The 50391-nt window shown below is 49.2% G+C and carries 48 protein-coding genes, 1 tRNA gene and 2 pseudogenes (1 of these 51 cut by a window edge); 24 read left to right on the top strand and 27 right to left on the bottom strand.

The features are described 5' to 3' along the window. Window positions 1–140: 140 nt before the first annotated feature. The gene (locus tag ACI955_RS09770; protein ID WP_415243557.1) at window positions 141–503 is read right to left on the bottom strand and encodes an acyl-CoA thioesterase; all 363 of its coding nucleotides are present in this window, start codon (window positions 501–503) and stop codon (window positions 141–143) included. Window positions 504–671: 168 nt separating this feature from the next. On the opposite strand from ACI955_RS09770, the gene ACI955_RS09765 reads away from it, so the two are divergent. Genes ACI955_RS09765 through ACI955_RS09740 form a run of 6 tightly spaced genes read left to right on the top strand, consistent with a single transcriptional unit; the run spans window position 672 to window position 6923 of the window. Continuing rightward, complete coding sequence (locus tag ACI955_RS09765) at window positions 672–1076, top strand: hypothetical protein (RefSeq protein ID WP_415243556.1); 405 nt, start codon at window positions 672–674, stop codon at window positions 1074–1076. Between the two features lie 40 nt (window positions 1077–1116). Then, window positions 1117–2160, top strand: coding sequence for a hypothetical protein (locus tag ACI955_RS09760; protein ID WP_415243555.1), 1044 nt, complete (start codon window positions 1117–1119; stop codon window positions 2158–2160). Further along, on the top strand, window positions 2153–3577 hold the full coding sequence (locus tag ACI955_RS09755; RefSeq protein WP_415243554.1) for a glycosyltransferase family 2 protein: 1425 nt from the start codon (window positions 2153–2155) through the stop codon (window positions 3575–3577). The genes ACI955_RS09760 and ACI955_RS09755 overlap by 8 nt, the downstream gene beginning before the upstream one ends. Further along, window positions 3558–4256 (top strand): glycosyltransferase family 2 protein, encoded by a 699-nt coding sequence (locus tag ACI955_RS09750; RefSeq protein ID WP_415243553.1) that lies wholly within the window; start codon window positions 3558–3560, stop codon window positions 4254–4256. Before ACI955_RS09755 ends, ACI955_RS09750 begins: the two co-directional genes overlap by 20 nt. Further along, on the top strand, window positions 4249–5862 hold the full coding sequence (locus ACI955_RS09745) for an ATP-binding cassette domain-containing protein (RefSeq protein WP_415243552.1): 1614 nt from the start codon (window positions 4249–4251) through the stop codon (window positions 5860–5862). The genes ACI955_RS09750 and ACI955_RS09745 overlap by 8 nt, the downstream gene beginning before the upstream one ends. 2 nt (window positions 5863–5864) lie before the next feature. Further along, the gene (locus tag ACI955_RS09740) at window positions 5865–6923 is read left to right on the top strand and encodes a nucleotidyltransferase family protein (RefSeq protein ID WP_415243551.1); all 1059 of its coding nucleotides are present in this window, start codon (window positions 5865–5867) and stop codon (window positions 6921–6923) included. A gap of 466 nt (window positions 6924–7389) precedes the next feature. On the opposite strand, the gene ACI955_RS09735 is transcribed toward ACI955_RS09740, so the two are convergent. From ACI955_RS09735 to ACI955_RS09725, 3 genes are read right to left on the bottom strand one after another with little or no spacing between them, the layout of a single operon-like run. Continuing rightward, window positions 7390–7821, bottom strand: coding sequence for an acyl-CoA thioesterase (locus ACI955_RS09735; protein WP_415243550.1), 432 nt, complete (start codon window positions 7819–7821; stop codon window positions 7390–7392). Then, window positions 7818–7910: a hypothetical protein gene (locus ACI955_RS09730; protein ID WP_415243560.1), complete on the bottom strand. Its 93-nt coding sequence runs from the start codon at window positions 7908–7910 to the stop codon at window positions 7818–7820. The genes ACI955_RS09735 and ACI955_RS09730 overlap by 4 nt, the downstream gene beginning before the upstream one ends. Continuing rightward, the gene (locus tag ACI955_RS09725; RefSeq protein ID WP_415243549.1) at window positions 7900–8700 is read right to left on the bottom strand and encodes a tRNA sulfurtransferase; all 801 of its coding nucleotides are present in this window, start codon (window positions 8698–8700) and stop codon (window positions 7900–7902) included. Before ACI955_RS09725 ends, ACI955_RS09730 begins: the two co-directional genes overlap by 11 nt. Window positions 8701–9029: 329 nt before the next feature. Here ACI955_RS09725 and glnA point away from each other — a divergent pair, with 329 nt between their 5' ends. The 4 genes from glnA to ntrC all read left to right on the top strand — a co-directional run bounded on the left by glnA (window position 9030) and on the right by ntrC (window position 13770). After that, window positions 9030–10436, top strand: a complete 1407-nt coding sequence (gene glnA / locus ACI955_RS09720) for a glutamate--ammonia ligase (protein ID WP_415243548.1) — start codon at window positions 9030–9032, stop codon at window positions 10434–10436. A 106-nt stretch (window positions 10437–10542) separates the two neighbouring features. Beyond that, on the top strand, window positions 10543–11040 hold the full coding sequence (locus ACI955_RS09715; protein ID WP_415243547.1) for a DUF4124 domain-containing protein: 498 nt from the start codon (window positions 10543–10545) through the stop codon (window positions 11038–11040). A 235-nt stretch (window positions 11041–11275) separates the two neighbouring features. Further along, window positions 11276–12352, top strand: coding sequence for a nitrogen regulation protein NR(II) (glnL, locus tag ACI955_RS09710; protein WP_415243546.1), 1077 nt, complete (start codon window positions 11276–11278; stop codon window positions 12350–12352). After that, window positions 12349–13770 (top strand): nitrogen regulation protein NR(I), encoded by a 1422-nt coding sequence (ntrC, locus tag ACI955_RS09705; RefSeq protein ID WP_415243545.1) that lies wholly within the window; start codon window positions 12349–12351, stop codon window positions 13768–13770. Before glnL ends, ntrC begins: the two co-directional genes overlap by 4 nt. A 294-nt stretch (window positions 13771–14064) precedes the next feature. On the opposite strand, the gene ACI955_RS09700 is transcribed toward ntrC, so the two are convergent. The 4 genes from ACI955_RS09700 to ACI955_RS09685 are packed head-to-tail and all read right to left on the bottom strand — an operon-like array spanning window position 14065 to window position 15827. Then, entirely contained in the window at window positions 14065–14526 is a 462-nt protein-coding gene (locus ACI955_RS09700; RefSeq protein ID WP_415243544.1) for a tRNA (cytidine(34)-2'-O)-methyltransferase, read from the bottom strand. A 51-nt stretch (window positions 14527–14577) separates the two neighbouring features. Next, the gene (gene secB / locus ACI955_RS09695) at window positions 14578–15066 is read right to left on the bottom strand and encodes a protein-export chaperone SecB (RefSeq protein ID WP_415243543.1); all 489 of its coding nucleotides are present in this window, start codon (window positions 15064–15066) and stop codon (window positions 14578–14580) included. 50 nt (window positions 15067–15116) lie between these two features. Further along, a complete protein-coding gene (gene grxC / locus ACI955_RS09690; protein ID WP_415243542.1) occupies window positions 15117–15371 on the bottom strand; it encodes a glutaredoxin 3 in 255 nt (84 codons plus the stop codon). 45 nt (window positions 15372–15416) lie between these two features. After that, window positions 15417–15827, bottom strand: a complete 411-nt coding sequence (locus tag ACI955_RS09685) for a rhodanese-like domain-containing protein (RefSeq protein WP_415243541.1) — start codon at window positions 15825–15827, stop codon at window positions 15417–15419. Between the two features lie 155 nt (window positions 15828–15982). Here ACI955_RS09685 and gpmM point away from each other — a divergent pair, with 155 nt between their 5' ends. The 3 genes from gpmM to ACI955_RS09670 are packed head-to-tail and all read left to right on the top strand — an operon-like array spanning window position 15983 to window position 20128. Then, window positions 15983–17539, top strand: coding sequence for a 2,3-bisphosphoglycerate-independent phosphoglycerate mutase (gpmM, locus tag ACI955_RS09680; RefSeq protein ID WP_415243540.1), 1557 nt, complete (start codon window positions 15983–15985; stop codon window positions 17537–17539). 11 nt (window positions 17540–17550) lie between these two features. Continuing rightward, window positions 17551–18696 (top strand): murein hydrolase activator EnvC family protein, encoded by a 1146-nt coding sequence (locus ACI955_RS09675; RefSeq protein WP_415243539.1) that lies wholly within the window; start codon window positions 17551–17553, stop codon window positions 18694–18696. Beyond that, window positions 18644–20128, top strand: coding sequence for a S41 family peptidase (locus ACI955_RS09670; RefSeq protein ID WP_415243538.1), 1485 nt, complete (start codon window positions 18644–18646; stop codon window positions 20126–20128). Before ACI955_RS09675 ends, ACI955_RS09670 begins: the two co-directional genes overlap by 53 nt. 53 nt (window positions 20129–20181) lie before the next feature. Here the strand turns inward: ACI955_RS09670 and hisF are convergent, their stop codons facing one another. The 4 genes from hisF to hisB are packed head-to-tail and all read right to left on the bottom strand — an operon-like array spanning window position 20182 to window position 23013. Further along, the gene (hisF, locus tag ACI955_RS09665; RefSeq protein ID WP_415243537.1) at window positions 20182–20958 is read right to left on the bottom strand and encodes an imidazole glycerol phosphate synthase subunit HisF; all 777 of its coding nucleotides are present in this window, start codon (window positions 20956–20958) and stop codon (window positions 20182–20184) included. 12 nt (window positions 20959–20970) lie between these two features. Further along, the gene (hisA, locus tag ACI955_RS09660; protein WP_415243536.1) at window positions 20971–21705 is read right to left on the bottom strand and encodes a 1-(5-phosphoribosyl)-5-[(5-phosphoribosylamino)methylideneamino]imidazole-4-carboxamide isomerase; all 735 of its coding nucleotides are present in this window, start codon (window positions 21703–21705) and stop codon (window positions 20971–20973) included. Window positions 21706–21739: 34 nt separating this feature from the next. Beyond that, window positions 21740–22408 carry an imidazole glycerol phosphate synthase subunit HisH gene (gene hisH / locus ACI955_RS09655; protein ID WP_415243535.1) on the bottom strand — a complete coding sequence of 223 codons (669 nt, stop codon included), beginning with the start codon at window positions 22406–22408 and terminating at the stop codon, window positions 21740–21742. An 11-nt stretch (window positions 22409–22419) separates the two neighbouring features. Then, complete coding sequence (gene hisB, locus ACI955_RS09650; protein ID WP_415243534.1) at window positions 22420–23013, bottom strand: imidazoleglycerol-phosphate dehydratase HisB; 594 nt, start codon at window positions 23011–23013, stop codon at window positions 22420–22422. A gap of 81 nt (window positions 23014–23094) precedes the next feature. Between hisB and ACI955_RS09645 the strand changes: the two genes are divergently transcribed. The 4 genes from ACI955_RS09645 to ACI955_RS09630 all read left to right on the top strand — a co-directional run bounded on the left by ACI955_RS09645 (window position 23095) and on the right by ACI955_RS09630 (window position 25001). Next, on the top strand, window positions 23095–23490 hold the full coding sequence (locus tag ACI955_RS09645; protein ID WP_415243533.1) for an acetyl-CoA sensor PanZ family protein: 396 nt from the start codon (window positions 23095–23097) through the stop codon (window positions 23488–23490). Further along, window positions 23490–24572 (top strand): A/G-specific adenine glycosylase, encoded by a 1083-nt coding sequence (gene mutY / locus ACI955_RS09640; RefSeq protein ID WP_415243532.1) that lies wholly within the window; start codon window positions 23490–23492, stop codon window positions 24570–24572. Before ACI955_RS09645 ends, mutY begins: the two co-directional genes overlap by 1 nt. After that, window positions 24569–24841, top strand: coding sequence for an oxidative damage protection protein (locus ACI955_RS09635; protein WP_415243531.1), 273 nt, complete (start codon window positions 24569–24571; stop codon window positions 24839–24841). Before mutY ends, ACI955_RS09635 begins: the two co-directional genes overlap by 4 nt. Before the next feature lie 84 nt (window positions 24842–24925). Next, window positions 24926–25001: transfer RNA gene (locus ACI955_RS09630), tRNA-Phe, on the top strand. Between the two features lie 18 nt (window positions 25002–25019). On the opposite strand, the gene ACI955_RS09625 is transcribed toward ACI955_RS09630, so the two are convergent. The 5 genes and pseudogenes from ACI955_RS09625 to ACI955_RS09605 form a co-directional block, all read right to left on the bottom strand. Beyond that, a complete protein-coding gene (locus ACI955_RS09625) occupies window positions 25020–26057 on the bottom strand; it encodes a tyrosine-type recombinase/integrase (RefSeq protein ID WP_415243530.1) in 1038 nt (345 codons plus the stop codon). 83 nt (window positions 26058–26140) lie between these two features. After that, window positions 26141–26266, bottom strand: a pseudogene (locus tag ACI955_RS09620) (helix-turn-helix domain-containing protein); the annotation flags it as partial. Then, entirely contained in the window at window positions 26263–27561 is a 1299-nt protein-coding gene (locus tag ACI955_RS09615) for a hypothetical protein (RefSeq protein WP_415243529.1), read from the bottom strand. The pseudogene ACI955_RS09620 and the gene ACI955_RS09615, both read right to left, overlap by 4 nt. A gap of 79 nt (window positions 27562–27640) precedes the next feature. Continuing rightward, entirely contained in the window at window positions 27641–28435 is a 795-nt protein-coding gene (locus tag ACI955_RS09610; protein ID WP_415243528.1) for a hypothetical protein, read from the bottom strand. 162 nt (window positions 28436–28597) lie between these two features. Then, a pseudogene (locus ACI955_RS09605) lies at window positions 28598–28842 on the bottom strand (DDE-type integrase/transposase/recombinase); the annotation flags it as partial. A gap of 147 nt (window positions 28843–28989) precedes the next feature. On the opposite strand from ACI955_RS09605, the gene ACI955_RS09600 reads away from it, so the two are divergent. Beyond that, a complete protein-coding gene (locus ACI955_RS09600; RefSeq protein WP_415243527.1) occupies window positions 28990–29463 on the top strand; it encodes a hypothetical protein in 474 nt (157 codons plus the stop codon). Window positions 29464–29823: 360 nt separating this feature from the next. Here ACI955_RS09600 and ACI955_RS09595 read toward each other — a convergent pair whose 3' ends face one another. From ACI955_RS09595 to ACI955_RS09580, 4 genes are all read right to left on the bottom strand, one after another. Beyond that, a complete protein-coding gene (locus ACI955_RS09595) occupies window positions 29824–30450 on the bottom strand; it encodes a hypothetical protein (RefSeq protein ID WP_415243526.1) in 627 nt (208 codons plus the stop codon). 460 nt (window positions 30451–30910) lie between these two features. Next, on the bottom strand, window positions 30911–31039 hold the full coding sequence (locus ACI955_RS09590; RefSeq protein ID WP_415243525.1) for a transposase: 129 nt from the start codon (window positions 31037–31039) through the stop codon (window positions 30911–30913). Between the two features lie 968 nt (window positions 31040–32007). Then, window positions 32008–34572 (bottom strand): TonB-dependent receptor, encoded by a 2565-nt coding sequence (locus tag ACI955_RS09585; protein ID WP_415243524.1) that lies wholly within the window; start codon window positions 34570–34572, stop codon window positions 32008–32010. A 356-nt stretch (window positions 34573–34928) separates the two neighbouring features. Then, window positions 34929–35963, bottom strand: a complete 1035-nt coding sequence (locus ACI955_RS09580; RefSeq protein ID WP_415243523.1) for an MDR family NADP-dependent oxidoreductase — start codon at window positions 35961–35963, stop codon at window positions 34929–34931. Window positions 35964–36357: 394 nt separating this feature from the next. Here ACI955_RS09580 and ACI955_RS09575 point away from each other — a divergent pair, with 394 nt between their 5' ends. Next, the gene (locus ACI955_RS09575; protein ID WP_415243522.1) at window positions 36358–36897 is read left to right on the top strand and encodes a pyridoxamine 5'-phosphate oxidase family protein; all 540 of its coding nucleotides are present in this window, start codon (window positions 36358–36360) and stop codon (window positions 36895–36897) included. An 815-nt stretch (window positions 36898–37712) separates the two neighbouring features. On the opposite strand, the gene ACI955_RS09570 is transcribed toward ACI955_RS09575, so the two are convergent. The 5 genes from ACI955_RS09570 to tkt form a co-directional block, all read right to left on the bottom strand. Then, the gene (locus ACI955_RS09570) at window positions 37713–39158 is read right to left on the bottom strand and encodes a coniferyl aldehyde dehydrogenase (protein WP_415243521.1); all 1446 of its coding nucleotides are present in this window, start codon (window positions 39156–39158) and stop codon (window positions 37713–37715) included. A gap of 448 nt (window positions 39159–39606) precedes the next feature. Beyond that, complete coding sequence (fba, locus tag ACI955_RS09565) at window positions 39607–40671, bottom strand: class II fructose-bisphosphate aldolase (protein WP_415243520.1); 1065 nt, start codon at window positions 40669–40671, stop codon at window positions 39607–39609. A 69-nt stretch (window positions 40672–40740) separates the two neighbouring features. Further along, the gene (locus ACI955_RS09560) at window positions 40741–41904 is read right to left on the bottom strand and encodes a phosphoglycerate kinase (protein ID WP_415243519.1); all 1164 of its coding nucleotides are present in this window, start codon (window positions 41902–41904) and stop codon (window positions 40741–40743) included. Window positions 41905–42030: 126 nt separating this feature from the next. Further along, window positions 42031–43032 carry a type I glyceraldehyde-3-phosphate dehydrogenase gene (locus ACI955_RS09555; protein WP_415243518.1) on the bottom strand — a complete coding sequence of 334 codons (1002 nt, stop codon included), beginning with the start codon at window positions 43030–43032 and terminating at the stop codon, window positions 42031–42033. Further along, the gene (tkt, locus tag ACI955_RS09550; protein WP_415243517.1) at window positions 43032–45029 is read right to left on the bottom strand and encodes a transketolase; all 1998 of its coding nucleotides are present in this window, start codon (window positions 45027–45029) and stop codon (window positions 43032–43034) included. The genes ACI955_RS09555 and tkt overlap by 1 nt, the downstream gene beginning before the upstream one ends. Before the next feature lie 163 nt (window positions 45030–45192). On the opposite strand from tkt, the gene ACI955_RS09545 reads away from it, so the two are divergent. Continuing rightward, window positions 45193–45630, top strand: a complete 438-nt coding sequence (locus ACI955_RS09545; RefSeq protein WP_415243516.1) for a low molecular weight protein-tyrosine-phosphatase — start codon at window positions 45193–45195, stop codon at window positions 45628–45630. 80 nt (window positions 45631–45710) lie between these two features. Here ACI955_RS09545 and fabR read toward each other — a convergent pair whose 3' ends face one another. Continuing rightward, on the bottom strand, window positions 45711–46367 hold the full coding sequence (fabR, locus tag ACI955_RS09540) for an HTH-type transcriptional repressor FabR (protein WP_415243515.1): 657 nt from the start codon (window positions 46365–46367) through the stop codon (window positions 45711–45713). Window positions 46368–46507: 140 nt separating this feature from the next. Between fabR and ACI955_RS09535 the strand changes: the two genes are divergently transcribed. The 4 genes from ACI955_RS09535 to metK all read left to right on the top strand — a co-directional run. Continuing rightward, window positions 46508–47599 (top strand): flavin reductase family protein, encoded by a 1092-nt coding sequence (locus ACI955_RS09535; RefSeq protein WP_415243514.1) that lies wholly within the window; start codon window positions 46508–46510, stop codon window positions 47597–47599. A gap of 16 nt (window positions 47600–47615) precedes the next feature. Further along, window positions 47616–48710 (top strand): fatty acid desaturase family protein, encoded by a 1095-nt coding sequence (locus tag ACI955_RS09530; RefSeq protein ID WP_415243513.1) that lies wholly within the window; start codon window positions 47616–47618, stop codon window positions 48708–48710. A gap of 277 nt (window positions 48711–48987) precedes the next feature. Continuing rightward, complete coding sequence (locus tag ACI955_RS09525; RefSeq protein ID WP_415243512.1) at window positions 48988–50025, top strand: ArsR/SmtB family transcription factor; 1038 nt, start codon at window positions 48988–48990, stop codon at window positions 50023–50025. A 32-nt stretch (window positions 50026–50057) separates the two neighbouring features. Further along, on the top strand, window positions 50058–50391 hold the beginning of the coding sequence (gene metK, locus ACI955_RS09520; protein ID WP_415243511.1) for a methionine adenosyltransferase. Its footprint extends 875 nt past the window's final position; the window shows 334 of its 1209 coding nt (coding positions 1–334); the start codon lies at window positions 50058–50060; its stop codon lies beyond the right edge, outside the window.

The following is a 50391-nucleotide window of genomic DNA, read 5'->3' as shown; positions in this document are numbered from 1 at the left end:
CATCCACCAAAATTGAGCTATAGCAGCAATGTGCGTTTTGAGCATGGCAGCGCCATCATGACTGCGACACTAACGCTGGAAGATCAGCATTTTAAGTACTACAACCTGAACCTAGGTAAACCGGCTAACGAGTAAGACCACTAGTCCAGAGCGCGGGTTTGTAAATGACTGCGCTCTTCATCCGCTATTGGTCGCGGACGATGCTTGTCATCAATACACACCAAGCTTATTTCGCCCTCAGCAACCAGCTCACTGCCGTCTTCGGAATACAAACGCTGTAATAAGCGAAAACTACTATTGCCGATATGAGTCACCCACGCTTTTGCGCACAAGCGCTTATTGTGATGCCACTCTTTGCGGAAATTCAAGCCGATGGCCGCTACAAGCATTCCAGACAACTCACTGCCGCTGCCAACGCCAAAGCCCGTATCCAGCATCCACTGAACCCGAGCCTCTTCTAAATACCAAAAATACTGAACGTGACTTATAGTGTACTTGCCCATCTTATGACACTAAAATTAAGCTTTATTTTCGTAAGTGCGCAAACTCAGTTTATTTGTCGAACAATCCGCGTATATCTTCTTCTCGGCACTCGGCCTTGTCGAAGACCGTTATTTCTGGACTCGCTACGAAGTGACAAGCCCCACAAAAACCAAAGGAAAGACCTTAACATGCCTACATTCATACTTAACCGCCGCGTTGCCGCCGAAGTATTTGAAGACGAATGCATTATCGCCAATCTTGATAACGGCCTGTACTACAGCCTGCAAGGCAATGCAGTAGCCTTGATTAACGCGCTGCCAAACAATGACGCTGAAGACATGATCAACACAATTGCTAAGCCTCTGGCGGATAAGGCAAAAATCTGTCAAGACGAACTTCGCAACATCTGGCAAGAGTTGCTAGCCGAAGAGCTGGTCGTTACGAGCTCGGCTGAGCAAGGGCCGCTAGTAGCGCCGGTTCCTGCTACTGAATATCAATCCTCAGCATTGAACCGCTACACCGATATGCAGGACCTATTGCTGCTCGACCCAATCCACGAAGTGGACGAAAATGGTTGGGAGAAAAAGCAATAAATATACGCCTTCATTACATCGCAACCATCAGAGGATAGCCGTGTTTGATTTAGAGCAGTACTTTGACACAGCTTTGCAGCTAGTCCAGGGAGCGGATCTTCAATACCGTGATCGCATAACACTTGCGCACCACTCGATTGACTTACTTACCCAATCTGCCATCTTGCGGAATAAATTTATTCCGGCCCTCTCTCATTTAGCCGGCATGTCAAGTCTGAACTTTGCCGATCTCACTATTTATTATGTCGAAAACTGTGATTTAGAAAGAGCCCTAACCGCGCCGCCAAATGACTTATTCAATGCCCAGGGCTTTGCCGCGGATCTCGATCAAAGCGAGATACAAATTTACTACCAGCCCTGGCTTAGGCAATTGTTCCTATATTCGCAGTCACAGAAAATTGGCATCTACTGGACCATGGACGCCACCGAGATACCCTGGTGGGAAACCACTTTCTCGTTTCGGATAATTTTCCACTGGTGGAGCCGCAACAAGCCCTTGCAACTTATGCATGCGGGCGCCATGTCAAACGACGGAGAAAGGGGCTGGCTCATACCGGGTCCTAGTGGCTCAGGCAAGTCCACTAGCTGCATGCGCCTGCTACTACACGGCAGTTACTATCTATCTGACGACTATGTGATCGTGAGCACTGAGTCGCCGTTTAAGGTCTTCAGCCTTTATCAAACGGCCAAGATTAATGCTGATAATTTTGACAACAGCTTCTCTGCACTTTCGTCACAGCTGACGAACCCCGACACTTACCAAGAGCAAAAGGCCGTGTTACTCATTGGCCAGCACTACCCCAAGCAGCTTCTCAAAGAAATAAAATTATTGGGCATTTTGGTGCCAAAAATCACGGCCGAAATACACTCAAACATGCAGGCAGTGAAACCCTCAAAGGCACTTATGAGCATCGCACCCACTACCCTGTTTCACTTGCCTCATCACCGGGAAGATGCCTTTGCGAAAATCAGCAGAGTTGTCAGCAGTGTCCCCACGTTTCAGTGGCTATTGGGCAGCGACACCCACTCACTCATCAATTCTTTCCAAACTCTAGAGACTAAAAAGGTGCCCGCCAATGCTTAGTGTCATCATTCCCGTTTTCAATAATGGTGCAGAAATCAGAAAGGCCATAGCCTCGGTGTTGAACCAGCCCGAAATCATGTTGGGTCAGATTACCCTCGAAATAATACTAGTCAATGATGCATCCGAGGCAAGCTGCGTCACTCTGCTTGAGAGCATTGCAGCATTGGTTCCCGAGATTGCGCTCTACCATCATGAACAGAACCAAGGGCCAGCGGCCGCGAGAAACACCGGCGTCAAGATAGCCAAAGGCAACTTAATTAGCTTCCTCGATGGTGACGACGAGTGGGCGCTAAATAAACTCGCTTTACTATTACCTCATCTACAAGATGCGAAAATCATGGTCGCCAGCGGCCACATTCAATACGTCTTTGACGAGGGCGTCCAAAAACCAGAGATGCAGTTCGAGACCAGCGACAATCTATTGAGTCACGTACACTTGGGCGCCTCGCTCGTCAAACGTGAGGTCTTCGATAAAGGCTTATTCTTCGGCAGTAATTTTCGCTGCAGCGAGGACATCGACTGGTGGTTACAGCTGCGTGAACATCAATTTGGCATTGTGATCATTGAAGAGCCCACCCTGCTCTATCACATCCACGGCAATAATATGTCTTGGGATAAAACACTTGCCGAATTGAATCTATTCGCAGTTTTGCAGACATCCCTACGCCGACGTCGGAACGAGAAACCTGCCCAGCCACTGCCGCAACTTAATGATTTCAGACGCTTTGAACAACCTTTGGTGTCGGTCGTTATTCCCCTTTTCAACGGCGAGAAATTCATTGCTCGCGCATTGAACAGCATTGAGGAGCAAACCTATTCACACTGGGAAGTCTTCGTAGTCGATGATGGCTCAACAGACGGTGGCGCAGATTTAGTGGCCAAACAGTTTCCGCAAGTTCGTCTCATCAGTCAGGAGAATCGAGGGCAGGCGGTAGCTCGCAACCTGGGCATCAAGGAAGCAAAGGGTAAATACATTGCCTTTCTCGACCAAGACGACGAGTGGCTATCAGAAAAACTCGCGCTGCAGGTCAATGCCCTCAATCAAAATCCCTACACGGCATTCGTGACTTGTAATCAGAAATATCATTCAGAAAATGGTAGCGAGACCTTGCCTAGCAATATGCGACAGACCTTAAACGATGTACATCGCTCAATCGTACCTAGCGGTCTTATGGTACGACAATACGCGCTCAATACTGTGGGTGGATTTGACCCTACACTGCGCGCTGGTGACGACATGGATCTACTGCTCAAGCTTCGCCAAGTGGGTTACAAGGAGCTCAATGTTGAACATTTGTTATTAAAAAAATGGTTTCATGATGCGAATGACACATTCAATATGCCGAAAATGAGAGCAGGACTTTTTGAGGTCCTGCGCAGACAATCGAGACGTAATAATGAACAAAGCAACAAGTAGTCAGATCGACATTATCATGCCAATCTACAATGGCGAGGCATTCGTTGCCCAGTCAATTGATAGCATTCTACATCAGAGCTTCAAGGACGTTCGTATTATTGTCGTTAATGACGGCTCTTCCGATCGCAGTCTACAAATCGTTTCAGCTCTCGCAAAAAAACAGGACAACATAGAGATTATTGACCTTCCTCATCGAGGAGCTTCTGCCGCGCTGAATGAAGCGCTCAAGCACGTGACCGCTCCCTGGCTCGCCTTCTTAGATTGCGACGATCTCTGGCACACGGAAAAACTAGCCAAGCAACTCGACTATCTCATTGAAAATCCAGCGGTGGACTTATGTTTCACGCAGCTCACTGAATTTGATGACAGGAATAAGTTGACCGGCACACACGCCGCTCGCACTCAGGTACTGAACGGCACTGGGAAAAGCGCCTTACTTTGCAGACCCACCGTGTTTGAAAAGGTGGGCGGCTTTAATGAAGATACACAGTTGGGCGATTTTCTGGAATGGTTTGGTCTCTGCCAGTTGAAAGGCATCATTCATACCACACTGCCCGAGGTGCTCACCTACCGGCGCGTGCATGATGGCAATATGAGTCAAGGCGCATCCGCGAGCGATTACCTCAAGCTATTGCGTCGGCACCTTCAACATAAGGCGGCAGCAAAAACTAGTGAATAATCCATTTAGCCTCACTATTGTTATTCGGGACATCTCCAACAGAAAAATTATTCTTTCCGTCGCGATGGGGTTATTCCATAGCGCGCTATCGATCATTTGGCCACTGCTTATTTATCGCAGTATTCAGCCTATTCCCGAAGTGATAGACGCTGTGCTCTATGGCAATATCGCGGCGATAGTCGTTTTCTTTTCTTTGGCTCAGTGGCTCGCGTTTAAACAGACAGCCTATAATTACGTGATTGTCGATGAAGCTTGCCTGCGATTAAGCTCCCAACTATATGAGCAGTTTTCTAAGCTCCAATGGCAGGAATTCAAGAAGCACAACCGCGCCTATTTTTACGACTTAATAATGGCGGACTTCTGGCGCGTTCGCCAAGGCGTGAACAAGCTGTTCGATTCAGCACTTACTAGTGTAATTATAATTTTGGCGATGCTCGGGTTCATTGCGTGGATAAACCTCGTTATCTTTGTGTTCTCTTTATTGGGAATGGCGTTAATCGTCGTACTCGGCCTGCTCACCAATCGACGCACTCGCCCCTTGCTAGTCAATTATCAAGCCAGTTGGCGACAACAGCACGAGTGGGCTGTTGCCCTGCTGGATAAATTCGAATTGCTCAAAATGAATCGCGGCATATCGGCAACAGCGCAAGATCACCGGCGTCACACTGGCGAGTTACTCGATAGCAATACGCGCATGCTCAGATCTGAACTGTTTTGGCGCTCGTGGGTACGATGGGCAAGCAACTTCCTGCGGATAGGCATGCTTTTTCTTGGCGCCTTTTTGACTCAGACCAAGCAAATTAGTGCACAAGATTTCGTTATATCCTTGCTTGTGCTCAGTATTATACAGAGCAATGTAGCGCCCCTAAGCGCCGCTCTATTCAGCTTTATGGACGGGCAAGAGGCAGCCAAGACGCTACAAACTTTCTTTAATCTAGCGACTGAGGCTCACTCGACTCAAGGTAGCGGTGGGAAATCTCTGCACTCCATATCGCTTAATCACGTCTGTTTTAGCTACGGTACTAAGAATATTTTTGATGGCAAAGATATCCACTTACAGCGCGGAAAACTCTATTTATGGAAAGGCGCAAACGGCGCCGGCAAGTCCACTATGGCCAGAATTCTATTGGGTCACCTATCCCCCACCAGGGGCAATTTGCTTATCAATGAACGCAGCGCGCACTGGCACGAGCTGGAACAATGGCGAAGTCACGCGGCCCTCATAGACCAACACGTGACTCTGTTTGGCGGCACTATTAAAGAGAACGCACTTTTTGGCCATGACGATCCCTCGAGCCGTTGGCAAGACACCGACGACGAACTAAAACGCCGTCTGCTACCAAAACATAAAAATCCAGACACTTATGATGTAGGCGAACGCGGCGACAAATTGTCCGGAGGCGAGGCGAGACGAATCGCTCTGTTGCGAGAATTGCTCATTAGCCCAGGCCTATTGGTATTGGATGAGCCGACCAATCATATGGACAAGGCTTCAATCATCTTCCTAAAAGAGATTATCCATAGCCTCAAACTAGACAAAATAATAATTATCATCAGTCATTTAGACGACTTCGACGATATAGCAGACGAAACTGTAGGATTTTGACCATGCTCACCATTTCCCCATTAGACGATCTCACTATTCGGTTTTGTCTTGCCGAGGACAAGTCGTTAGCAGGCGACTTATTAGAACGCTGGAATGAGGACATCGACATAGACACCATGAGCTTCGGCATCATGCGTTTGGTGCCACTTATTCACCACCAGATCACGCGATTCGGCCTAAGCTCGCCACACGGGAAGCGCTTAAAGGTTATCTATAAATTTTGGTGGGTCGCCTATCAACACCGCAGCAATCAGCTACAACAGATCCATACCCTTTTAAGTGACCACGGCATTCCCATGATGATCATCAAGGGCGCCGGACTTATCGATTACTACGAGAATCCAATTCATCGCCCCATGGCAGATATCGATGTTCTTGTTCCGACCAAAAATCACTCAAAGGCTCTCGATTTATTCTTAAACAACTTTTGGGTTCTGGAGTATCCGGAAAGACACAAGCGTTGTTTACTTACTACTAAACTGGAGTTGGACGCACCCCATGGCGTCGCGCTACTCAACACTATCACCGGCACGAAACTCGACTTACACCGGCGTATTGGCAGCAACACATCTAATCAGGTAAGCGACTGGGTTTGGTCAACAGCAGTGCCTGCTGTTAGCTTGCCAGGGCTAAATAAACCTGCAATTCATTTAGAGCTGCTAATGATCGTCGTGCATGCGGTCATGGCGAGCTTTAACGATAATTTGAATTGGTTAGTCGATCTAGCGCATATGCAGAAACAACTCACAGAAGAAGATTGGGACCGCGCCCTAAAAGCCGCCGTGGCCGAGAAGAAGGCCGACATATTTCTCTTCGGCTGCCACTTGGCCCGTCAATACGGAATCTCTATTCCCACATGGCTGCCACAAGCTGAGACACCAAAATTACCCCCTCCCGATCCGATTAGAAAACCCTATATTACATGGATAAAACGTGTCAATTCCGCACTCTATTTTGAAATCCATCATCGCCATCCAAATCGCGCCCTGCCACTCAAATGGGTAATACACGTCTATATTTTCGCAGTAAGAGGTTTTGTTTTTCTGGGCAGAAGTATTTGAGGCAGCAAACTAAGCAACACTCGGGCATAACCCCACCAGTTCGGCTTATAAAACAACTTAGGCCGCTTTGACGTAGTATGGCGGTAGATGTTGATGAGTGCCTATTGCAGAAAGTAGCGGGATGATTGACTGCATACACCAACCATCGTGATGCATCGCTTTATTCAAAAAAATTCGACAACATTAGCACAGTCAATTAAAGGCCCAGACAACTCAATACCGAGGCGCTTACTCCACTGAATTGATTATCCTCTTGGACCAAAAGGCGCGTGCTCAGGCAATACTGACAAATCACCAATCATGCCGCCTGGGCGAGCATGCGCTATGGCTCTCTGTTCCCAGGCCGCAACGTTAGGGAACTGTGACCAGTCAACGATGTTGAGTACGGTCGCAAAGTTGATCTGGAAGATCAGTATTTTAAATACTACAACCTGAACCTAGGTAAACCGGCTAACGAGTAAGACCACTAGTCCAGAGCGCGGGTTTGTAAATGACTGCGCTCTTCATCCGCTATTGGTCGCGGACGATGCTTGTCATCAATACACACCAAGCTTATTTCGCCCTCAGCAACCAGCTCACTGCCGTCTTCGGAATACAAACGCTGTAATAAGCGAAAACTACTATTGCCGATATGAGTCACCCACGCTTTTGCGCACAAGCGCTTATTGTGATGCCACTCTTTGCGGAAATTCAAGCCGATGGCCGCTACAAGCATTCCAGACAACTCACTGCCGCTGCCAACGCCAAAGCCCGTATCCAGCATCCACTGAACCCGAGCCTCTTCTAAATACCGAAAATACTGAACGTGATTTATATGGCCCATACTGTCTTGATCTCCCCAGCGCGGCGAAATCAAAACACTAAATAATGGCGGGGTAGTAATAGCTACTTCTCTCATGACGGACGATATACCTTAACATTAGTAAAACCCTGCTCAAGCAAATGCGAGGCGTGTAAGCGGCTCATTACACCTTTTTCACAGTACAGCAGGTAAATACGCGCTTGATCTAGGTCGATGAAGCGACGGTGAAGCTCGTAAAAACGGCACAGTGACAAACTTAAGGCGATGCGACGCGCCAGATTTAAGCCACAAATACAGTGCCACCTCCTTAACGCCTACCTCGTGCTCGCGACCACCAAGGTTAAAAAAGCAAAAATGGGTGCGAACACCGCGCTTCATCGTCATATAGCTAGACACGGTAGAATCAAATCCCCCGGAGATAAGGGACCTCACCGCATCAACAGAGCCCATTGGATAACCACCCAAGCCCTGTATACGACGATTAACAATGAACAACTGCTGGTCTCGGATCTCAATGCGCACGGTGACATCGGGATTATGCAAATCGACACCCGCTGACTCAAGATGCTGATTCAAGCCACCGCCAACGTAGCGCTCGACTTCACCTGAGCTAAAATCATGCTCGCCTGAGCGCTTGCAACGAACCACAAACCGCTTGCCTCGCAGGCTATCGCCAAGGGCATCGCGAGTTTTTTCGTAAATATCATGCAGATCAACTAAGGGGTATTCAGCCACGTCAATAACATGACCAATACCTGGTGTTTGGCATAATACCGTCACAAAACCCTGGAGCACGACGGCGTCGGTGCTATACGTTTCCAAGCTTATGCGGTCCCACTCGCGAATAATGACCACTGCTGGATCGAGCTGCATAAGTAATTTGCGGAGGTTATCGCGAAGCTGACGGGTGAGCTTCCTCCGCACAGGCTTACTTTTGACGATAACTTCAGGAAACAGCTTGACGATAAACTTCATTAATAGGCCGCGTGAATAAATGCGCGGGTATTATAGCGGCCCACTGCTCGCGGTGCAGCCCAAAGAATGGTGCGCACTAAAAACGAACACAAAACCCGCTCGCGCACCAAAATAGACCGAATTTCAGGTGGCGGCGCACAATTTTTACTCACAAATAAAACAAAATGACCCTAAAACTCCAGCCGTCAGCACAATAAAACCGCATATATATCGCTTTTTCGGTTCCCACGCTGCTCTACTATGCGGCACAATACGCTTCGAATATAATGACCAGCAATTCGGCCATGCCGAACTTTTAACAGACTCTCTCTATCTGGAGGACGTACATAATGTCAGAGAACACTCTGAAGTTAATCGCCGACAACGACGTGAAATGGGCAGACATGCGCTTCACCGACACTATAGGCAAAGAACAGCACGTCACCATTCCAGCCACCGATATTGACGCCGGCTTTTTTGAAGACGGCAAAATGTTTGATGGTTCATCAATCGCCGGCTGGAAAGGCATTAACGAATCAGACATGATTCTTATGCCTGATGATGACGCTTCTGTATTAGATCCATTTACCGAAGAATCCACTATCATCATCCGTTGCAACATCGTAGAACCTACAACCATGCAGGGCTATAACCGCGATCCGCGCTCTATCGCCCAGCGCGCTGAAGACTATATGCGCGCAAGCGGCATTGCTGACAACGCACTGTTTGGCCCTGAGCCAGAGTTCTTCGTTTTCGACGACGTTAAATGGAAGATCGCGATGGAAGGCGCGAGCTACTCTATTGCGTCTGACGAAGCGGCATGGAAATCTGGCGACAACTTTGAAGAAGGCAACACGGGTCACCGCCCTGGCGTTAAAGGCGGCTACTTCCCGGTACCACCAGTAGACAGCCTGCACGACCTGCGCGGCGCTATGTGCAACGCCATGAGCGATATGGGCCTAACTATTGAAGTACACCACCACGAAGTGGGTACTGCTGGTCAGTGTGAAATCGGCGTTGGCCCCAACACCTGCGTTAAAAAAGCTGACGAAGTTCAGATCCTCAAGTACTGCGTGCACAATGTTGCTCATGCCTATGGCAAGACCGCGACTTTCATGCCCAAACCTATCGTTGGCGACAACGGCAGCGGCATGCACGTTCACCAGTCTTTGAGCAAAGACGGCGTTAATCTGTTTGCTGGCGATGTTTACGGCGGCCTGTCTGAAACTGCACTGTTCTACATCGGCGGTATCATCAAGCACGCTCGCGCTATCAACGCTTTCACCAACGCATCTACTAACTCGTATAAGCGTCTGGTTCCCGGCTTTGAAGCACCGGTAATGTTAGCTTACTCAGCGCGTAACCGCTCTGCGTCAATCCGCATCCCGTTTGTACCAAACCCGAAAGCACGCCGCGTAGAAGTGCGCTTCCCAGATCCATCTGCAAACCCTTACCTTGCGTTTGCGGTTATGCTGATGGCTGGCCTAGACGGCATCAAAAACAAGATTCACCCTGGCGATGCTGCTGACAAAGATCTTTACGATCTACCAGCAGAAGAAGCAGCGGCAATTCCAACCGTTGCCTCTAGTTTAGATCAAGCACTGCAAGCTCTAGATGCAGACCGCTCGTTCTTGACCGCTGGCGGCGTATTTGACGACGATACCATCGACGCCTATATCGCACTGAAAGCACAAGACGTTGAGCGCCTAGCCATGACAACTCACCCCGTTGAGTTCGACATGTACTACAGCGTGTAACACTTGCGTCTACTATAAAAAAACCCGCCAATGGCGGGTTTTTTTATGCTTATAGTAAACTCAATCTAGCCACATCATTAAACCTAGCCATCGCCCCGGAGCTACTATGCGCGGCATACTCCTTTTAAGCTGTATTTTTGCTTTGTGCTCGCAGGCACTATATGCCGAGATCTATCGTTATATCGACGAAAACGGCCGCACCGTATATTCCGATAAAGCCCCCAAAAGTGCAGAGCCAATCACGCTTCCCACACTGAACACCGCACCCGCAATAGACATTAATGAACCTAAGCGGACACCCAAGAAAGCCGTGAATTTAGATCGCAATATCATCCGTATAAGCTCCCCCAGCGATGGCGCCATTATAGCCAATGGACTAGTTGGCATAACCGTCAGCATCTCTAAAGCTCGAGCACTTCGCAAGGGTCAGCAAATACGTATCAGTCTTGACGGTGAACTTGTCAGCACATCGACATCAATGAGCGCCACTATTTCACGCCTCCCCCGCGGCCAGCGTCGTATTAAGGCAACCCTCCTTGACCAGAACAGCAAAACGCTCTCCGAAGACAGCATTAGCATCACGGTTTATTGGCCGACGAACTAATCTCTCTGCGCTTTATTATTAAGTATTTGTTTGCACCTTATGTGTGCATAATATGAAATATCAAGCAGTTTCGTCCCAAGAAAAAGCCATGTACTTCCTTTTGGATATGGCCCCAAAACAGGGCTTTTGATCGTCCTGCTTGATACATTTGTTGGATCACCCATAAAACCCCATAGCTTTCGCTTGGCCTAGAAATTGCTTATAGGCAAGACATAACGCACATACTGGCGACCTTATGCCTCCGATCAATATGTACCACCAAATTCTCGATAACTTAAAAACAGCAATACTGTTGGTAGAGCCGAACCTGACTGTTAATTATATTAATCCGGCTGCAGAGTCACTATTGGCGGTATCTGACCAACGTATTCACGGCGAAGCTATTACTAGGCTGTTTCATGAACAGGAAGACACCCTCGTTAAGCTTCTCGACGCCATCAATAACTGTGAGGCCTACACCAAGCGAGAAACTGTTTTAACCTTGCGCTCTGGGGCAGAGATAACAGTCGACTACGCGGTGACCCCCGTGACCGAAAACCGCCGCACCTCGCTAATCATCGAACTACAGCCATTAGACAGACTTATCCGTATCAGCCGCGAAGAAGGCCTCCTGTCATCGCAGCAAAATAGCCAAGCGCTAATTCGCGGTATTGCCCATGAAGTTAAAAATCCTTTGGGCGGCCTGCGTGGTGCGGCCCAATTACTCGCTCGCGAACTTAGCGACCCAAAGCTACACGACTACACCAATATTATTATTGAGGAAGCTGACCGCCTGCGAAATCTAGTCGACACAATGCTAGGGCCCCACCGTGCACCAGAGAAACAAAGGACTAATATTCACGAGGTATTAGAGCGGGTCAGGCAGCTTGTCGAAGTAGAAAACGAAGGCAGCATTCATTTTATTCGGGATTACGACCCCAGTATTCCAGACATACTTGGCGATCGTGAACAGCTCATCCAAGCCTTCCTCAATGTCGTCCGTAACGCCAAACAGGCGCTTCGGCAAGATCTTGCGAGCGATAGAGATCCAACCATCACTATTCGCACTCGAACCATACGCCAACTCACCATTGGCTCAAACCGCCACCGTCTTGTTTGCAGTACTGACATAATCGACAACGGGCCAGGTATTCCAGCAGCCCTTCGCGCCTCAATCTTTTTACCTATGGTTAGCGGACGCGCTCAAGGTACCGGGCTCGGACTATCTATTGCTCAGTCAATACTCTACCAACATAACGGTCTTATCGAATGCAGTAGCGAACCCGGCAACACCGTGTTTTCGCTACACATTCCTGTGGAGCACGCCTCATGAGCAAAGCCAATTCTGTCTGGATAGCAGACGACGACAAATCTATACGCTGGGTACTCGAAAAAGCCCTCACTCAAGCCGGCATCATTACCCGCTGCTTTGAGAACGGCGACGAATTATTGGGACATCTTGAAGATGAGATTCCCGACGCCATCATCAGCGACATTCGCATGCCCGGCATTGACGGGCTGAAGTTATTATCCAGAATTACCGCCGCCCATCCCGGTCTACCTGTTATAATTACTACCGCGCATTCAGACTTAGACAGCGCAGTTGCCTCCTATCAAGGCGGCGCATTTGAATACCTGCCTAAGCCCTTTGACGTTGATGAGGCCGTAGCTACCACCCAACGCGCGCTGCAGCACGCCAACAAAAACCGCAATTTACTGCCCGAGCAAGAGCCACTCGAAACCACCGAGATCATCGGCGAAGCACCCGCAATGCAGGAAGTGTTTCGCGCCATTGGCCGTCTGGCACAGTCCAACATTACCGTTCTGATCAACGGTGCATCAGGTACCGGTAAAGAGTTAGTCGCCCAAGCCTTACACCGCCACAGCCCGAGAGCGAATAAACCCTTTATCGCCTTAAATATGGCGGCTATCCCCAAAGACTTAATGGAATCCGAACTATTTGGCCATGAGAAAGGCGCATTCACCGGCGCCAGCGCACAGCGCCGAGGCCGCTTTGAACAAGCCAATGGTGGTTCGTTATTTTTAGATGAAATCGGCGACATGCCCGCTGACACTCAAACACGATTGCTGCGAGTGCTGGCAGACGGTGAGTTCTACCGCGTTGGTGGTCACACCTCCATTAAGGTGGATGTGCGCATTATTGCTGCAACCCATCAGCACCTTGAACAACTGGTAAAGAACAACACTTTCCGGGAAGACCTTTTCCACCGTATCAATGTTATCCGCATACATTTACCGCGCCTGTCTGAGCGCAGGGAAGATATTCCCAAGCTAATGCAACATTTCTTCACGCGCGCCGGAAACGAGCTCAATGTGGAACCCAAACGCCTGCGTCCAGAAACCGAAGAGTATCTCTGCCAAATGGAATGGCAGGGCAATGTTCGTCAGCTAGAAAACACCTGCCGCTGGCTGACCGTCATGGCCGCCGGCCGTGAAATACATATCGATGACCTGCCCCCAGAGCTACTGGAAAGTCCGCAGGGCGAAGCGGCGCCAGCGTCCAACTGGCAAGACAATCTCAAGCGCTGGGCGGATCAGGAACTCTTGCTAGGACGAGATAAGTTACTAGATCGGGCAGTACCCCAGTTTGAACGAATTATGATTGAGTCCGCCCTCAAGCACACCCATGGGCGTAGACGCGATGCCGCCAACTTACTTGGCTGGGGCCGTAATACGCTAACCCGTAAGATTAAAGAATTGGGGATGGGTGGGGATGACGACGATGATTAATATCGTCGTCTGATCTATTTAATTGATATTCACAAACTAGCTTGAGCGTGGGTTTCGCCAAGCTAGTCGAATCAGAAGCCAGTTTAGTAATTCAGTCGCCGACCAATATGGTTTTCGCCTTCTAAGGCGGCTTATTTTTTTTTGTGGAAAAGCAGTAGGCAAGATGCTGAACCCTTAAGGAACTGCTGCTCACTGCAATGGCCTGCGGATTAAGCGAAAAGCTGTTTGAGCGGAGCGGGTTCTCTCCGCGCCGTAAGCCGCGAAAAAACGGCGATCAATTGAACGGGGGAATGACTAAGCCCCCAAAAACCCATTCTGCCGCCACGCCTCGTAACTCACCAAGGCAACGGTATTCGACAAATTAAGGCTGCGAGAACTCGATATCATCGGCACTCTCAAACAGTGCTCAACACCCAAATCATCGCGAATATTTTGCGGTAAGCCGGCGGTCTCAGAACCGAATAACAACACATCATCCGGTTTAAATTCGGCATCGGCGTAATTTCGACTGCCCTTAGTCGTTAAGGCAAAGATGCGACGCCCGGCCATCTCTTTCAGAAAATTTTCATAGTTGGCGTGGCGACTCACACGCGCCAAATCGGCGTAATCCAATCCTGCGCGGCGGAGTTTTTTTTCTTCAAGATCAAAACCGAGCGGTTCAATTAAATGTAGGTGACAGCCATTATTCGCAACCAACCGAATAATATTACCGGTATTGGGGGCAATACGCGGTTCATGTAAAGCAATATGAAACATATAAGGTATCTGCGGCGCAGAGGCTAGTAAAAGCTCTGCGCCGCCAGTAGGTCAGTGTGTTTTAGGTTCGGCGGCGGCTTTTTGCTCGACCTGCTGCTGAGCCTGACGATAAAGAGCTTCAAAATTAACAGGCTGCAATGCTAGGGCGGGGAAGCCACCTTTTATCACTAAAGAATCAACCGCTTCACGCAAATACGGGAACAGCATATTCGGGCAAGCGATACCCAGGAGCTGACGCATCTGCTCACCTTCCACGCCCTCTACCACGAACAGGCCACCTTGGTGAATTTCTACCAAGAATGCAGTCTCATCGTCTTCGAGTTTGGCAGTGATGGTGACCGTAAGAATAACTTCAAAATTATTATCAGCCACTGGCGCACTGCGGGTATTCAAATCAACCTGTATCTTTGGTTTCCAGGTTTTAGTGAATATAACGGGCGCGCTTGGCGATTCAAATGACGCGTCTTTAACATAAATACGCTGCAAGGCAAACTTGGCTTGAGCCGGCGCTTTTGCTTGTGCTTCATCTGTATCTGTCATTACTTTCTACTTCCTAATTCTAGGTATTAAAAAAATATCGCCGGCCTTAATTACGAGGCGAGCATTTCATCAAGCTGAGAGCTACGCTCAAGGGCCATCAACTCATCACAACCGCCAACATGAGTATCACCTACCCAAATTTGTGGAACCGTGCGCTGACCAGTGCGAGTCAATAAGTCCTTGCGAAGATCATTGCGACCATCGACCGCAATTTCTTCAACGTCTGCGCCTTTATTACTGAGTATCTGCTTAGCGCGGACACAGAAAGGACAGGATCGAGTTGTGTAGATTGTTACTTTTGCCATAATCAATTTTCCCCTTTGATACCACTACTTTTGGATATTGACCGATCATTTTACCAGCGGCATCTGCATCGCCTGCCACTCCGAAATACCGCCTTTCAAACGGTGGACCTGAGTATAACCTTTAGCGCCTAACTTTTTGCCCGCCGCAGTGGCGTTCTGACCAAGCTTACACACCAATACTATCGGTTTTTCTTTATCGCCTAAATCTTCAAGTTCTTTGTCTAGCTTCGCAAAGGGCACATTCACAGAGTCGATAATATGGCCCTTGGTATACTCAGCTTTATCCCGTAGATCTACCACCACCGCGCCCTGCTGGTTTATCAAGACCACCAACTGCTGGGGAGTAATCGACTTACCCGCGCGCCGTGACTCGTGAAAGCTCAACAAAAGCAGGCACGAGATTAAGGCTGAGATAAGTATCCACTGCTCAGCTACAAAAGGGATTAATTTTTCCATGAGAACTCTCTTTATACATCGCGGTGAACACAATTCGCGAAAAAAGCGAGAGTATACACTGCCACTGTGCAATTCTCACCCTTCCCTGCATAGCCTCGTTGTAGCTAAAAAGTTACACTAACGAGCTAATTCCAGCCGATTTGAAGTGATTTATTATGGCCGACACGCACACCAAAAAACCCGTTGTCTTGATTATACTCGACGGATTTGGCTATCGCGAAGACCCCAAAGACAATGCGATTTTCCACGCTAAGACCCCTAACTGGGACGCGCTATGGGAAACGTCGCCGCACACACTCATCTCAGGCTCGGGGCTAGACGTCGGCCTCCCAGACGGCCAAATGGGTAATTCAGAAGTTGGCCACATGAGCCTCGGTGCCGGTCGCATTGTCTATCAAAGTATTACGCGTATCGACAAAGATATTGCCGACGGTGATTTTTTTAGCAACCCGACTTATACCGGAGCCGTCGATAAAGCCGCGACCGCAGGCAAAGCAGTACACATTCTTGGCCTGCTTTCTGCGGGTGGCGTACACAGCCACGAGAACCACATATTAGCCATGATGGAACTGGCCGCTAAACGCGGGGCAGAACACATTTATGTACACGCGTTTTTAGATGGTCGCGACACGCCGCCGCGCAGCGCCCAAAAATCGCTGACCAAAATAGACCAAAAATTCGCTGAACTCGGTCGTGGCCGCATAGCCTCGGTAATAGGCCGCTACTACGCCATGGACAGAGACAACCGATGGGATCGCGTGGCAAAAGCCTATAATTTGCTGACCGAAGCCGGCGCCGATTTCCGCTACGACTCAGCGTCCGACGCCCTCGCCGCCGCCTATAGCCGCGATGAAAATGATGAGTTTGTCGACGCTTCAGTTATTCAGGCCCAAGGCCAAGCCGACGGCAGCGTCAAAGACGGTGACAGCGTTATATTCATGAACTTTCGCGCCGACCGGGCCAGAGAAATCACCAGAGCCTTTGTCGACAAAGAGTTTGACGGCTTTCAGCGCAACACCGTCCCCGCTCTGGCTGAGTTTGTGATGACCACCGAATACGCCGACAGTATCAAAGCGGCTGTTGCCTACCCACCAAAAAAAATGCACAACAGCTTGGGCGAAGTATTAGAGAAAAATGGCAAAACCCAGCTGCGCATTGCCGAAACAGAGAAATACGCCCACGTGACCTTTTTCTTTAGTGGGGGCCGCGAAGCACTCTACAAAGGTGAAGACCGCGAACTCATCGCATCGCCCAATGTAGCCACCTACGACCTGCAACCCGAAATGAGCGCGCAGGAAGTCACGGATAAACTAGTTGCCGCAATTCGCAGCGGCAAATACGACGCCATCATGTGTAACTACGCCAACGGCGATATGGTCGGCCACACCGGTATATTTGCAGCCGCGGTAAAAGCTGTTGAAGCTCTAGACACCTGCATAAAGCGTGTCACAGATGCTGTAATCGACGTGAATGGTCACTGCCTGATCACCGCTGACCACGGCAACTGCGAGCAAATGGTTGACTACGACGCCGGCCAGGCTCACACCCAACACACCACCGAGCTAGTACCTCTGGTGTACGTCGGCAGCCAAGACCGCGCCCTGCAAGAAACTGGCGGCAAGCTCGCCGATATCGCGCCCACTATGTTGGCGCTGATGGCCATTGAGCAACCGGACGAAATGACCGGCGTTAATTTATTGCGCGACGCCTGAGGCTATTTAAGGTGCTGCCTCGCGCTGTCAATTTACGCACGCTATGTTGGGTTTTATTACTACTAACCAGCACCGCAGTGGCCGCCAATGATGCGAACACCCAACGTCAGCTCGACAGTCTCAATGAAAAAATCGGCTCGCTGAAAAAGTCGATTGGCAAGCAGCAGGACGATCGCAGCAGCACCGCCAAGGCGCTGCGCAAAATAGAAACAGACATTGGTAAGCTGGCAGCAAAACTTCGTCAAACCAGCACTAAACGCGATCAGCAGCAGCGCAAGCTGGCCGAGCTAGAAGCACGCCAACAACAACTTCGTAAAAAGCAGGTCAGTCAAAAATCGCTGATCGCCGAGCATGTTCGCAGCGCGTATATCCTCGGTAAGGAAAGCCAATTAAAGATGCTGTTGAATCAAGAGCAACCCGAAAAGCTCAGCCGCACACTCACCTACTTTGACTATTTTAATCGCGCGCGCAGTGAAGAACTGAGCAAATACCGCGACACGCTGTCAGAATTAGACTTGCTAAAGCCAGCGATCAAAACCGAAGCCCAAGCTTTAGCCAACACCAGCGCTGAGCTAAAACGTCAGCAACAAGCGCTTGTGCAGCAAAAACAGCAGCGCGCCACGGCATTGACAGGCCTAGACCGAGAAATACTGAGCAATACTAGCTCACTAAATAAGCTCGACAAGGAACGTAAAAGTCTAGAAAGCGTCCTACAAGCGGTTGAGCGAGAAATCACCAATATCGCCATGCCAGAAAGCTATCAGCCGTTTAAAGCCATGCGCGGAAAAATGCCCTGGCCAGTCACCGGCAAACTCCTTAATCGCTACGGGGCATCTCGCCAAGGCAGCGCAGTCACCTGGCAAGGCATTCAAATTGCCGGTCGCGAGGGTGACTCGGTGCTATCCATACACAATGGCCGCGTGGTGTTTGCCGACTGGTTACGCGGCGCAGGCTTACTGATTATTGTCGATCACGGTGGCGGCTATCTCAGCTTGTACGCACACAACCAAAGTCTGCTGCGCGCCGAAGGCGACTGGGTTAAAGGAGGCGAAGCTGTTGCTACTGTCGGGAACAGCGGCGGCCAACGCCAAGCGGGGCTTTATTTTGAAATTCGCTATAAAGGTCGACCAACAGACCCACGCAGCTGGTGCAAGTAAGGGCGAAGTAATCGCCGATAAAGCAAGATACAATAACTGTCGTTTGACGTCGTTTCGGGAATTTACAGCCATGCCACATATCGTCCGCCACACACTTTCTGCACTTATAATCGTGTTCTTGGCCAGCCCCTTAGTAGCGCTTGCAGAAGGCCAAGCCACCGATACAGACAGCGCCACCGAACCGCAGGGCCAATTGCCGCTGCAGGCCTTGAGAAATTTTGCCGACGTATTCAATCAAATTCGTCTTAGTTATGTAGAAGAAGTCGACGACAAAACCCTGCTCGAAAATGCCATTCGCGGCATGCTCAGCGGACTAGACCCGCACTCCGACTACCTAGACGCCAGCTCCTTTGAAGATCTACAAAACCACACCACCGGTGAATTTGGTGGCCTTGGAATTGAAGTCGGCATGGAAAATGGTTTCATCAAAGTCATTACCCCTATCGACGACACACCCGCTGAACGCGCGGGTATTCAACCCGGCGACGTGATCATTCAAATCGATAACAAGCCGATTAAAGGGCTCAATCTGCAGGAATCCGTAACGCTTATGCGCGGACCGGCAGGCAGTGAAATTGTGCTAACCATACTCCGCAACGGCATTAGCGCGCCCTTTGAGGTGCAACTAAAGCGCGACGTGATTACCGTGGCCAGTGTGCGCAGCGAAGTGCTTGAACCCGGTTACGGCTATATCCGCATTTCACAATTCCAGAGCCGCACCGGCGACGATCTGAAAAAAGAGCTCGCCAAACTCAAGGCCGGCGCCAAGGATTTAAACGGCCTAGTATTAGACTTACGCAATAATCCCGGCGGCCTGCTGCAAGCCTCTGTACAAGTGGTCGACGAATTTATTAATGAAGGCATGATCGTATACACCCAAGGTCGTCTACCCAATGCCTATAGCCGTTTTATGGCTAACGCGCAAAAACCCGCTGATGAAACACCGATGGTAGTGCTCATTAATGGCGGCTCGGCATCGGCTTCTGAAATCGTTGCTGGCGCACTGCAAGATCATCGCCGCGCCGTTATCATGGGAACACGGAGCTTTGGTAAAGGCTCGGTGCAAACCGTTTTACCGCTGTCTGAAGAAAGCGCCATTAAATTAACCACCGCCCGTTATTTCACCCCCAGCGGGCGATCTATACAGGCGCAGGGTATTGAGCCAGACATCATTGTTGAACGCGCCCGTGTTGAAGCTCTAACGGGTAGTGGTATAGAAATCACTGAAGCCGACCTAGCGGGTCACTTGGGCCGGGGCGATGGTGACGGCGAAGAAAGCACCAGCGTAAGCCGCAAAGCCGAAAAAAGTAAGCGCGAGAATTTGGCTGCCAATGACAACCAACTCTATGAAGCGCTGAATCTTCTCAAGGGCTTAAAGATTATGTCTATGCCCAAAACCGCCTTGTTCAACACTGACACGGCGACCCAATAAGCGGGCATAAAAAAGCGGGCCATTGGCCCGCTTTCTCGCTACTGCACAAGCAATTACAAACGCACTTCAATGCCCCGCGCCGCCATATAAGCTTTAGCTTGTGGCACCGTATATTCAGCAAAATGAAAAATACTGGCGGCCAATACCGCATCGGCCAAACCTTCTTTGATACCCGCTACCATGTGATCGAGGTTACCCACCCCACCAGACGCGATAACTGGCACCGGCACCGCTTCGGAAATGGCCCGAGTTAGCGCCAAGTCATAACCGGCCTTGGTGCCGTCGCCATCCATACTGGTTAACAGCACTTCGCCCGCGCCGTTTTTCACCATTTTTATGGCCCACTCCACCGCATTAATACCGGTTGGCTTACGGCCACCGTGGGTAAAGATTTCCCAGCGCGGACTGCCGTCGGCCTCATTCGCAACCTGCTTGGCATCTATGGCGATCACAATACACTGGGTACCAAAACGGTCGGCAGCCTCGGTCACAAAGTCGGGACGGTGTATCGCCGCCGAGTTAATACAAACCTTGTCAGCACCGGCATTGAGCATGGCGCGAATATCTTTAATCTCGCGAATACCGCCGCCAACCGTGAGCGGGATAAATACCTCTGCAGAAATTTGCTCAACGATATGCGCCGTGGTCTCACGACCTTCATGGGTAGCGGTAATATCCAAGAAGGTAATTTCGTCAGCACCCTGTTCGTTATAACGCTTGGCAACCTCAACAGGGTCGCCGGCGTCACGAATACCGACAAAATTAACGCCCTTTACGACGCGACCCTTGTCGACATCCAAGCAGGGAATAATACGTTTAGCCAGAGCCATAGTGTCTTTCCTTTACTGCTGTTCGTCGCAATAGCGCTGTGCTTCGCGCAAATCAAGCTCGCCTTCGTAAATCGCGCGGCCAGTAATAGCGCCCAATATTCCGGCATCGGCTACCGCTTTTAGCGCCCGAATATCATCCATATTAGTCACCCCACCAGAGGCAATGACCGGCAAGCCAGAGGCTTTTGCCATCGCCACAGTGGCATCAATATTTACGCCCTGCATCATGCCGTCACGACTAATATCGGTATACACAATTGAAGTCACACCGTCCTGCTCAAAGCGCTTTGCCAATTCAGTAGCAAGCAAGGTGGACACTTCTGCCCAGCCATCGGTGGCGACCAAACCCTCTTTGGCATCTAATCCAACAATGACCGAACCCGGAAAAGCCTTGCAGGCCTCGGCCACAAACTTAGGATCTTTCACCGCCTTGGTGCCGATAATCACGTAATTCACGCCAGCATCTAAATACTGCTCAATGGTGTCCATGGAGCGAATACCACCGCCAATTTGAATCGGCAGATCGGGGTAGGCCTTGGCAATGGCCCTTACCGCCTCGCCATTAACAGGCTTGCCTTCAAAGGCACCATTCAGATCAACCAAATGCAGACGACGTCCACCCTCGGCAACCCAGCGTGCGGCCATTTCCAATGGATCGTTACCGTACACCGTAGAGTCGCCCATTTCGCCCTGACGCAGGCGCACGCACTGTCCGTCTTTTAAATCTATTGCCGGGATAATCAACATAATACAAACCTAAAGATAAAATTCTGAGTAGACCTTAATCTGAAACGGGAAAGAAACTCGCCTTCGGGCGATCCCAATTCAAGAAATTGCTTAGTAGGCGCAAGCCGGCCTCACCACTTTTTTCAGGATGAAACTGCACCGCAAAAACATTTTCACAAGCCAGTGCCGCATGTACTTGCACGCCGTAATCTGCCGTGCCAGCAACAAAATCTGGCGCATCCACATAATAGCTATGCACAAAGTAAAACCGACTGTCATTGGCAATGCCCGCCCACAGCGGATGCTCAACAGTCTGCGCCACGTTATTCCAGCCCATATGCGGTACTTTAAGACGAGTACCAGCGCTGTCATGTAAATCAGCACCAAAAAACTTTACCGCGCCGGGCAGCACATCCAAACACGCTATACCGCCGTTTTCTTCACTACTTTCCAGCAGTGCCTGCATACCAAGGCAAATACCGAGCAGGGGCTTTTGCGCCGCCACCTCCTGAATTACCTCATCAAGACCGCGGGCTTTTAATTCAGCCATGCAATCGCGAATGGCGCCAACGCCGGGAAAAATAACGCGATCTGCACTGAGTATGGTGTCGGGGCAATCTGTGACCAAGACTTTCACCCCATTGCCCACTTTCTCAAGCGCACTGGCAACGGAGTGCAAATTACCCATGCCGTAATCAACGACGGCAACGGAAGAAGAGCTCATAAAGATAAATCCTAGAGGCTGCCTTTGGTAGAAGGCATAATACCGGCCATGCGCTCATCAGGCTGTAAAGCCATACGCATTGCACGACCAAAGGCCTTAAACACGGTTTCAGCTTGATGATGAGTGTTTTGACCGCGCAAATTATCAATGTGCAAAGTCACTTTGGCGTGATTCACAAAACCGTGAAAGAACTCAGAGAACAAATCTACATCAAAACCACCCACGCTTCCGCGGGTGTAAGGCACGTGGTATTGCAGGCCGGCACGACCAGAGAAATCAATCACCACCCGCGTCAAAGCCTCGTCTAACGGCACATAGGCGTGCCCGTAACGAGTCATGCCTTTTTTATCACCCACCGCCTCGGCAAACGCCTGGCCCAGGGTAATACCGATGTCTTCCACGGTGTGATGGGCGTCAATGTGTAAGTCACCCTTGGCGTACACCGCCAAATCAATCATACCGTGACGGGCAATCTGGTCCATCATATGATCTAGAAAGGGAATCCCAGTTTCAAAATGCGACGTGCCCGTGCCATCTAAATTTACTGTCGCAGTAATTTGGGTTTCTAAGGTGTTACGGCTGATCGTAGCTTTGCGCATGTTCATCAACGCCTCATCGGTTATTTGCTTACAATAGCGTATTATAAAAAATCCCGAACCGTATTACACCCAGCAGAAGCGTCATAAATGCCCGTATACGCAGAAATTATCACTCAGCCCGACTCTCAGGATGCCGCTGACCTCGAAATACTGTATCCCAACGACAGTATTAAGCTACTGGCATCTGCCGTATCTGGAAAGCTAATCATCTACGGTGGTCGCTTTAATGGCCGAATTCTCTCGGCTTTTACCCTTACCCCCATATACGATGGCGACTACCAAATCGCGAGACTATCGGTGCGCGAGGTCACTCGCCGCCGAGGCGTGGCAAGACAGTTAATTATTCAGGCGATGAAGCAGCTGCCTGCTGAGCTGCAATCTATCTCCGCCGATCTGCGCAGCGCACCAGAACTCATCAATTTATTTGCAGAGCTTGGCTTTAACGCCAGCAACAGCCTCTGGTGTTGGCAGCGAAACCCTTAATGAAATCAAGTAATCAGCAAATCTTCAGCCAACAGTTGCTGGCATGGTTCGACATCGCCGGCCGCAAAGACCTGCCGTGGCAACAAGGCATTACACCCTATCGAGTGTGGGTGTCTGAAATTATGCTCCAGCAAACCCAAGTCACCACTGTCATCGACTACTATCAGCGCTTTATGGCGCGCTTCCCCACGGTGACTAGCCTAGCTGAGGCACCCACTGATGATGTTCTCGCGCTGTGGACCGGCCTTGGCTATTACGCCCGCGCCAGAAACCTACACAAGGCCGCCAAGCTGGTCTGCGACGATTTTGGCGGTGAACTCCCCCACGATCATCAGCAACTGCAACTTCTTCCCGGCGTTGGACCGTCAACCGCTGCCGCCATATTCTCCATTGCCTGCAATGGCCGCGCACCGATACTTGATGGCAACGTCAAACGGGTACTCACTCGCTACGCCGCCATTGACGGCTGGCCCGGCATAAAACAGGTAGAGAACCAACTCTGGGAGCTTGCTGAAGAACTTACGCCAGACAACCGGGTTGCCGATTACACCCAAGCCATCATGGATCTAGGCGCCACCTTATGCACCCGCAGCAAACCTCAATGCCCAAGCTGCCCGGTGCAAAACAACTGCCAGAGCTTCGCCGCTAACGCTCAAACACAATATCCTGGCAAAAAGCCGCGCAAGCAAATTCCTAGCCGCCAAGTCCATATGCTGATCTTAGAAAATAAGAGCGGCGAAATATTACTAGAGCAACGCCCAGATAGCGGCATATGGGGCGGCCTGTGGAGCTTCCCTGAGGCCGCAAATACCGACGAGCTAGATCACTATCTTCACAACAAGCTCAACGCCAAGGGCACAAAACAGCAGTGGCCAGTCATACGCCACACCTTCAGCCATTTCCACTTAGACATCACCCCAGTACATATTCATCTCGACACCGATATCAACGCAGTCATGGAAGACAGACCCCAGCTTTGGTATAAGGGACACCCTGAGCAACAAGTCGGCCTTGCCGCACCAGTAAAAAAATTACTCGACGCTGTATTCAGCTCAGATTTATTAAGAGAAGCCTTATTATGACCCGCACCGTATTCTGCAAAAAATACCAGCAAGAACTTGAAGGCCTAAGCAAAGCGCCCTATCCAGGCCCTAAAGGTCAGGACATCTTTGAAAACGTCTCCAAAAAAGCTTGGGAAGAATGGCATACCCACCAAACCATGCTGATTAATGAAAAGCATCTCAGCATGATGGAACCCTCGTCGCGAAAATTCCTGCAAGAAGAAATGCAAAAGTTTCTATCGGGCGAAGAGTACGAAAAAGCTGAAGGCTACGTACCCCCCAGCGAATAAGTCTATGTTTCAGGGGCTTGACTCACTCTTAAGGAACAGGTTTAATACGCGCCTTCTGAGAGGCAGCCAAAGCCCTCGATATATGCCCAGATAGCTCAGTCGGTAGAGCAGAGGATTGAAAATCCTCGTGTCGGCGGTTCGATTCCGTCTCTGGGCACCACTCCTTTCCTGTTTAAAATCAACGATTTACTACTAATCGCAAGCCAACTGGTTTTTGCAGTGCTGTGCCCAAATTTGTGCCCTCAATCCGTTTTGCCGCATACAGCAAATGATCTGCTGCTAAATGCGCGTATCTAAGCACCCTATCGACGGTCGACCAATCTCCTAATTCCTGCAACTCTTGCAGGCCAGTACCGCTTTGGACGTGCCAAGACGCCCATGTATGCCGCAGATCGTGCCAGCGAAAATCGTCAATGCCAGCCCGTTTCTTTGCCGCTGCCCAAGCCTTAGTGGATGTTCGGTCTACCGGTTTACCCTGAAAAGTAAACACGTACTCCCCGCCATCCCCACGCCGCGCCTCAAGGACTGCCAGTGCATCATTATTTAGCGGCACCGCAATTGCCTTACGCGACTTAGACTGGTCAGCGTGTATCCACGCCACACACCTCGATGTATCCACCTGATCCCAACGCAAATAACTGACATTACGCTGACGCAACCCTGTTGCCAGAGTAAAACGCGCCATATCGGCCAAGTGTGACGGTAATTCGGCAATTAATTTTGCTGCCTCATCCCGCGTGATCCACCGGATTCGTTTTTTAGACTCCGGAAACATTTTGACCCTCGGAACCCGCTCAACCCATTCCCAGTCATCCCGCGCCGCTCGGAGAATTGCCCGAATGAGCGCCAAATACCGGTTAGCCGTTGAAGGGCTAGCCGCAGCCTTTTTGACCTGAGCAATTTTGGCAATCAAATCAGCGTCGATCTCGTCGAGCCATTTAGTCCCCAAAAACCGATCAAGCCATTTCAGCTTACCCAGATCCTTTTCGTGATCTGCCTTGTGATCCGTGCTTCCGACCCATCGCACTACGGCTTCCTGCCATGTACGCCTTGGCTTTTCTCCTAAGCGGTATTTCCGCCAGAGATCGGCCTTTAATCGGTCGTGGTATTCTTGAGCCTGTTCTTTGTCCTCAGTCCCAGTAGATCGGCGTATGAACTCGCCACCGGGACTAGTGAACTTGACCCACCAGACCGTTCCCCGTTGATAAAGTGACATTGTGAATCCTCCTGTTCACAGCCACTTAACGGCGCTTGCCCACGGCCAGAATATAGCGCGCGCAGATGCCAGACAAGATCCTCCTCCAGAAAGACCCACTGTTTGGCAGGTTTGGCGCCGCGAATGCGCCCAGAGCGCGCCTTTTCGCGTAGCGCCGACGGTGACATCTTGAGGAAAGCCGCAGCTTCGTTGAGATCCAGTGTTTTCAAAATACATCGCCCTCACCCCCGTCGATACCAGGTAAAGGTTTGTTAAATTTGGTGGCTTTCAGACGCGCCTTTTCTAAAAGGTATCGATCAAGCGCATTACTATCGGTCAGCGTACGACCGGAATGGTAGCGACGAGCCTGATTGATATATTGGCCTACTGCCTTGCCTACGTCCGAAATCCCCTCCTTCGCCATAAAGGACGATAAGCCCGCTAAACCATGCACAAATAAATAGTGATCATCAGGCGCTCTATCAGTACGCACACGCCACAGCGAGCGCGCTACACCACCCCAATCCGCAGCGATCAAGAATAACCAGAGAGGATGAAGTGGCCAGCGACTGCGCGTCTTGTCATTTGTAGGCTCACAGAGCTGCAACCAACTACCGCAGGCATAGGCCCACATCGAGCCAAGGCCATCCATCAGCTCGCAGATAGACCGGATACTTAACTCGGTAAGAACAGGGCGACGAAATTGAAACTCAAGCCGCCAGACTTGTGATTCAGCGTCCCAGCCTTCAGAGGCCCATAAATCATAGAAGAAATATTTTTTGGATTTTTCCTTAATCTCTCGTGTTTTGTCGTACAAACGGGCAGACAAATCCCCACCAGCACCGAACATCAAGCCAGTAAAAACATCATGCTTCGTATACCGATTCAACGACGCCGCCCGCCTAACCCAATAGTTATCTGGAATTTCACCAAGATCGACTGACGTCACAAAATCTACACAGAGATCAACACGGCTAATCTCTAGCGCGGCGACATCATCGCTGAATTCCAGCAACAAACTTCCCAGCCGCATAAGAACAGCCTTTGGGCCTTCACAGGCCAAAACTTCACTTCGTATCTGGCAATAAACCATCGGCAGGCTGGTAGCGTCCCGACTGGACACCTGAAAGTGAAACCAATTATCTGCAAGCGCGTAAGGAAACCGACCTTTACCCTTATCCATAACCTGAAACCGATGATCACCCAGCTCTAGAAAAGCACCGGCGCGCACATCTGGATCGGCGGATTGAGCCAGTTCTTTTGAAAGGCGTAATAGGTGTTCGGTTTTTTCGGAAATTTGCCCTTTGCACGAAACGTAGAGCGAATCGATACCCGCCCGAAGTATTGTGGTACCACTTAGCAAGTCCGTGCAGTTTGAAGGTACGGTGTTACTAGGCGGCGCACCACGAGATTCAGTGCTTCCAGTGATCGGCGGGTAGGTTGTGGGCATGGCTGCGCCGCCCACAACGCTACCCACCCTCCCACCGGATTGAATTGAATTCGTACTTTTCGATTTTTTAGCCATTTTCCTATCCTCATCAGTTATATGAGGCTCGAATTATTTGGCAATTACGACTTAGTGATGGGAACCCAAAAACGTAATATCAGGTTCCCACCCGCTTATTTCTTTTCTGAATCAACTTATTAAACGCACGGCTGGAATAGTCGCTATCGTTATCGTAAAGCTCCAAATCACTTTTGAGGATATCCTCCAATTCAGAATTGGTGAAACCCTCAATCCCAACACCCTCAACAAGCGCTTCCAGCATATAGCGCATATCATCTAGCTTTTTAGCAGGTCGGGCGGGCTTTGTGCGCGTAATCGCACTAGACAATCGATTCATAAACGATTCGTCACACAAGACTTGCGCCAAACATATCTGCCTAGCAACAGGAGTAGAACTAATCACAGAACGATCAATGGTAACAGCTCGCAATAATGCCTCATGATCTCCCTCTCCGGCTCTTTTCACTAATTCAGACATCGGCAAGCTGAACAGGGAGACCGCTTCAAATTGACCTTGCATTGCTAAAACTAGCGAAGTAAATATTCTCTTTTCTTCTCGATCTAATGTATCGGCCCACTGATCGAAGTCTCTATCATCCACCTCGCCAAGTTCAGACAACATATTGATAAATTCACCCAGCGGATCTGCTGACTCGCGAACCTCTACAAGCCAATCTTTAAACCCCATAAAAATAAGTAAAATGGCCAAATGCTGGCTTAAAGTAAGCTCATACCAATTTCCCCAAGGAATTATAAGATCGTTTAAATTTTCCGCCTTTTTTGCAGAGTCAGAAAGCGATTCAAATTCCAGTCGCGACGAATATATTCCCGCGAGAATTATTTTCCTTTCGTGTGGGGTGAGCTTTCGAGACTTAGTAAAATTATCTTTCATCAATCCTACTACTCTATGAAAATTTCTTTTTGGTGATACTCAAGAAAATTCAGTTGCTCTTGGGAGAGCTCGCCAACATCAACCTAGGGTCAGATCAATACGATGCTCAGTAAGGATAGTAGACTGAGTGTCCCAGCAATTACTGCGACGACTCATACTCTAAATCATCCGATACTGCCATAAACGATGCCGGTACGCTAAACTGCTATATTGGCAGCCTTGGTCTGAGTGAAACATCACCTGCTTTGGCTTGTGTCTGATTCTGTGTGCCATTTCCAACGCTGTCAACGCCAGCTTTGTATCCTGTGATTCAGACATCGACCAGCCAATCACTCAGCGTGAGTGTAGGTCGATGACGACCGCCAAATAAGACAATTGACTATGTAGGTAATTTTGCCACACCACATTATGACGGCGGGAAAAAGGAAAAGTGGTGCCAACAAGGCACTACTTTAGCACCAAAAAGGAGCGCAGCTATTAAGGCCTGGAAGTCTTTCCTTTACGAAAAAGCTGAATACAATCTCGACCATTTAGCCGAGTTTGAGTACAAATTCGTGCAAGAAGCTAAAAACGGTAAGCCTGAAAAACACTATAAATTTGTAGTCGAGTTCGGGTTACATTGTTTTACAAAAGGCCCAAACCTCCATCAAGGTAAGTCATTAGATGACTTCGATAAAAAGCTCCATTATTCTGACACTCGCGAAACTCGTATATTCTGCTTCACTCGTTATGAGCTTTCTAAGGAATTACCGACAATAGCTCAATCTATAAATCAAAATCCCTGCTATAACACAGGAAAGGGAAATTTCTTTACTCTTAAAATGGTAGATATTTCCGGAAGAGAAGAAGAATACGAGGTTTACTTTAAAGTCAGCAGAGAGAGGAAGGGGCTACTCAGATTGTATGTCGAAAGTGCATACACAAGGGATGCAAATTATGACTCGAGTCAACCTGCGAAGCGTAAAATCAACTTTTTTGTTATTGCTCACAACATCCAAGCAAACAAGCCAATCAAAATCCAAAAATAAAAAAACCCCGCCGTGAGACGAGGTTTTTCCTTAACTAGGCTCGCTTTATAACCGCTCTTGGGCGGGTAACCAGTATCTGGTCGGAGGAGCGCATAGCAGAGCTATCCCGTTCATACGCTCAATATGTGATTATGATACGGGTTCTGGAACAACAACAACAAAGAACTTATTGGAATAAGGATATTGTTTCTTATTCTATAAAGAAATCTTGGCGCACTAGTAAATAACGAGACGCATAGTACTACTGATAACCTACTCGTATCAACAAAGCAACCACAAAAGGAGGAAACCTAACGTCAGTACAGGGCCAATATGGTGCCTAAATGACGCCTAATTGATACTAAACATATGCCCATTAAGCTAAGAGGCTGTTAGCCCAAGCAATGTATACACATTATGCTTCCCCTTATAGTTTTCGGAGCTCACATTACTGTCATCTACGGTAAGCCTTATCAGGGTATGATTCAGCAGCACATCTAAGGCTGGACGCACATGCTTCGTCTGTATCCCTGTCAAGTCTCGGATTTTCTGATGAGAAAAAGATAACGAGACACTGGCATTCGGTCTATAAGACGCCAACAAGATATATATTTTCAATGCTGCAAGTACGACAGCCCCTCTATTTGAAATGTCTGGAAGGCGCTTACGCAATCGCTCATATGGAAGTTTAGCCCATTTGACGTCGGACGCTGATTCTTTTAGCAAGTACTCATTCACATAGCTAGAACGACCAACCGATATAATCCCCTTGCTCTCCAGGTCAGTTATCCCAGCCAATACCATCGGTCTCGATAAGCCGGTTATTTTTTCTAGATCAGAAACACTATTCCGCGCCGTCCTTAAATGAAAATCTGCCAATAACGAGAGCGCCATAAGAACCTTAAGCGAAGCAAGCGAGGTTCCCGCTTGATGCCCACCAGTAAATGCCTTTAAACCCAACTCATTATCCCTAACCCACCACGTACGTAGTGCACTCCACTTCGCCATTAATCCTTACCTTTGTTGGTTAAAGCCTTACAACATTGCCGGACACACTCACCCACAACTAATAGAGCAACGACACATACGATAGCTATAACTGCCACAGGATCTGCATTAGTTAAAACTCCTACCAAAGCGACTATTACCTTTTCCATAGAACCTCCTTCATCTGTTCTGATGGTGTGATCCTACGCCTCTAGTATTCTTATATCTAGATAGACCTATATATTTAAAAGAACTATAAACTAACATAAGATATTGTTTTTAAACAAAAAATATATAACTTTTTATGGTAATTAGCTTGTTTATCATGGTAAATGAGAATGATATTATCTGGATTAAATAGTCAATTAGAAAGAAAAAAACTAACAACATGGTCAATGGCTGGAGTACTTTAAGCTTACTAGGACTATATTAGACAATCACTGCTAGTGATAGTAGATTTCTACTGTTCCTTACAACACTTTTACAGGCCGGAGGATTTACCAACCCACAGTGCCCGGGAGGCTTCGGATACGGAATAACCTTTGTCGGTTACTAGCGATACAGCTTCCTGCTTGAATTCTCGCGTAAAGGACGGGCGCTTCTTGCTCATAGACACCTCGTTACTGGCGTTAGTCTAACGCCTTATTGAGTGCCTGGAATCATTGAACCACTAGAATTTCAGCTTCTAAATCGGCCTTTCTAACAAATCCCATCATATTGGCTGCCAATCCTTTTCCAGATTCATATTTTCGATTAAACAATGTAACGTTCGCAGCAAGCACCACCTAAAGATCAAGCACAAACACCCACGACTTGATCAAGCGCGCACACAGCCTTATACCGAAAATGGTGCTTACCGACAGATTGATCTATGCAGTCTTTAACGAAGAATTTAGCCTTCATAAAAGCAAACGGAGCGATAACAATAATTAGGAACAGCCAGTCCATGCCAACACCACATCCATAAAATATTGAATTCGCGATTGCGAGGCATGGAATATAGCAGCTCGTCCCAATTAACTGCTAGTTATTGAGATTTACTGCCATAAGCAAAGAAGGGATAGCACCGTAAGCAACTGATTTATATGTAAATATAAAACCAACCCTTACCGATTGAAAATCCTCGTGTCGGCGGTTCGATTCCGTCTCTGGGCACCACTCCAAACTTATTGATTCAAAATAAATTATCAGAAATTGATGATCAGCTTCCTGCACCAAAATTTATGTTTTCGGACACCACTTGGACGCCGTCACATTTTTGCCAATTTCTAGCTGCACGCCCGACTGCGCCAATTAGCCTGAACTCACGCGAACGCAGCTCAGTGGCAGCACATGAAGTCCTTTAACTAGGTAATCCGGATAAAAAAATCGAGCGATAATTAGAGCTTCCTAATATTAGCTTTATAGCCATAGCGTTAACGGAGAGACGCTTTCTTGATAGTTCTTGGGCTTACTTTAGCTGCGATTAACACTGAATGAACCGCTGCGAAGTGGAATAAAAAAGGGTCTAAAACCAAATGCTGTTTTAGACCCCTTCACGGTATTTTGATATTGCACTGCGGTAGCAGTTAGCGAATTTTAAAAGTTATAGCTGATATCTAGACCATACGTTCTAGGACTGCCGTAGGCTTGGTTGTATGTGCCCAGCGAATCGGCCACGGCAACCGTGCCGTGAATGAAGCGTTCATCGGTGATGTTTTTGACGTAGGCAGTCAGTCGAGTGCCACCCTCTCTGCTAGTCCAGCTAAGTCGGAAATCGGCGAGCACATATTCCTCGGCTCCGGCCAGAGTACTGTCCTTGCCGTATTCCACGGCTGACGAGGCATCCAAACCAAAGAACACGGGGCCTTTGTAGCTGACATCCAAACGTGGCGTGATGGTGCCGAAATCACCCTCAAGGCTATACATAATTCCCAAAGAAGCGCTTTCACCGGGTGTGGCAGGGAAGGGTTCGGCGGAACGATCAACTTCGACCTGGCTTTGGCGTAAAGACAGCTCTTTAAGGTCGGTATCAGTGAATTCTTCATAGTAATAATTATTGTTGCTGTAATTCAGCGTGATCATGGTGCTGGGCAACGGCAGCCAGCTGAGTTCCATCTCTGCGCCTTCAATAACGGCTTGACCGGCGTTGGTAAACACCACAATAAGGTTGCCCGAGGTATCGGAAGAAACGGTGATCAGCTGGATGTTTTTATAGTCAGTTCGATACGCCGCCACATTGAAACGCATTGAGCGGTCAAATAAGTCGGTTTTGATACCGAATTCCAAATTTTCAACTTCTTCTGGTTCTATTCTGGCGAGACCATCGATGCCTCGGGGCTCAGAGAACCCAGACTTAAAGCCATTGCTCCATGTAAGGTAGGTGGTGGCCACATCGATAAAGGTATCGGCTAAAACGTCATCAGCGAAACTATAGCTTAGCGATACCATCGGGGTGATCTGACGAAACACCTCATCTGCCTTGGCATAAGTGGGATTGGCCTCGTCGTATACGAAGTCGGGAATACCGTCGCCATCAGCGTCCGGATACAGGTTGCTGGCTATTCGCACGGGATCTTCCGCCCACAGACCATTAAACGAATAAAACCCAGGCTGACCTTGCAGTGCTGTGAATCGGCCCGTTCCGACCAGTCGATTTTCAATGTCAGTCATGTCAGTACCCACCGTTTTTAGTTCGGAGGTTCGCAGTTCTTCTGTCCAGCGCACACCAAATGTGGCCTGAAAGGCCTCAGTAACGTCATAAGAAGCTTGGAAAAATGCTGCCAAAGACTGGTTTTTTAAAGCGAATTCACTTTTAAGCAGTGGATCGCCAGTGATAGCCGCAACCACGGGTACCGTTCCCAGCGGTGAAGCCGGTCTGGTGGGGTCTTGGCCTGCGGCAAGCTGGACTGCAGAAGTGGCATCCAAGCCGACAAAGTTGGTTAGCAGCCCAAAGATTTCATCGTTATCTTCCGCTGCGAAGAATAAGCCCGTGGTGTAATTCAGGCGGCTTTCAAATGCGGTGCCGTTAAGCTGTAACTCTAGGCTCAAGGAATTGCGATCACTGTCGCCAACATTAAAGGCTTCGTTGTAGTCTTCTGCGCCACCGTCATTGTCGGCGCTCATGATCGGACCTTCAGTGGCGGTGCGGAGCCCCAGCACCGCTTTAATACTGACGTCTTGATTCACAACCCAAGTGCCGGTGGCGCCAAACAGTATTGAGTCGAACTTTTTGTTAAGCCGGGGATGTTCGCCCTTATTAGCGGTGAGGTCGCCCTGGCGCTCGCGGCTATTGGCTTCACAGTTTTCACGGTAAGCCGTGCCTTGAGAGGCGTCGGTGTCTCCGGCCCAGAGTAATGCCAGTCCATCTACAAACAGCGCGTCGTCGTTAACGATGTTGCAGTTGGTATTTGTCATCACTTCGTCACTACTACCGAAGAACAGTAAGTTTTCCAAGGTGAAATCGTCTGAGGCGTCCCAGCGAGTTTGCAGTAATATGGATTTGCCATCACTTGAATTTGAGCTACTACCCGCTCCAGAGTCTTCCATATATCCATCATTTTTAGCGACATTGGCTGAAATTCTGGTGAAGAATGACTCACTGATTGGCAAATTAATGGCGCCTCGAATTCTGCGCGCGTTATAGTTGCCTATGCCGGCTTCGATATAACCTTCAAATTGATCGCTGGGCTTCTCGAGCGTGAGCACCAATGCCCCGCCGGTGGTGTTTTTGCCGAATAGCGTACCTTGTGGACCCCGCAGTACCTGTAGGCTCGCCACATCCAGTGTATCCAGCAGCTGGCCGTCAGCTCTGGGTAGAAATAAGCCATCCATATAGACGCCAACCGTGGGGTCTACTCTCACAAAACCGGTGCGCTCACCGATGCCGCGAATATATATTTGATTAGATTGGCCCTTGTTGATTTGCAGACTTGGGACACTCTTGGACAGTTCGTTAACGTTTTCAATGCCCGCGTCTTTAAGATCTTTACCGCTAAGGGCAGTTATTGCCAGTGGTGTTTCTTGAATATTTTCTTCACGCCTGCGGGCGGTGACTACGACTTCTTCCAGTACCCCGCTTCGTCTAACCTCGCTACTTTCTTGAGAAATAGTGGGCGTAGCCGCGACGGCCAATAGCGATAAGGCTAGTAAGCGTAATTTCATGATTATCTCTTTTCGAGTTTATTATTATCATTCTTATGATGCATTTATACGGAACGCCTATTCGATTGTCCAGCGCAAACAGCTATTACCATTACTATATAAATGATGGTGTCGAAGGGAGAATACCGCGTTAACTAAACTAGTGTTTAAATAACTAAATTCGATGCAAGAATATTTAGATGAATGACTTTAGCTTTAAAATTATTAGCGCACACCGCAAAAGCGATCATTTATGGCTGTTTAGGATCGACCGTAAACAGCCATAAAGAAGGATGAACATAGCAGACTAATTTTTGTTTGAATTGATAATTACTTATCCTGACAATAAAAATTAGCGCTAAAGTATCCAATAATAATTACGAGTTTATATACACCGCGAGCTTGCCGATATTTCCGCCTGAAATTAATTTAGCCAGCCCATCTGGGGCATTTTCAAGGCCATAAAGAATATGATTTTTATTGATTAACTTGCCCTCCAGCAGCCATTTTTCCATGACCGCTAAGACCTCATTTATTTCATGCAAATGATCGAGTATTAAGAAGCCTTCCATTCGCAAGCGCTTAGAAGTGATTAGGGGCAATTTCTTAATGCCGTACTGCTCAGACTTCCCATATTGCGAAACACTTCCCGACGCGACGATTCGGCCATTGATACACATATTAGGCAATACGGCATCGAGGGTCTCGCCACCCACATTATCAAAGAAGACTTGAACACCCTCAGGCATTAGCTGAAAAATAGCACCCTGTAAATTTTCTGTCGCCTTGTAATCTATAGTGCCATCCAGCTTAATGATCTCTTTTAAAAAGCGGCATTTATCGGCACCACCCGCTAAACCGTAGACTTTTGCACCGGCCGCTTTAGCAATTTGCGCCGCCATGATTCCAGTCGCCCCCGCAGCGCCACTAATCAACACTCGCTCACCTGCTTTGAGCCTTCCAATCTCCATCATTCCGATATAGGCCGACCAGCCGGTAATTCCTAAAGTGCCAATGTAAGCATCGAGTGGCAAATTGGGATGAGGTTTAAATTTAACAGTTAATTTATTATTCAATAAGGCATCACCATCAATTACCATATAGTCTGCCCAGCCTTGCAGACTAAGAATGTACTCACCCTCGGCAAAACTAGGATGGCTTGAATATTCAATTCGGGCAATAATATTGCCGCGCATAATATCGCCAATTTGCAGCTGCGGAAGATAGTCTTCTTTTTCGCTTAGCCACAACAGATTAGAGGCATCGATTGATAGTAGGCAGCTTTTAATCAATACTTGACCAGACTCTATGGCTGGCATGGGACGCGACACCCAACGCAACTCCGAGCCATCCAGCTTATCTTTTATATAATGATCAATGACCCAGGAATTAATCTGCGCAGGCATATTCATAAAACGACCTCTTAATAATTAGTACTGTCTAATCTATTCTTATCATTCTAAAATTTCGCTAAATTATATAGAAATAATCATGCCGACGAACTAGAACTTATGCGCCAATATTTATATATGATTTAAGTAATAATTCAGCTATTTCAAAATTCGACCGTCGTCTTTATTGCAAGCGCGACAGGACCAGATACCACGCGCCCTATTTAATATTACAAATTTCTATAATTTGGCGTCTTTAAAAAAGTAGCCAAGCAATTAACCAAGCAGTATAAACGTGTATCTCCGCGCAGCGTTACCAAGGCCGGTTTCCTACACAGACCTCATCCAACCATACACGCAGCAAATTAAAGGCTATGCTTAGCCTTTAATTGATTTAGCAATATGAGCTGCTGATATGGATCTGAGCACACTGGCCGATAGTATATGGCGGGAACTTGAACAGGCTAATACTGGTCGAAAACACCCTTGGCGAACGCCCGTACTGGCCAGCATTGATATTGCTGGCTTACCTCAAGCTCGCACAGTGGTGTTACGAAAGGTTTGCCGCAACACCCAAACACTGCAATTTTTTACCGACTCTCGCAGCCCTAAAGTCGGCCAGCTAAGGGCCTCAGACCAAATTCAACTGGTATTTTGGAGCTCGGTACTACATTGGCAGCTTAGAATAAGCGCGCAGGCGAGAATAGAAACCAGCGGTGCAGAGGTAGATAAGGCATGGCAAAGGATTAAACAAAGCCCCGCACGCCAGGATTATCTTTCGCCTTTTGCCCCGGGTGACGCACTACCCGACGCGGCAACTATGGCATTAGAAGAGAACCCTAATTTGGCTATTATCACTGCCACGGTGACACATATGGATTGGTTATCACTCAGCCCCAAAGGACACCAGCGGGCAGAAATCTCAGCTACGACTATTCGCTGGCTAACACCCTAACCAGGCTAATATTTTATTTAGCCTGTTGTTGCCGCGCCTGACACAAGTTAAAAAGGTAGCGCTATTAAGGACGACGCCACCAAATTTGAGTATATAGCTCTGCTTATACAACGGCTGCCAGTGTTACCCCAGCCGGTTAACCATCTCGGTAGAGAAATAGTATTTACCCGACGGCGACCCTGGAGATTATATTTTGTGTTTGCGCCCACAAAAAAGTGGGTCAGGTGGGTCGTCAATATTTTCCCAGCGCAATAATAGCGAGCATATATGCCGGTGGCACTGGCTGCAGAGACCGCCTCAGCAGCAGACATTGACGCTGCCACTAAGCGGCCGGTGACGCGTTCACTTAGCCTTTAAACATTTGGCTGCTAGTGAAATACCGCGACGAGCGTTGACACGATCGTTGGATTAAGCGCACAGGTCACTCCCGCAGCCCAATGTAGAATCCGTGAACGCGCCAAGATCTCGCGCAGCGCTAAACTCACTCGAGTAACTCCCGAGACGGAATGCTGCGCCCAGTCACCAGTTCTTGCTTGGCATTTCGAATAAAGTACTGACGGTCGACAGTGGCAACAACCACGTCGTATCAATGGTTTTGAGGAGAGCCTACTTGCACAGATCTGTATCTTAGCCGCTAAAAATAACGGTAGAGGAAAGGCATAACAGAATGGTTAAGTGCTAGCTATGTGCGAGATCAAGCCGTCGATACCTTCAATACCATGGGAGCCAGCCGCGTAACGACAAGACTCCCAAGCTATCAGCGATTCAAATAATGCTTGAACGCCAAATTACTATATATGCCAACCACAATATAATCAGCTCTTAAACTTCACTAAAAAGTCGAAGAATTGGGTAGCAAATTTACCGTACGGTGGGCGCAAGAAACGCATTGGCGAAAAGGAGGCTTGATAGAATATTGGCCTTAATTTCGAGAAGGTAACGAAACCTTCATAACCGTGGTAATGCCCCATACCACTAGGACCAACACCACCAAAGGGAATGTCGTGCTGGGCAACGTGGAAAAGCGCATCATTGACGGTTACACCACCAGACATGATGTTCTCAATATATCGGTCTTGCAGTGCGCGCTTATTGGTAAAGGGGTAAATAGCCAGAGGGCGATCATTGGCGTTTACATAGTTAATAACGTCGCTTGGCTGATCGTAGGCCATAACTAAGAGCAGCGGGCCAAAGGTTTCGCGGCTGCGAATATTCATGTCGGCGCTACTATCTAAAACCAAATGCAGAGGCATCTTGCGTGTTGCTGGATCGCTAGTTTGCTCACCGTGCAAATTAATGACCCGTGCACCTTTGCTGCGCGCATCTTCCAGCGTGCTTTCAAGGCGCTGCAATGAGCGATTATCGATAATAGAGGTGTAGTCAGGGCTGTTTATATCTGGGCAATGCTTATTTACCCAGCTCTGCGCGGCGCTGACAAACTCTTCAATTTTGCTTTGGTGAACAAAGACATAATCGACGTTGGTACAGATCTGTCCGGCATTAAACTGCTTGATGAATAAAATGCGGTCTACGGCTTTTTCCAAAGGATAATCGGGATCGACAATGGCCGGCGCTTTGCCACCTAATTCCAATACCACCGGCGTTAAATTTTTGGCCGCCGCCGCCATGACTGCTCGACCTGTTTGCCCAGAACCAGTAAACACTAGCAAATCAAAAGGCAGTGTTGAAAACTCGATTCCAACCTGTCCAGTTTCTTCAAAGAATATCAGTTTCTCGGGCGGGAAATAGTTAGGCACCACCGAGATCAATAGCCGTGTAAGCGCAATTGAGTTTTCTGACATTTTCACCATTGCACGGTTACCCGCTGCAAAAGCTGCAGTAATTTGAGTCATGCTCAGGTTAATCGGAAAGTTCCAGGGGATGATTAAACCTGCAACGCCAAGCGGTTGCGGAATAACTCGGTTTTTGCCACCGGGGAACATCATCTGGTCAACATGACGACGCTGCACTTTCATCCAGCCTTTCATCTGCTTAATGATGCCGTTTATGCCGTCAGTAACGGTGATAATTTCAGCAAATAAGCTCTCATGGCGAGAACGGTTGCCGTAATCCTCAGATATGGCCGCAATAATTGCATCGCGGTTTTCATTAATCATGCGCTTTAGGGTAAGTAAGTCCTGCTTGCGCTGCGCGTAATCTGGCACCGGCGCCGCAAGGTAAGCCGCTCGCTGGGCATCGAAGGCGGCCCGCAGAATAGATGCCTGCTCAATATTGTCCGATATCTCTACACTACTGTTCATGTCACTACACTCCCATTCAGATTACTAGCAATTGAGCATAACCCTCAGATACAGCAGGTATTTAAATGCTCATGTGTTTGATCATACTCCCGAAGCTCTAAGGGCGTAACGATACCCCCACACTCCCCCGTCGCAGTTTTAGACGACGACTAGCTCAGCCAAAACAGACACCGACCAAGCACTATATTTTTCTTAAACTTAGCTACTGAATAATACAGAAGTGGGGAGAAATCGCGAATTAAACAGCGTGATATAAACCGGAATCCTGATAAGCACGGCGTCCACAGTCGCCCCACGACAATATTGGCGTGGCTATCCACTTCTAGGCGATCAATTCTATAGGGTGGCAATCGCCACGGAGGAAGCCCTTGGTATTTAAAGACAGGAAATACTATGCGGAGTGCTGCAGTTCATGCGGCTGCCTGAAAACTCAGGCAGCCAGAGGGGATTACCTTACTTTAGGGTTCAAACGGCCTGAGTCGTATTCCATATACATGGCTTCCAAACTCATTGGTTTGATTTTAGAGGCGTTACCCGCAGTACCAAACGCTTCATAGCGGGCAATACAAATCGCCTTCATTTCTTTAATGGTTTCTTGCAGATATTTACGTGGATCAAATTCACTAGGATTCTGAGCCATGAAACGACGAATCGCACCCGTGGATACCAAACGCAAATCGGTATCGATATTCACCTTCCGTACGCCGTATTTAATACCTTCGGCAATTTGCTCAACCGGCACGCCATAGGTTTCAGGGATTTGGCCGCCGTATTCATTAATAATTGCCAACCAGTCTTGGGGCACACTTGAACTGCCGTGCATAACCAAATGCGTATCGGGAATACGTGCATGGATCGCTTTAATGCGGTCGATTGCAAGAATATCGTCAGTCGGAGGACGGGTAAATTTGTAGGCGCCGTGGCTAGTGCCACAGGCAATCGCCAAGGCATCAACGCCAGTTTTAGCAACAAAGTCAGCCGCTTCTTCTGGGTCTGTAAGCATTTGCTCCGCAGACAATATGCCTTCAGCGCCAACGCCGTCTTCTTCACCGGCCTGGCCGGTTTCCAGTGAACCTAGGCAGCCCAACTCGCCTTCAACCGATACGCCACAGGCATGCGCCATTTCAACGACTTTACGGGTAACGGCAACGTTGTAGTCATAGTCCGCCGGCGTTTTACCGTCTTCTAACAATGAGCCATCCATCATTACCGAGCTAAAACCCAGTTGCATAGAGCGCTGGCAAATAGCTGGGCTGGTGCCGTGATCTTGGTGCATAACCACTGGAATTTCTGGAAATTCTTCAATCGCCGCTAGAATCATATGACGCAGGAAAGGTGCGCCTGCATATTTACGCGCGCCAGCAGATGCCTGCATGATAACGGGGCTATTGGTTTCGCGAGCAGCCTCCATAATGGCCCGGGTTTGTTCCAAGTTGTTAACATTAAACGCGGGGACGCCATAACTGTATTCGGCGGCGTGATCCAGCATTTGACGCAGACTAATAAGTGCCATTGTGAGTTCCTTTTAAGTTTTACTAAATTCGTTTAGATCCGAGCCGGCTACTGCATAAAACCTAATGAATTAGGTTTTAGCGCGCTCTTCCAAGATCGCTACAGCAGGCAATACCTTGCCTTCTACATATTCTAAAAATGCGCCACCACCAGTCGAGATATACGACACTTGATCGGCAATACCAAACTTGTCCACTGCGGCTAGGGTATCACCACCACCGGCAATGGAAAATGCACTGGATTCAGCAATAGCTCTAGCAATATCTTCAGTGCCATCAGCAAACTGATCAAATTCAAACACCCCAACTGGGCCGTTCCATATAATAGTACCCGCTTGCTTCAAAATTTCGGCAACGCAGGCTGCAGACACCGGACCGATATCAAAAATCATATCGTCATCACCCACATTTTCAACCGGACGCAAGGTCGCCGGCTCGTTGGCGTCGAATTTTTTACCGGTAATAACGTCGGTGGGAATAGGAATATGACACTTTTCCATTAAAGCTTTGGCTTTAGGAATAAGGCTTTCTTCATAAAGCGATTTACCCACGTTATGGCCCGCCGCCGCTAAAAACGTATTGGCGATACCACCGCCAACAATCAACTGATCTACCTTGTCTGACAAGGTTTCAAGCACAGTTAATTTGGTCGACACCTTCGAGCCACCGACGATGGCGACAAAGGGGCGCGCTGGATTTGCCAGTGCGCGCTGCAAATTGTCCAGTTCACTAGCCAAAAGCGGTCCAGCACAGGCGATCGGTGCAAATTTAGCAACGCCATGGGTAGACGCCTGCGCGCGATGCGCGGTGCCAAAGGCGTCCATCACAAACACATCACAAAGAGCGGCATAGGCTCTTGCCAGATCGTCAGCGTCTTTTTTCTCGCCGATGTTAAAGCGCACATTTTCAAGCAGGGCAAGCTGGCCATTTTCTAAGGAAACGCCGCTTTGCCAATCGTCCAGCAACGCCACTGGGATACCTAGCGCCTCATTTAAATAGTCCGCTACTGGCTTAAGCGAGTATTGCGCATCAAACTCGCCCTCGGTAGGACGGCCAAGATGAGACATCACAATCACTTTGGCACCCGCTTGCAGTGCCAACTTCAAGGTTGGTAACGCCGCGCGCAGACGCGCATCTGAAGTCACTTTGCCATCGGCAATGGGTACATTCAAATCTTCGCGAATAAGCACACGCTTGCCGGCCAAATCCAAATCCCGCATTTCAATTACTGCCATGTTCTATTCCCTGTTTTCCGAGGGTCATTTAGCCATCGCTGGACTCGACCCATTTACCTGTTTTACCGGCGTCAACTCACCAGTAATCAGCAAAAACTATTTAAGCAAGAATCGCGCTTAGCTGGCTTATTTAAGCCAGTGCGCCGTCACATCCAGCATCCGATTAGCGTAACCCCATTCATTATCGAACCAGGTAAATAAACTCACCAGCTCCCCGGCAACACGGGTCTGACCGGCATCCACAATCGCCGAGTGCGGATCGTGGTTAAAATCACAGGACGCCAAAGGTTCATCGCTATAACCCAAAATACCGGACAGGCGGCCACTAGCAGCCATTTTAAGCGCCGCGTTTACATCCTCGACACTAACGTCGGCGTCTAAGCTCACCGTTAATTCCATAGCAGAGACATTGTGGGTTGGAATGCGCACCGCACGAGCGGCAAACCGACCATCAAGCTCAGGGATAATACGACCAATGCCCACTGCCAAACCGGTATCTACCGGAATCATAGACAAGCCCGCTGCGCGGGTTTTTCGCAAATCGGTGTGGTGATACGCATCCAGCACTGGCTGATCATTCATCGCCGAGTGGATGGTTGTAATACAACCGGACCGCACGCCAAAGGCCTTATTTAAAACATCGATGACCGGCACAATCCCATTGGTTGTACAAGATGCATTGGACACAATGCGCTGTTCAGGATCCAGCTCGTGGTGGTTTAAACCGTACACAATAGTGGGGATACCCGATTCGCCGGGCTGAGAAAGCAACACATGGCGAGCACCACGTTCGATATGCGCCTCTAGATCCGCATAGCGACTAATAACACCAGAACACTCCAGTACCACGTCGATATTGTGGCGACTCCAATCCACTTTCGCCATGTCATCATGGTGACTTACCGCAATCACGTCGTCATTCACCACTAAGCTGCCATGACGATACTCTACCGAACCGGGAAAGCGCCCATGGGTGCTGTCGTATCTGGTCAGATAGGCAATCGTCGCTAAATCTGCCGGCTCGTTAATGGCGACAATCTGCATGCTTGCCCGCAAAGGCGATTCGTAAAGGGCGCGTAATACACAGCGCCCAATGCGGCCGTATCCGTTTATGGCCAGTCGCAACATTAGTCTAAGCAATCCTCTACGGCGTCAACAACAGCCTCGGTGGTAATACCAAAATATTCAAACAAAGCTTCTGCAGGTGCCGATTCGCCGAAGCTATCCATACCCACAATACGCCCGTCTAAACCAACATATTTATACCAGTAGTCACGATGTGCTGCTTCAACAGCGACGCGGGTGGGTATATTACTTGGCAGCACAGATTCGCGGTAATCGCCTTCTTGGCTATCGAAGACATCGGTGCTGGGCATGGACACAACACGGACTTTTTTGCCCTTAGCACTCAAGATATGCTGAGCCGCCATAGCCAATTTAACTTCTGAGCCTGTGGCAATAATAATGGCCTCTGCCTCACCGTCGCAATCGCTCAATACATAGCCACCGCGAGCCACTGCGGCTAGCTGTTCGTCGCTGCGCTGCTGATGCGGCAGAGCTTGACGAGTAAAAATTAATGCACTTGGGCCGTCGGTGCGCTCAAGAGCTGCTTTCCATGCTACTGCAGATTCAGTCATATCGCAGGGACGCCACAATGACATATTGGGAGTGCCGCGCAAGCTCGCAATTTGCTCAACGGGCTGATGCGTTGGGCCGTCTTCACCCAGACCAATTGAGTCATGAGTATAAACATGAATCAAGCGCTGGCCCATGATGGCCGCCATACGCACGGCGTTACGGGCATATTCCATAAATATTAGGAAGGTCGCGCCATAGTTAATGAAGCCGCCGTGGAGAGCAATACCGTTCATCATCGCCGACATACCAAACTCGCGAACCCCATAATGCAAGTAGTTGCCACTGGCATCTTTAGCGTTGATGGCTTTGGCACCACTCCAAATCGTTAGGTTAGAGCCGGCCAAATCTGCTGAGCCACCAAACAACTCTGGCAGCATCGCACCGTAAGCTTCTAAGCACAGCTGTGAGGCTTTACGGGTAGCCAAATCTTTAGATTCTGCCTGACACTGGGCAATATAGGCCGTGGCCTTATCGGCAAAATCTACTGGTAAATCGCCCGCTGCGCGACGACCAAACTCCGCTGCCAGCTCTGGGTATTGGGTTGCGTAGGCTTCAAAGGCTTTATCCCAATCAGCTTCTAAGGCCTTGCCTTTGTCTTGCGCATTCCACTCAGCGTAGATTTCTTCTGGAATATCAAAGGGTGCATGCGGCCAGCCCAAAGCTTCACGGGTAAGGGCAATTTCAACATCGCCCAAGGCGGCGCCGTGACACTCTTCTTTACCTTGCTTGTTTGGTGAACCTTTGCCGATGATCGTTTTGCAGCAGATCAGCGTCGGTTTATTGCTTTCTGCGTGGGCGGCTTCAATGGCGCGGGCAATCTCCGCACTATTGTGGCCATCCACCGCGGGAATAACATGCCAGCCGTAGGCTTCAAAGCGGGCGGGAGTATCGTCGGTGAACCAACCTTCTACTTCACCATCAATCGAAATGCCGTTGTCGTCGTAAAATGCAATCAGCTTGCCTAGACCCAAGGTGCCCGCCAATGAACACACTTCATGGGAAATACCTTCCATCATGCAGCCATCACCAAGGAAGGTGTAGGTATAGTGATCCACAATATCAAATCCGGCGCGATTGAATTGCGCGGCCAACACCTTCTCTGCCACAGCCATACCCACCGCATTGGCAAGTCCCTGCCCCAATGGACCGGTAGTTGTCTCTATACCCGGGGTGTAGCCGTATTCAGGATGGCCAGGCGTGCGACTGTGCAATTGGCGGAACTGCTGCAGGTCTTCAATGGCTAAGTCGTAACCTGAGAGATGTAGGAGTGAATAGATAAGCATCGAGCCGTGGCCGTTAGAAAGCACAAAGCGATCACGGTTTACCCAAGACGGATTGTTGGGGTTGTGCTGGAGATAATCGCGCCACAATACTTCGGCAATATCGGCCATCCCCATCGGGGCGCCTGGGTGACCAGATTTGGCTTTCTGAACGGCATCCATACTGAGGACGCGAATGGCGTTCGCTAGATCACTGCGTGAGGGCATCGGTGGCTCCTGAAATTTATGCGGGCTGCAAAGTGGCAGTATTTTCCCCTACCGGCGACCAGACAGCAAACAACAGAACCGTAAAAATGGCCAATTTACTTGCACCGCAGCTCTTCGACAGCGAAAATCATGCCTTCTACGAACCATTCAGGCCCCAAACCCCATGTTCAATAATATTCTGATGGTATGTATAGGCAATATTTGCCGCAGCCCGTCTGCAGAATACCTGTTAAAACACAAGCTCGCCCACAAACCCAATATCATCATTCAATCAGCGGGCTTGGGCGCATTAGTCGACAAGCCTATTGATCCCAGCGCTGGCCAACTCCTTATCAACAATGGCGTAGACGCCAGTGAACACCGCGCACGCCAACTCACTACCGAGATGCTGCTCCAGGCAGATTTAATTTTGGTTATGGAGCAGCGCCACATTAAAGGCGTTACCGCCCTCGCCCAGCAAGTAAGTGGCAAAACCTTTCTGCTGGGAAAATGGTCAGAAAATCAGCCAGTTCCGGATCCCTATCAGAAGAGCGCGGAGGCCTTTGAACATGTTTACGGGAAAATAGACAAATTCACCGACGACTGGCTGAAGTACTTATAGGGCAATGGCGGGAGACCGAAGAGGCTAGCGCCGCAGCCAGATCAAATCCGGCATGACGCATTTTGTCGGCTAGTAACATTTCAAGCCTTGGCTGCTTTCCGCGCCAGTTGCTCGGCGCCCTCCATAATCATACGAATCATCACGACTGTTTGCTCAGTAATCTCGCCGCGACGCTCCTTAGATGCGTCCGCCGCACTGGCGCCCATAGCCACTACCAAGCGAGTAATCGCCTTGGCCGCCAAACCCGGCTCATGAACTTTATGGCCTGTGGCAGCGGATATTTTTTCCAGCTCTTCCCGCAGCTCATCTTCAAAATAACTAAGTTCGCGGTCTACCGCCTGGCGAAAGGCTTCCGAGCCGGTGGACATCTCCCGCAGCAAGACATGTAAATATCGCTGGTCAGCGTCAAGTTGATCCATAAAGGCTTCAACCGAAGTGCGGATGGCGCTGCGCTCAATCGACAGACGCTGCCTCGCCTCGCGAATAATCCCGCGCAAGCTGCGACCAGCCTGATCAATCACGGCCACCGTCAATTCATCGACGTCACGAAAGTGACGATAAAAGGTGTTTGGCGCAATCCCTGCAGCGCGGGCTATTTCTCGCAAGCTCAAGGTCGACACGCTGCGGTGTGAATCCAATAAGCCCACGGCGGCATCCATAAGGTCTTGCGCCGCCACCGAGCCCTTGCGAGTTTCACGCTCAGTTAAGGCCACTGCTTCTAATTCTATTCTGCTCATTAAGCACCACCACCTGAATTCATGCCGACAGCCTAATGCATGTTTAGGCGCCTGTATATACAGATGAATACACAACCGTATACACGAGCGTATATACATGTGTATACTTGCTCGGAAATCCACACTCGGACATAGTCATAATGAGCCTGCAAACAAGCAAGCAAAGCTTTTCAAAGCGCGCACTCGCCAGCCTTATCGGCCCAGACGGCTATGATTTTTGGGCGCGAGAGTTTGGCACAACGGCAGCCTGGCAACGCTGCTTTGCCCGGGTACTCTGTGTAGAACGCAATGGCTGCAATAGCCTTAGTATTCATTTGCGGCCCAACAAAAATTTCGCTGGCTTCCACGCGGGGCAGCATATCAATGTCACTGCCGAAATCGAGGGGCGCCGGGTGACCCGCAGTTACAGCCTATCGAACACAGCAAACTCTGAAATGAATCTTGAAATAACCGTACGTCATGACCCACAGGGTAAAATGAGCGGGTATTTACATACCGCAATTAAGGTCGGCAGCGTCCTTGAAATTAGCCAGGCCTTTGGCGGCATGAGCTTGCCAAGCGAGCCCGAATGCGAAAATCCTGTGCTCCTTCTCGCTGCCGGTAGTGGTATCAGCCCCCTGATGGGTTTACTCCGCCAACGGTGCGAGACGAAGACTTGCCCACCGACCACTTTGCTGTACTGGGATTATGACGAAACGCATTTCTGCTTTAAGGATGAGCTCAACCAGCTGAGCGCCAATAACCCGCAACTGCAAGTCCACCGGCTGACAACGCGATCTGCGGCGCCAGCGGATGGCCGCATAAGTGAAGAGCAAATTAAACAGCTGCATGGCGACTGCCGCGACACGATAATTTATGCCTGCGGAGGCAGCGCCTTTGTTGAAACTGCCCGCTCATTACTGAGTGCTCAAGCTCCCGACTTTACTGCTGAAGCCTTCACGCCGCCGGCTACTGCCGCCAACAGCGAGGTCCAGCAACAGATACCGATTCAATTAAACCGCAGCGGCAGAACTATTCACGTCTCCAATGAAGAGAGTTTGCTTGATGCCTTAGAAGCTCAAGGCGTTGCGGTTGAATCCGGTTGCCGCATGGGTATCTGCAATACCTGTAGCTGCCAGAAATTACAGGGCAGCACCACCAATCAGTTCAGCGGCGAGCAAAACAACACGACCAATTCGTCAATCCGCTTGTGTATCAGCAGAGCCAATGGCCCGCTGCAGCTAGACCTATAAAAGAGGAAAACCCACCATGAGCCATGTCAAAAATCGACCGCTAAACCCTGAACAGTTAGACGCCTTTGGCGCCGAACTTGATGTCATCCAGCAAACGGCGCTACAGGACGTGGGCGACGTAGACGCCAGATATATTCGCCGCGTACTTAAAACCGTGCGCTATAGCGAAGTGATAGGTCGAGCCCTGCTATATTTCAGCTTTTTTCCGCCCGCGTGGATTCTCGGGACTCTAGTGCTGGGAATATCCAAAATACTCGACAATATGGAGCTCGGTCATAATGTGATGCACGGCCAATACGACTTTATGAACGACCCAGCCCTCAATGGTAAAACCTTCGAATGGGATATCGCTGGCACATCGGACAACTGGCGTCAGAGCCACAACTATTTGCACCACACCTACACCAATATTAAAGGCATGGACGCCGACATTGGCTACGGCCTACTGCGCTTATTCCCGGAGCAGCGCTGGCGCCCGTTTTATCTGCTGCAGCCACTTTGGGCTTTATTACTTGCCGTGCTATTTCAATGGGGTATAGCGATTCAAGAGCTTGAGCTAGGTAAAGTATTTAGCGGCCGAAAATCCAAGGCAGTGATTAAAAAGGAGTTAGAGCCGGTATTGAAAAAAGCCCGTTATCAACTTCTTAAAGATTATGTGTTTTTCCCCCTGCTCGCCGGCCCTATGTTTTTCGCGGTGCTTAGCGGTAACTTAACGGCCAACTTAATCCGCAATCTCTGGACCTATATGATTATCTTCTGCGGTCACTTTACCGCCGACGCCGAAGTATTCCCAAAATCCATTATGGAAAAAGAAGGTCGCGGTCACTGGTATTTACGCCAGCTGCGCGGCTCATCCAACCTACGTGGCGGCAAGATATTTCATATTCTATCGGGCAATCTCAGCCATCAAATTGAACACCATTTATTCCCAACGGTGCCGGCGCGTCGCTACGCAGAACTGTCCGTGAAAGTTCAAGAAGTCTGTAAGAAATACGGCCAGCACTACAATAGCGGCTCACTGCCGTCTCAGTTCGGCCAAGTTCTCTATCGAATTTTTCGCCACTCATTGCCGTCGAAGCCAAGCAACGCAGTCCCTGTAATGGGCGTGTGACTTTCCGCTGGGAGAGAAGTGACTAGTATTCGCGCTCACCCGTAAGCACCTCATTTATGTATACCGATCGCAGCCATGCCCGCTGCGCTCGGCTATACCCCGACCTGGCTTCCCGACTCTTTAATACCCCTCTACCTGCCATAACTACCTCAAAGCCAGCTAAGCATTAAGGCAAGATCTCAAGCATTTTCCGTCTTGAGCAAAGCACCGTCCACAGCCACAAACCTATATCAATATATTTTGATATAGGCAAAAAGCCCTGCTACACTGCCACGTCATGAAAACTGCACCCACGCCAATTGCTGCTCCGCCAGCCCTCAACACCCAGCTTTTGCAACTCTGCAAAGCGGGCGGCGAGGTGATGCGTCTACAGGTGCTAAGAGTGTTGAGTCGCGACGCCTATTCGGTGCAAGAGCTGTGTCACATCCTTGACTGCCGTCAGCCTGGTATGAGCCACCATCTTAAAACCCTGACCACGGCTGGATTGATTACCAAGCGGCGTGAAGGCAATAACCTGTTTTATCGCCGCACCTATACACCGCGTCACCCTTCTTTAAGTGAGTTACATGACGCCCTGCTTAGCAGCACTGATTTAATGAGCCTAAGCCCAGAGCAGCAAACTCGCCTAGAACAGGTTTATATGGGCCGAGCAGATCGGTCACGCGCATTTTTTGCAGAATACGCCGGCGAGTTTGGCGAACAGCAGGAGCAGATGGTCGCCTACGGCGTTTACGGCCAAAGCTGCCTAGAGTTACTGCGCAGCAGCCAGCCCGCCGGAGGTAAATTGGCGGTGGAAATCGGTCCCGGCGAAGGGGCCTTTTTAGCTGAGCTGTCACCGCACTATGAAAACGTCGTCGCCGTAGACAATGCTGATGCCATGCTTACCCGCGCCAGTAACTTTATAAACCAGCAGGCGCTTAACAATGTTTCGTTTATTCTTGGTGACAGCCGCAACTCTGACCTCCAAGAGAATGCCGCAGACTGTGTAATCAGTAATATGGTGCTCCATCATGTACCGTCGCCTGCCGACATTTTTAAAGACGCAGCTCGTTTGCTAAAACCCGGTGGTTTATTTTGCGTAACGGATTTATGCCGCCACGATCAAAGCTGGGCAAGAGAGGCTTGCGGCGATTTATGGCTGGGTTTTGAGCCCGACGATTTAACGGAGTGGGCACAGGCCAGTGGTTTACAGGATGGTCCAGCGGCGTATTTAGCACAACTGAATGGATTTCGAGTACAGGTTCGGCAATTTATTAAGCCAGATCCCCTTTACTCGCACCTTACTTTATTAACACACCAGCACCGCAGCGTTTAATAAGCGCCGGTAACCACAAAGGACCCAATAAAATGTCTGACTACAGCGTATTCACATCGGAGTCGGTATCGGAAGGACACCCCGACAAAATGGCCGATCAGATTTCTGATGCCGTGCTAGATGCCATTATTGCCCGCGATAAGTACGCTCGTGTCGCAGTTGAAACCATGGTTAAAACCGGCATGGCGATCGTTGCCGGCGAAGTGACCACATCTTGCTATGTAGATCTAGAAGACATTATTCGCAACGTGATTATCGATATTGGCTACAACAGCTCAGACGTCGGTTTTGACGGTGCAAGCTGCGCGGTACTGAACGCTATTGGCAAACAATCAGTCGACATTAACCAAGGTGTTGACCGCGCCA

It is taken from the genome of Zhongshania sp. (genome assembly GCF_047636175.1).
Lineage (GTDB): Bacteria > Pseudomonadota > Gammaproteobacteria > Pseudomonadales > Spongiibacteraceae > Spongiibacter.
This window is presented reverse-complemented; position numbering and strand designations above follow the sequence as displayed.

Excerpts from the sequence above, each read along its gene's own strand:
- ACI955_RS09770 (WP_415243557.1), bottom strand. The coding sequence starts at position 503 with ATGGGCAAGTACACTATAAGTCACGTTCAGTATTTTTGGTATTTAGAA.
- ACI955_RS09765 (WP_415243556.1), top strand. The coding sequence starts at position 672 with ATGCCTACATTCATACTTAACCGCCGCGTTGCCGCCGAAGTATTTGAA.
- ACI955_RS09755 (WP_415243554.1), top strand. The coding sequence starts at position 2,153 with ATGCTTAGTGTCATCATTCCCGTTTTCAATAATGGTGCAGAAATCAGA.
- ACI955_RS09750 (WP_415243553.1), top strand. The coding sequence starts at position 3,558 with ATGAACAAAGCAACAAGTAGTCAGATCGACATTATCATGCCAATCTAC.
- ACI955_RS09740 (WP_415243551.1), top strand. The coding sequence starts at position 5,865 with ATGCTCACCATTTCCCCATTAGACGATCTCACTATTCGGTTTTGTCTT.
- ACI955_RS09735 (WP_415243550.1), bottom strand. The coding sequence starts at position 7,821 with ATGAGAGAAGTAGCTATTACTACCCCGCCATTATTTAGTGTTTTGATT.
- ACI955_RS09725 (WP_415243549.1), bottom strand. The coding sequence starts at position 8,700 with ATGAAGTTTATCGTCAAGCTGTTTCCTGAAGTTATCGTCAAAAGTAAG.
- glnA (WP_415243548.1), top strand. The coding sequence starts at position 9,030 with ATGTCAGAGAACACTCTGAAGTTAATCGCCGACAACGACGTGAAATGG.
- ACI955_RS09715 (WP_415243547.1), top strand. The coding sequence starts at position 10,543 with ATGCGCGGCATACTCCTTTTAAGCTGTATTTTTGCTTTGTGCTCGCAG.
- glnL (WP_415243546.1), top strand. The coding sequence starts at position 11,276 with ATGCCTCCGATCAATATGTACCACCAAATTCTCGATAACTTAAAAACA.
- ntrC (WP_415243545.1), top strand. The coding sequence starts at position 12,349 with ATGAGCAAAGCCAATTCTGTCTGGATAGCAGACGACGACAAATCTATA.
- ACI955_RS09700 (WP_415243544.1), bottom strand. The coding sequence starts at position 14,526 with ATGTTTCATATTGCTTTACATGAACCGCGTATTGCCCCCAATACCGGT.
- secB (WP_415243543.1), bottom strand. The coding sequence starts at position 15,066 with ATGACAGATACAGATGAAGCACAAGCAAAAGCGCCGGCTCAAGCCAAG.
- grxC (WP_415243542.1), bottom strand. The coding sequence starts at position 15,371 with ATGGCAAAAGTAACAATCTACACAACTCGATCCTGTCCTTTCTGTGTC.
- ACI955_RS09685 (WP_415243541.1), bottom strand. The coding sequence starts at position 15,827 with ATGGAAAAATTAATCCCTTTTGTAGCTGAGCAGTGGATACTTATCTCA.
- gpmM (WP_415243540.1), top strand. The coding sequence starts at position 15,983 with ATGGCCGACACGCACACCAAAAAACCCGTTGTCTTGATTATACTCGAC.
- hisF (WP_415243537.1), bottom strand. The coding sequence starts at position 20,958 with ATGGCTCTGGCTAAACGTATTATTCCCTGCTTGGATGTCGACAAGGGT.
- hisA (WP_415243536.1), bottom strand. The coding sequence starts at position 21,705 with ATGTTGATTATCCCGGCAATAGATTTAAAAGACGGACAGTGCGTGCGC.
- hisH (WP_415243535.1), bottom strand. The coding sequence starts at position 22,408 with ATGAGCTCTTCTTCCGTTGCCGTCGTTGATTACGGCATGGGTAATTTG.
- hisB (WP_415243534.1), bottom strand. The coding sequence starts at position 23,013 with ATGAACATGCGCAAAGCTACGATCAGCCGTAACACCTTAGAAACCCAA.
- ACI955_RS09645 (WP_415243533.1), top strand. The coding sequence starts at position 23,095 with ATGCCCGTATACGCAGAAATTATCACTCAGCCCGACTCTCAGGATGCC.
- mutY (WP_415243532.1), top strand. The coding sequence starts at position 23,490 with ATGAAATCAAGTAATCAGCAAATCTTCAGCCAACAGTTGCTGGCATGG.
- ACI955_RS09635 (WP_415243531.1), top strand. The coding sequence starts at position 24,569 with ATGACCCGCACCGTATTCTGCAAAAAATACCAGCAAGAACTTGAAGGC.
- ACI955_RS09625 (WP_415243530.1), bottom strand. The coding sequence starts at position 26,057 with ATGTCACTTTATCAACGGGGAACGGTCTGGTGGGTCAAGTTCACTAGT.
- ACI955_RS09615 (WP_415243529.1), bottom strand. The coding sequence starts at position 27,561 with ATGGCTAAAAAATCGAAAAGTACGAATTCAATTCAATCCGGTGGGAGG.
- ACI955_RS09610 (WP_415243528.1), bottom strand. The coding sequence starts at position 28,435 with ATGAAAGATAATTTTACTAAGTCTCGAAAGCTCACCCCACACGAAAGG.
- ACI955_RS09595 (WP_415243526.1), bottom strand. The coding sequence starts at position 30,450 with ATGGCGAAGTGGAGTGCACTACGTACGTGGTGGGTTAGGGATAATGAG.
- ACI955_RS09590 (WP_415243525.1), bottom strand. The coding sequence starts at position 31,039 with ATGAGCAAGAAGCGCCCGTCCTTTACGCGAGAATTCAAGCAGGAAGCT.
- ACI955_RS09585 (WP_415243524.1), bottom strand. The coding sequence starts at position 34,572 with ATGAAATTACGCTTACTAGCCTTATCGCTATTGGCCGTCGCGGCTACG.
- ACI955_RS09580 (WP_415243523.1), bottom strand. The coding sequence starts at position 35,963 with ATGAATATGCCTGCGCAGATTAATTCCTGGGTCATTGATCATTATATA.
- ACI955_RS09575 (WP_415243522.1), top strand. The coding sequence starts at position 36,358 with ATGGATCTGAGCACACTGGCCGATAGTATATGGCGGGAACTTGAACAG.
- ACI955_RS09570 (WP_415243521.1), bottom strand. The coding sequence starts at position 39,158 with ATGAACAGTAGTGTAGAGATATCGGACAATATTGAGCAGGCATCTATT.
- fba (WP_415243520.1), bottom strand. The coding sequence starts at position 40,671 with ATGGCACTTATTAGTCTGCGTCAAATGCTGGATCACGCCGCCGAATAC.
- ACI955_RS09560 (WP_415243519.1), bottom strand. The coding sequence starts at position 41,904 with ATGGCAGTAATTGAAATGCGGGATTTGGATTTGGCCGGCAAGCGTGTG.
- ACI955_RS09555 (WP_415243518.1), bottom strand. The coding sequence starts at position 43,032 with ATGTTGCGACTGGCCATAAACGGATACGGCCGCATTGGGCGCTGTGTA.
- tkt (WP_415243517.1), bottom strand. The coding sequence starts at position 45,029 with ATGCCCTCACGCAGTGATCTAGCGAACGCCATTCGCGTCCTCAGTATG.
- ACI955_RS09545 (WP_415243516.1), top strand. The coding sequence starts at position 45,193 with ATGTTCAATAATATTCTGATGGTATGTATAGGCAATATTTGCCGCAGC.
- fabR (WP_415243515.1), bottom strand. The coding sequence starts at position 46,367 with ATGAGCAGAATAGAATTAGAAGCAGTGGCCTTAACTGAGCGTGAAACT.
- ACI955_RS09535 (WP_415243514.1), top strand. The coding sequence starts at position 46,508 with ATGAGCCTGCAAACAAGCAAGCAAAGCTTTTCAAAGCGCGCACTCGCC.
- ACI955_RS09530 (WP_415243513.1), top strand. The coding sequence starts at position 47,616 with ATGAGCCATGTCAAAAATCGACCGCTAAACCCTGAACAGTTAGACGCC.
- ACI955_RS09525 (WP_415243512.1), top strand. The coding sequence starts at position 48,988 with ATGAAAACTGCACCCACGCCAATTGCTGCTCCGCCAGCCCTCAACACC.